Origin of the sequence: Sphingopyxis indica (assembly GCF_032879645.1) — a bacterium.
GTDB classification, from domain to species: domain Bacteria; phylum Pseudomonadota; class Alphaproteobacteria; order Sphingomonadales; family Sphingomonadaceae; genus Sphingopyxis; species Sphingopyxis indica.
Map to the genome: position 1 here is coordinate 168,924 of NZ_CP076394.1, position 57,532 is coordinate 226,455.

General features: G+C 67.6%; 47 protein-coding genes and 1 pseudogene (1 of these 48 running past the window's edge). 29 read left to right on the top strand and 19 right to left on the bottom strand.

What is annotated here, in order from left to right:
• Positions 1–211 precede the first annotated feature (211 nt).
• Both KNJ79_RS00835 and KNJ79_RS00840 read left to right on the top strand, forming a co-directional pair.
• Complete coding sequence (locus KNJ79_RS00835; RefSeq protein WP_317152415.1) at positions 212–1,252, top strand: tyrosine-type recombinase/integrase; 1,041 nt, start codon at positions 212–214, stop codon at positions 1,250–1,252.
• A 300-nt stretch (positions 1,253–1,552) separates the two neighbouring features.
• Positions 1,553–2,142, top strand: a pseudogene (locus KNJ79_RS00840) (transposase); the annotation flags it as partial.
• Here the strand turns inward: KNJ79_RS00840 and KNJ79_RS00845 are convergent.
• Both KNJ79_RS00845 and KNJ79_RS00850 read right to left on the bottom strand, forming a co-directional pair.
• On the bottom strand, positions 2,127–3,491 hold the full coding sequence (locus tag KNJ79_RS00845; protein ID WP_317152416.1) for a lipopolysaccharide biosynthesis protein: 1,365 nt from the start codon (positions 3,489–3,491) through the stop codon (positions 2,127–2,129). The pseudogene KNJ79_RS00840 and the gene KNJ79_RS00845 overlap by 16 nt on opposite strands.
• Positions 3,476–4,168, bottom strand: coding sequence for a PIG-L deacetylase family protein (locus KNJ79_RS00850; RefSeq protein ID WP_317152417.1), 693 nt, complete (start codon positions 4,166–4,168; stop codon positions 3,476–3,478). The genes KNJ79_RS00845 and KNJ79_RS00850 overlap by 16 nt, the downstream gene beginning before the upstream one ends.
• A 382-nt stretch (positions 4,169–4,550) precedes the next feature.
• Between KNJ79_RS00850 and KNJ79_RS00855 the strand changes: the two genes are divergently transcribed.
• From KNJ79_RS00855 to KNJ79_RS00885, 7 genes are read left to right on the top strand one after another with little or no spacing between them, the layout of a single operon-like run.
• Complete coding sequence (locus KNJ79_RS00855; RefSeq protein WP_317152418.1) at positions 4,551–5,939, top strand: O-antigen ligase family protein; 1,389 nt, start codon at positions 4,551–4,553, stop codon at positions 5,937–5,939.
• Between the two features lie 54 nt (positions 5,940–5,993).
• Complete coding sequence (locus tag KNJ79_RS00860) at positions 5,994–6,572, top strand: polysaccharide biosynthesis/export family protein (RefSeq protein WP_317152419.1); 579 nt, start codon at positions 5,994–5,996, stop codon at positions 6,570–6,572.
• Entirely contained in the window at positions 6,563–7,789 is a 1,227-nt protein-coding gene (locus KNJ79_RS00865) for an outer membrane beta-barrel protein (RefSeq protein WP_317152420.1), read from the top strand. Before KNJ79_RS00860 ends, KNJ79_RS00865 begins: the two co-directional genes overlap by 10 nt.
• A complete protein-coding gene (locus KNJ79_RS00870) occupies positions 7,789–9,234 on the top strand; it encodes a pectate lyase family protein (RefSeq protein ID WP_317152421.1) in 1,446 nt (481 codons plus the stop codon). Before KNJ79_RS00865 ends, KNJ79_RS00870 begins: the two co-directional genes overlap by 1 nt.
• Positions 9,231–10,241, top strand: coding sequence for an NAD-dependent epimerase/dehydratase family protein (locus tag KNJ79_RS00875; RefSeq protein WP_317152422.1), 1,011 nt, complete (start codon positions 9,231–9,233; stop codon positions 10,239–10,241). The genes KNJ79_RS00870 and KNJ79_RS00875 overlap by 4 nt, the downstream gene beginning before the upstream one ends.
• A complete protein-coding gene (locus KNJ79_RS00880; RefSeq protein ID WP_317152423.1) occupies positions 10,238–11,245 on the top strand; it encodes a class I SAM-dependent methyltransferase in 1,008 nt (335 codons plus the stop codon). The genes KNJ79_RS00875 and KNJ79_RS00880 overlap by 4 nt, the downstream gene beginning before the upstream one ends.
• Positions 11,242–12,471 (top strand): glycosyltransferase family 4 protein, encoded by a 1,230-nt coding sequence (locus KNJ79_RS00885; protein ID WP_317152424.1) that lies wholly within the window; start codon positions 11,242–11,244, stop codon positions 12,469–12,471. Before KNJ79_RS00880 ends, KNJ79_RS00885 begins: the two co-directional genes overlap by 4 nt.
• Positions 12,472–12,474: 3 nt before the next feature.
• Here KNJ79_RS00885 and KNJ79_RS00890 read toward each other — a convergent pair whose 3' ends face one another.
• Positions 12,475–13,602 (bottom strand): glycosyltransferase family 4 protein, encoded by a 1,128-nt coding sequence (locus KNJ79_RS00890; protein ID WP_317152425.1) that lies wholly within the window; start codon positions 13,600–13,602, stop codon positions 12,475–12,477.
• A gap of 131 nt (positions 13,603–13,733) precedes the next feature.
• On the opposite strand from KNJ79_RS00890, the gene KNJ79_RS00895 reads away from it, so the two are divergent.
• From KNJ79_RS00895 to KNJ79_RS00935, 9 genes are all read left to right on the top strand, one after another.
• Positions 13,734–14,909: a glycosyltransferase gene (locus tag KNJ79_RS00895; protein ID WP_317152426.1), complete on the top strand. Its 1,176-nt coding sequence runs from the start codon at positions 13,734–13,736 to the stop codon at positions 14,907–14,909.
• A gap of 112 nt (positions 14,910–15,021) precedes the next feature.
• On the top strand, positions 15,022–17,313 hold the full coding sequence (locus KNJ79_RS00900; RefSeq protein ID WP_317152427.1) for a GumC family protein: 2,292 nt from the start codon (positions 15,022–15,024) through the stop codon (positions 17,311–17,313).
• A gap of 26 nt (positions 17,314–17,339) precedes the next feature.
• Entirely contained in the window at positions 17,340–18,074 is a 735-nt protein-coding gene (locus tag KNJ79_RS00905; RefSeq protein ID WP_317152428.1) for a response regulator transcription factor, read from the top strand.
• A 4-nt stretch (positions 18,075–18,078) separates the two neighbouring features.
• Complete coding sequence (locus tag KNJ79_RS00910) at positions 18,079–18,993, top strand: thiamine pyrophosphate-dependent dehydrogenase E1 component subunit alpha (RefSeq protein ID WP_317152429.1); 915 nt, start codon at positions 18,079–18,081, stop codon at positions 18,991–18,993.
• Entirely contained in the window at positions 18,984–19,922 is a 939-nt protein-coding gene (locus KNJ79_RS00915) for an alpha-ketoacid dehydrogenase subunit beta (RefSeq protein ID WP_317152430.1), read from the top strand. The genes KNJ79_RS00910 and KNJ79_RS00915 overlap by 10 nt, the downstream gene beginning before the upstream one ends.
• A complete protein-coding gene (locus KNJ79_RS00920) occupies positions 19,919–21,115 on the top strand; it encodes a biotin/lipoyl-containing protein (protein WP_317152431.1) in 1,197 nt (398 codons plus the stop codon). The genes KNJ79_RS00915 and KNJ79_RS00920 overlap by 4 nt, the downstream gene beginning before the upstream one ends.
• A gap of 29 nt (positions 21,116–21,144) precedes the next feature.
• Positions 21,145–22,296, top strand: a complete 1,152-nt coding sequence (locus KNJ79_RS00925; protein WP_317152432.1) for an acyltransferase family protein — start codon at positions 21,145–21,147, stop codon at positions 22,294–22,296.
• 91 nt (positions 22,297–22,387) lie between these two features.
• Complete coding sequence (locus KNJ79_RS00930; RefSeq protein WP_317152433.1) at positions 22,388–23,308, top strand: sulfotransferase domain-containing protein; 921 nt, start codon at positions 22,388–22,390, stop codon at positions 23,306–23,308.
• Positions 23,309–23,437: 129 nt separating this feature from the next.
• Positions 23,438–25,465 (top strand): acyltransferase family protein, encoded by a 2,028-nt coding sequence (locus tag KNJ79_RS00935; protein WP_317152434.1) that lies wholly within the window; start codon positions 23,438–23,440, stop codon positions 25,463–25,465.
• A 15-nt stretch (positions 25,466–25,480) separates the two neighbouring features.
• Here KNJ79_RS00935 and KNJ79_RS00940 read toward each other — a convergent pair whose 3' ends face one another.
• From KNJ79_RS00940 to KNJ79_RS00950, 3 genes are read right to left on the bottom strand one after another with little or no spacing between them, the layout of a single operon-like run.
• A complete protein-coding gene (locus KNJ79_RS00940; RefSeq protein ID WP_317152435.1) occupies positions 25,481–26,575 on the bottom strand; it encodes a hypothetical protein in 1,095 nt (364 codons plus the stop codon).
• A complete protein-coding gene (locus KNJ79_RS00945; protein ID WP_317152436.1) occupies positions 26,572–27,801 on the bottom strand; it encodes a DegT/DnrJ/EryC1/StrS family aminotransferase in 1,230 nt (409 codons plus the stop codon). Before KNJ79_RS00945 ends, KNJ79_RS00940 begins: the two co-directional genes overlap by 4 nt.
• Entirely contained in the window at positions 27,798–29,918 is a 2,121-nt protein-coding gene (locus KNJ79_RS00950) for a polysaccharide biosynthesis protein (RefSeq protein ID WP_317152437.1), read from the bottom strand. Before KNJ79_RS00950 ends, KNJ79_RS00945 begins: the two co-directional genes overlap by 4 nt.
• 340 nt (positions 29,919–30,258) lie before the next feature.
• On the opposite strand from KNJ79_RS00950, the gene KNJ79_RS00955 reads away from it, so the two are divergent.
• The 5 genes from KNJ79_RS00955 to KNJ79_RS00975 all read left to right on the top strand — a co-directional run bounded on the left by KNJ79_RS00955 (position 30,259) and on the right by KNJ79_RS00975 (position 34,927).
• Positions 30,259–31,482, top strand: coding sequence for a glycosyltransferase family 4 protein (locus tag KNJ79_RS00955; RefSeq protein ID WP_317152438.1), 1,224 nt, complete (start codon positions 30,259–30,261; stop codon positions 31,480–31,482).
• Between the two features lie 37 nt (positions 31,483–31,519).
• Positions 31,520–32,464, top strand: a complete 945-nt coding sequence (locus tag KNJ79_RS00960; RefSeq protein WP_317152439.1) for a methionyl-tRNA formyltransferase — start codon at positions 31,520–31,522, stop codon at positions 32,462–32,464.
• Between the two features lie 343 nt (positions 32,465–32,807).
• Positions 32,808–33,569 (top strand): response regulator transcription factor, encoded by a 762-nt coding sequence (locus tag KNJ79_RS00965; RefSeq protein WP_317152440.1) that lies wholly within the window; start codon positions 32,808–32,810, stop codon positions 33,567–33,569.
• 70 nt (positions 33,570–33,639) lie between these two features.
• Positions 33,640–34,203 (top strand): sugar transferase, encoded by a 564-nt coding sequence (locus tag KNJ79_RS00970; protein WP_317152441.1) that lies wholly within the window; start codon positions 33,640–33,642, stop codon positions 34,201–34,203.
• 112 nt (positions 34,204–34,315) lie between these two features.
• A complete protein-coding gene (locus KNJ79_RS00975) occupies positions 34,316–34,927 on the top strand; it encodes a response regulator transcription factor (protein ID WP_317152442.1) in 612 nt (203 codons plus the stop codon).
• Here the strand turns inward: KNJ79_RS00975 and KNJ79_RS00980 are convergent.
• A complete protein-coding gene (locus KNJ79_RS00980) occupies positions 34,913–37,180 on the bottom strand; it encodes a sensor histidine kinase (RefSeq protein ID WP_317152443.1) in 2,268 nt (755 codons plus the stop codon). The genes KNJ79_RS00975 and KNJ79_RS00980 overlap by 15 nt on opposite strands.
• A 408-nt stretch (positions 37,181–37,588) precedes the next feature.
• On the opposite strand from KNJ79_RS00980, the gene KNJ79_RS00985 reads away from it, so the two are divergent.
• Positions 37,589–43,294, top strand: coding sequence for an autotransporter domain-containing protein (locus KNJ79_RS00985; RefSeq protein ID WP_317152444.1), 5,706 nt, complete (start codon positions 37,589–37,591; stop codon positions 43,292–43,294).
• A gap of 382 nt (positions 43,295–43,676) precedes the next feature.
• Here KNJ79_RS00985 and KNJ79_RS00990 read toward each other — a convergent pair whose 3' ends face one another.
• From KNJ79_RS00990 to KNJ79_RS01010, 5 genes are all read right to left on the bottom strand, one after another.
• Positions 43,677–44,060, bottom strand: coding sequence for an OsmC family protein (locus tag KNJ79_RS00990; RefSeq protein ID WP_317152445.1), 384 nt, complete (start codon positions 44,058–44,060; stop codon positions 43,677–43,679).
• Positions 44,061–44,093: 33 nt separating this feature from the next.
• Positions 44,094–44,744, bottom strand: a complete 651-nt coding sequence (locus KNJ79_RS00995) for a TetR family transcriptional regulator (RefSeq protein WP_317152446.1) — start codon at positions 44,742–44,744, stop codon at positions 44,094–44,096.
• A 198-nt stretch (positions 44,745–44,942) separates the two neighbouring features.
• A complete protein-coding gene (locus tag KNJ79_RS01000; protein ID WP_317152447.1) occupies positions 44,943–46,493 on the bottom strand; it encodes a DHA2 family efflux MFS transporter permease subunit in 1,551 nt (516 codons plus the stop codon).
• Positions 46,494–46,499: 6 nt separating this feature from the next.
• On the bottom strand, positions 46,500–47,684 hold the full coding sequence (locus KNJ79_RS01005; RefSeq protein ID WP_317152448.1) for an HlyD family secretion protein: 1,185 nt from the start codon (positions 47,682–47,684) through the stop codon (positions 46,500–46,502).
• On the bottom strand, positions 47,681–49,096 hold the full coding sequence (locus KNJ79_RS01010; RefSeq protein ID WP_317152449.1) for an efflux transporter outer membrane subunit: 1,416 nt from the start codon (positions 49,094–49,096) through the stop codon (positions 47,681–47,683). The genes KNJ79_RS01005 and KNJ79_RS01010 overlap by 4 nt, the downstream gene beginning before the upstream one ends.
• A gap of 65 nt (positions 49,097–49,161) precedes the next feature.
• Here KNJ79_RS01010 and KNJ79_RS01015 point away from each other — a divergent pair, with 65 nt between their 5' ends.
• Positions 49,162–49,800, top strand: a complete 639-nt coding sequence (locus tag KNJ79_RS01015; protein WP_317152450.1) for a TetR/AcrR family transcriptional regulator — start codon at positions 49,162–49,164, stop codon at positions 49,798–49,800.
• On the opposite strand, the gene mobA is transcribed toward KNJ79_RS01015, so the two are convergent.
• Positions 49,801–50,361, bottom strand: coding sequence for a molybdenum cofactor guanylyltransferase (gene mobA, locus KNJ79_RS01020; RefSeq protein ID WP_317152451.1), 561 nt, complete (start codon positions 50,359–50,361; stop codon positions 49,801–49,803).
• A 138-nt stretch (positions 50,362–50,499) separates the two neighbouring features.
• Between mobA and KNJ79_RS01025 the strand changes: the two genes are divergently transcribed.
• From KNJ79_RS01025 to KNJ79_RS01040, 4 genes are read left to right on the top strand one after another with little or no spacing between them, the layout of a single operon-like run.
• Positions 50,500–50,997, top strand: coding sequence for a response regulator transcription factor (locus KNJ79_RS01025; RefSeq protein WP_317152452.1), 498 nt, complete (start codon positions 50,500–50,502; stop codon positions 50,995–50,997).
• 59 nt (positions 50,998–51,056) lie between these two features.
• Positions 51,057–51,425 carry a hypothetical protein gene (locus KNJ79_RS01030; RefSeq protein WP_317152453.1) on the top strand — a complete coding sequence of 123 codons (369 nt, stop codon included), beginning with the start codon at positions 51,057–51,059 and terminating at the stop codon, positions 51,423–51,425.
• Between the two features lie 27 nt (positions 51,426–51,452).
• Entirely contained in the window at positions 51,453–51,857 is a 405-nt protein-coding gene (locus KNJ79_RS01035; RefSeq protein ID WP_317153968.1) for a hypothetical protein, read from the top strand.
• Between the two features lie 26 nt (positions 51,858–51,883).
• On the top strand, positions 51,884–52,357 hold the full coding sequence (locus tag KNJ79_RS01040; protein WP_089216661.1) for a MarR family winged helix-turn-helix transcriptional regulator: 474 nt from the start codon (positions 51,884–51,886) through the stop codon (positions 52,355–52,357).
• Between the two features lie 54 nt (positions 52,358–52,411).
• Here KNJ79_RS01040 and KNJ79_RS01045 read toward each other — a convergent pair whose 3' ends face one another.
• The 6 genes from KNJ79_RS01045 to KNJ79_RS01070 all read right to left on the bottom strand — a co-directional run.
• Positions 52,412–53,164: a sigma-70 family RNA polymerase sigma factor gene (locus KNJ79_RS01045; RefSeq protein WP_089216662.1), complete on the bottom strand. Its 753-nt coding sequence runs from the start codon at positions 53,162–53,164 to the stop codon at positions 52,412–52,414.
• Positions 53,154–55,280: a flagellar biosynthesis protein FlhA gene (gene flhA / locus KNJ79_RS01050; protein ID WP_394357141.1), complete on the bottom strand. Its 2,127-nt coding sequence runs from the start codon at positions 55,278–55,280 to the stop codon at positions 53,154–53,156. The genes KNJ79_RS01045 and flhA overlap by 11 nt, the downstream gene beginning before the upstream one ends.
• Entirely contained in the window at positions 55,277–56,095 is an 819-nt protein-coding gene (locus KNJ79_RS01055; protein ID WP_317152454.1) for a transglycosylase SLT domain-containing protein, read from the bottom strand. Before KNJ79_RS01055 ends, flhA begins: the two co-directional genes overlap by 4 nt.
• A gap of 79 nt (positions 56,096–56,174) precedes the next feature.
• A complete protein-coding gene (locus KNJ79_RS01060; RefSeq protein ID WP_317152455.1) occupies positions 56,175–56,480 on the bottom strand; it encodes a hypothetical protein in 306 nt (101 codons plus the stop codon).
• Entirely contained in the window at positions 56,477–56,782 is a 306-nt protein-coding gene (gene flgM, locus KNJ79_RS01065; RefSeq protein WP_317152456.1) for a flagellar biosynthesis anti-sigma factor FlgM, read from the bottom strand. Before flgM ends, KNJ79_RS01060 begins: the two co-directional genes overlap by 4 nt.
• Positions 56,783–57,099: 317 nt before the next feature.
• Positions 57,100–57,532: the 3' portion of a flagella basal body P-ring formation protein FlgA gene (locus tag KNJ79_RS01070; protein WP_317152457.1), read on the bottom strand. It continues 74 nt past the right edge of the window; the window shows 433 of its 507 coding nt (coding positions 75–507); its start codon lies off the right edge, out of view; the stop codon is at positions 57,100–57,102.

Consider the following 57,532-nt stretch of genomic DNA (forward strand, 5'->3'; position numbering starts at 1 on the left):
GGATGAAATCAACCAATTTGGAGTGTGATGTGACAACCACTCTCGAAACACCGAAGCAATTGGCCACTCGCGTCGGCCTTTCAGTGTCGGCCATCCGCCACCTGATCCAGCAGCGCAAGCTGGATCACATTTACCCTACGCCCGGTATGCGAAACCCGAAAATCCCTGTCGGCGCGTGGGAGCGGTATCTCAGGAACCACGTGGTGAAAGCATGTCCAGACCAAGAGCCGAGCCAAGACTCGAAATCGACCGCAAAGACCCAGGTGGAAACTTTTACATCTACTGGACAGAAGGCGGACGAAGCCGAGAGAAATCGACTGGCACACGAGATCGCCGAGAGGCTGAGCTGTTCCGCGCGACGTGGCTGATCGCCCGCCACAAACCAAAAGGGCCGCGCGATCCGGCGGAGGTGCTGATCGCCGAGACCCTCAACAACTACATGCTCAAGCGGATGCCGAAGGTCGCGGACAAGGAACGCATTCAGAACGCCGTTAGCGCGATGCTTCCTTTCTGGCGCAATCGCTATGTCAGCGAAGTGACCGAGGGGAGTTGCGACGACTATCTTGTCTGGCGCAATCGAGCCACGGAAACGATGCGCCGCGAACTCGGGGTGCTGGCAGCAGCAATCAATCGAGCGTTTCGCGACGGCCTGATTTCCAGAACGGTCACGGTGTTTCGGCCGGCGCCATCCGAAGGCCGTATCCGTTTTCTGGAATGCCATGAGGCCGTGAAGCTCGTGCGCGCGGCCTCCCGTGTGGATCGGGCGGCCGGGCATCTGCCCTTATTCCTGATAATCGGCATGCTTACCGGCCAACGCAAAGAAGCGATTCTGTCGCTCAAGTGGGCGGATATCGACTTCGAGCGTGGTTATATCGATTGGAACCCCGCAGGTCGCCGGCGCACCAAGAAAGAGCGGCCGCGAACGACCATCCCGAAACGATTGGTGAAGCAGCTTAAGCGGCGGCGACGAAAATATCCGCAGGATGAATATGTGGTGACCTATCAGGGCCACCCGATCAAGGACATCAAGAACAGCTTTCATGCCGCCGTGGCGCTGGCCGACATTCCGACGACCGGTCACCGGAAAGTAGTGCCCCACACCCTACGGCATACCTGCGCTACCTGGTTGATGCAGAAGGGCATCGACAAGCACGAAGCCTGCGGGTTCCTGGGCATGACGCGGGAGACGCTTGAGAAGAATTACGGCCACCATCATCCCAATTATCAAACCAGCGCCAGAGACGCTTTCTGATCCGGATTATCCCCGGAAACCAAGCAGAACAAAACACGACAAACCATGAGGTGTGGAACCATTAAGGAGCTGAGAAATATGGATATTCCCAAAGGCATGGTCCTCCGAAGGCAGAGGTCACAGGTTCGAATCCTGTCGGGTGCGCCAATCTTTCAATAGGTTAGCTATGCGCTATTCCACGAGTATGGAATGCGTATGGAAAACGGGGTCTCAGATCAGCCACACGTGGCCCGGTGACGTGACCCCCTGATTTTCCTCCAGTCTCGATTAGAGTCCGACCCTGACCGAAGGACGGACGAGATGAAGAGAACGAGGTTTACAGAGGAGCAGATCATCGGCGTGCTGAAGGAGGCCGAGGCCGGTGCGAAGACCGCCGACCTGGCCCGACGGCACGGCGTGTCGGAAGCGACGATCTACAACTGGAAGTCGAAGTATGGCGGGCTGGAGGTATCGGAAGCCCGTCGACTGAGGGAACTTGAGAGCGAGAACGCGAAGCTCAAGCGGCTGCTGGCCGACACGATGCTGGACAACGTTGCGCTGAAGGATCTGCTGGCAAAAAAGTTCTGACGCCCGCCGCCATGCGGGAAGCTGTAGCTCATCTCCAGGCCTGCCACGGGATGAGCGAACGGCGGGCGTGCCGTGTCATCGATGCCGATCGTAAGAGCGTGCGTTACCGTTCCACCCGGGACGATGACGCCGGTTTGCGTGAGAAGCTGCGCGAGCTGGCCAACCAGCGTCGCCGGTTCGGCTATCGCCGTCTGCATATCCTGCTGCGCCGGGAGGGCGTTATGATCAACCGCAAGAAGACCCAGCGGCTCTATCGTGAGGAAGGGCTGGCGGTCCGCCGCCTGAAACGCCGCGGGCGTGATCGGCGTCAGGGCGTTCGGTCGGCGAGCCCGCGCAGCGTTCGGCGCCACGCGACGTCCATCCACAGCGCAGTGACGGCGGCGAAGGCGATTTGCGCGATGCTCGCGCCCATCGCGCCCATGCCGGGGATCAGCAGCACCGCGGTGGCGAAGAAGACCGCCGTGCCGAATGCGGCGACGACGAGCACGAGGTGCGGGCGGCCCATCGACAGCAGCACCGATCGTGACGGCGCGGTATGCATGATGAAGATCACGCTGACCACCTGCGCGACGAGCAGCGGGCCGATGTCGCCATATTTGCTTCCCGCGGCGAAGGTGACCAGCGGCTCGCCGAACGCCGCGACCGCGGCCAGCACCGCGAGGCCGATCGCCCCGAGCACCCCCTGGATGCGCCGCGTCAACATGCGAAGATCGCGATAGCGCCGGCTCGCCCACAGTCGCGCCATGTCGGGATACATCACCGCCTGCGCCTGCGCCCCGACCTGCTGCGCGAGCTTTGCGAGGCGCTTGGCGATATGATAGAAGCCCGCGGGGCTCGGCCCGGCGAGCGCGCCGACGAGCAGCGTGTCGGCCTCCTGCGTCAGCGTGCGCATCGTCATCGACAGGTTGGTCGACGAGGCGAAGGTCAAAAAGCCGGGGAAATCGCGCATCAGATGGCGCGGCGAGGCGCGGAGCGGGTTGGGAATCCGCTGCACTTTCAGCGCGGCGAAGCCGAAAGCGAGAAAGATCATCGCGCCGAAGATCTGCGCCGCGGTCCATGCGATCAGGAAGCTTTCGACACCGAGCGATTTCCACCAGCAGAAGAAGGCGAGCGCGATCCGCAGCAGCTGCGCGACGAGCTGGCTGTAGGCGATGGTGCGGAACTGCCCCGCGAGGCGGAGCGCCGCGGTCGGCATGCCGGTGATGTTGAACAAGGTGCCGAGGCAGGCGATCGCGACGAGCGGCAGATAGACCGTGTCGACCCCGACCAGCGGCCCGACGAGCGCGACGAGCGCGAGCGCGGTGCCGGCGGCGACGATCGCGGCGCCGACGTCGAGCAGCAGCCCATAGAGATAGAGCCGCGCAAGCTGGTCGGGATTGCCGTCGGCTTCGCGGTCGGTGGCGAATTTGATCAGCGGCTGCCACGATTCGAAGCGCGCGATGCGCTCGATCAGGCGGACGAAGGTCAGGATCATCACGAAGACGCCGAATTTTTCGACCGTCAACGTGCGCGCGGCGATCGCGGTGCTGATCAGCATCAGCACGCTGCTCATCGCATTGCCCGAGAGGAGATGCCCGATCTGGGTCAGGTGGCGCGCGTTGAGCCCGCCGTCGCCGAAGCTGCGCGACATTTTTCGCACGACCGGGCCGAAAGCGGTCATCGGCCGCGCCATATTTCGCGAATCGCGACGAACGCCTCCGCCGCCGCGCAATAGACCGTCGCGCCGCGCAAGGTGGCGAGCGCGCGGATCGCCTCGGGCGAGCGTTCGTCGGGGAACGGCTTCGCCTGCGATTCGAACGCCGCGAAGGCGTCGATCTTTTGTTCGATATGGTCCGAAACATCGACGAAGAGATTGGGCTGGAACCCCGGCGTCACCCCGGGGGCATACCAGTTGGTTTCCGACAGCGTCTCATAGGCGAGCACCCGCGCCGGCGCGCCGGCGTGCCGCGGCCGCGCCCACACCATCGCCGAGGTGAAGGCGATCTGATGGTCGAGATGGATGTCGCCGACGAAGGGGACGAAGAGCGTATCGGGCGCAATGACATCGAGGCAGTCGCCGATGCGGGCGTTGATCTCGGCCGCGGGCAGCGTGTCGAGCGCCGCCGCCGGCAGGTCGAGGTAGTGCGTCCGATGGACGCCGAGCACGGCGTGGGCGGCGCGCGCTTCATCCATCACCCGGTCCATATAAGCGTCCGAATAGCGCGGCGGACGACCGCGCGTCGCAATGACGACATGCACCTCGGCCCCGGCGGCGGCGAGCCGGGCCATGGTGCCGCCGCAGCCGAGCACCTCGTCGTCGGGGTGCGGCGCGAGCACTGCCGCGCGGCGGATGGCGGCAAGGCCGGTCAAGCGTTCCCTCTCCGGGCGGGCGAGATCCCGGCCGGCGGGCGGCCCGATCCTTTCCTGCCGTGGTCGGGCATGACATCTGCCTCCATCATTCCGAAATCATGGGCGAAACGGACACGGCTTCGCTCGGGGGACGGGGCTATGGTAGGGCGCCGGGCGGGCTCGTGAAGTCGCCATTCCGGCCTCATTCCTTATTGCCGCGCGGCCTACGCCTTTTGCGCCGCGCATCCCCCGCAATTCGCGTGGCGCGTGCGCACGGGCGGGTCGATGATGGGGAGCAGGAGGGCGACCATCCCGATGGACTCGAAAGGGACCGGCGAATGACACGCCGCGGCAGACAGTGCGCGAAACGGGGCGATGCCGTTCCGGTCCGCCTCCGCGCATCATGAGCGCGAACCCGCCGCCGCTCGAACTCACCCGGCAGATCGGCAAGGCCGAGCGCCTGAACGAACGGCGCCTCGAGATGGGGATGTTCGAGACCGCCATGCTGACCCGGCGCGGACCGCCCGCGATGGCGATCCCCTTTCTGGTCTTCGGGGCGTTTTTCGCAGGCTATCAGCTGCTTCGGATCGGCGACATCAACTTCACCATCGCCGACCTGATGTTCGCGCTCGCCTTTGCGATCTGCCTCGCGCGCGGGCAGCTCACCGCCATTCCTTTCGGGCAGATCACCCCGCTGTGGTATTTCGGGCTCGCGATGATGCTCGGCGGGCTGTTCATCGGCACCGTCTTTCACGGCGACATGCTGCGCTGGATCATCATCGCCTGCCAGTATCTGACGGGATTCCTGCTGCTGCCGATGCTGCTGATGGCGCAGCCGCTGTCGGTCGCGCGCCGGATGACCGCGGCCTTCATCGCCGGCATCGTGGCGATGGAAATTTTCGGCATCGCGATCAGCCTGACCATGACGCACCACGAAGCCGCGGCGATCTTTTCCGACGAATTCGTCGCCGGCAACGGGCGATTGTCCAGCTTTGCGGCCGAGCCGAACTGGAACGGCGCGATCATCGCCTTTACCGCGCCGCTGCTTATCTATGCCTATGTCACGCGGCTGATTCCGGCGTGGCTGGTCGCGATCATGGTGCCGATCCTGGGGTGGGCGCTGATGCTCAGCGCGTCCTTCACCGGCTTTGCGGCGACGATGGTGGCGCTGTCGATCACCCTCTTGTTCCTCGGGCTTCGCTATCTGGGCGGTATGCTGGTGATCGCGGCGCTCGCGGCGGCACTGTTCTTCGCCAGCGGCGCCCCCGTGCCCGCGGTGTTCGAAAAGCGCGTCGGCAATGCGATTTCGGACGGCGATCTCGCCGAAGCGGGGACGTACAAGGGGCGCGTCAAGCTGATCAGGCAGGCATGGCACACCGCCGACGATACGCTGATCGTCGGGCTCGGCGCCGACCAGTTCCGGACGACGAACGAGATTCGCCAGCCGGTCCATAACCTCTATCTGCTGATGCTGACCGAAGGCGGGCTGCTGTCGCTGACCGGCCTGCTCACGCTCGTATTCCTGCTCCTGTGGGCGCCGCTGTCGCGCCTCGGGCAGACCCGGATGGAAGCGGGGGTCACGCTGGCGGTCGTGGCGGTGTTCATCATCTACAGCCAGTCGAGCCCGCACATGTTTTCGCGGCTGATCATCGTGCCGGTCCTGCTTTCCCTAATGATATTATACGGAAGTATGCCGCGCCTCCCCCAAAGGAGTTACGCCGGTCAGCCAGTACACCCTCTTCGCCGCCCGCGCGCCGAAATTGCCAACGGCCATCCGGCGGCGATGCGATAGCGTCCGCAGCCGTCCCGCCGTTTCGACCGGCCGTTTCAGGTTGGAGAACTCGTCATGAAGATCATTCGCTCCGTTTCCTACATTCTTTGCAGCCTGGGCCTGGCGCTCGCGCTGAGCGGCTGCACGAATGAAACCGCATCGCTGTCGCCGCTGCCGCCGGTGGCCAACGGCCACTATGCGCTCGGCACCGGCGACGAGGTTCGCGTCTATGTCTATGGGCTCGACCAGTTCAACAACGCGACCTTCACCGTCGCCGACGACGGCATGATCTCGATGCCGATGATCGACAAGGTTCCGGCGCGCGGCAAGAGCTTTTCCGAACTCGAGGGGGCGATCAAGCAGGCGCTGCTCGACCGCGACATATTGAAGGCGCCGATCGTCAACGTCCAGCCCGCCTCCTTGCGGCCCTTCTATATATTGGGCGAGGTCAACAAGCCCGGTGAATATAGTTTCCGTCCGGGCATGTCGGTGCTCGCGGCGGTGTCGATGGCGGGCGGCTTCACCTTTCGCGCCGACCAGAAGAGCGTCTCGATCACCCGCGCGGTCGACGGCAAGCCGGTGGTCGGCCGCGCGAGCACCGACGATCCGATCCAGCCCGGCGACCAGATTCAGGTGTTCGAGCGGTGGTTCTGACCCGCGGCCGCTCGCTCGCGCTGCTGACCTGCCTCGCGGCGCCCTGCGCCGCACAGGCGCAGCAGATCGACACCACGGCCCCGGTGCTCGACCTGCCGCAGCCGGGGATGGACGCGCAGGGGCTGCCGGCGGGTCCGTTCCAGCTCTATCCCTCGGCCGAGGTCCGCGTCGGATATGACAGCAATATCTATGCCGAGCCCGACGATCCGGTCGACGACGGGACCGTCACCTTCACCCCGCGGCTCGAGGCGCGGCTGAAGCAGGATGCGGCGAGCCTGTCGCTAACCGGCGAGGCGAGCCTGCGCCGCTATTTCAACCGCAGCAGCGAAAACAGCAACGCCGGCTATGTCGATCTGCGCGGCAGCTACGCCCCTTCCGAATCCGACCGGATCACCAGCCGCACCGGCTGGCGGCGTGCGATCGAGGACCGCGGCGACCCCGAAGCGCGCGACACCCGCAGCACCGGGCCGCGCCAGATCAACATTCTCGACACCGAGCTCGGCTGGAACCACGACGGCCGCCAGACGCATTTCTCGGTCCGCGGCAGCGCCGCGCGCTTCGACTATCGCGCGCCGGTCGATTCGGACCGCGACCTCAACAATTACGCCGTGCGCGCCAGCTTCGGCTATGACGTCGCGGCGAACCTCAGCGCGGTGATCACCGGATTTTACACGCGCCGCGACTATTGGCGGCCGGTCGATTTTTCGGGCGTGAACCGCGATGCCGATACCTATGGCGCGCGCGCGGGCGTGCGCCTCGCCGATACCGGCCTGCTGCGCGGCGAGGCGACGGTCGGCGTTTTCCGCTTTTCGCCCGACGACCCGTCGCTGCGCAGCCGCACCGGGGTTTCGGCCGAGGCGTCGCTGACCTATCTGCCCAGCCGCCGCATCGCCTTCACGCTCGACGCTTTCAACGGCGATGTCGCGACGGTGCGCAACGGCGCCCAGTCGCGCACCGACACGCGGATACGCTTCGGCATCCAGGCCGAGGCGCGCAAGGACCTCCGCTTTCAGGCGTCGGCCTATTACCGGCACAGCGATTTTGTCGGCACCGACATTTCCGAACGCACCATCGGTGTCACCGGCGAGGCCGAATATCGGATCAACCGCTATCTCTCGCTCGCCGTCACCGCCAACTACGCCGATCGCCAAAGCGACGATCCGACCCAGCCGTTCGAACGGACGCGCGTCGGCATCGAATTGCGAAGCCGCTTCTGATGAGTGCGCCGGCGCAGACGTTGACCGGCCCGGCCGAGATGCGGGGCAGGGTGCGCTGCGCGATCACCGTTCCGGCGTCGCTGGCGCTCGGGTATCTGATGATCCTCGGTTGCACCGATTCGACCGCGACGAACCCGCCGCCGCCGCCGCAGCCGGTCGCGGCGCCGCTTGCCTTTCCCGGCGCGACGGGGTTCGGCGCGGGAGCGCGCGGCGGGCGCGGCGGGCGCATCATCGCGGTCGATACGCTCGCCGACGCGGGCCCCGGCTCGCTTCGCGCCTGCGTCGAGGCGTCGGGGCCGCGCGTCTGCATATTCCGGGTCGCGGGGGTGATCCGCTTCACCGGCAAGCCGCCCGTGATCGGCAACCCCTATCTGACCATCGCCGGGCAGACGGCGCCCGGCGGCGGCATCACCGTCGCGCATTCGGGGGGCGCGAACGGGCTCACCCCGTTGCTGATCAAGGGCAGCCACGACATCGTCGTGCGCCACATCCGCGTGCGCAACGACCGGATCGGCGGCGCGCGCGCGGCCGAGGATTCGATCACCATCGAAAACAGCCGCAATGTGATTATCGACCATGTCAGCGCGAGCTGGGCGCGCGACGAGCTGATCAATCCTTATGGCGACAACGACAATATCACGATCAGCTGGTCGATCTTTGCCGAGGGGATTCCGAAGCACGACAAATGCGCGCTCCTCGGTAGCGATCCCGAAGGCCCGCAGCAGGTGAGTTTTCTGAGCAATATCTGCGCGCACAACGGCGACCGCAATCCCGACATCAATTTCGTTCCCGGATCGTGCGTCGAAGTGGTGAACAACATCCTCTACGACGCGGGCTCGCAGTTCGTCGAGGTGTGGGAAAGCTATGGCGGCGCGCCGGTGTCGATCGTCGGCAATGTGATGCGCAAGGGGCCCGATACCGCCGATCACGCGGTCGGCATCGACCGCGAGGAAATCGGGTCGAAGGGCGATGCGAAAATCTATATGTTCGGCAACCGCTTCGACGGCAAGTTCGAGCATGTCGCCGCCGATACCACCGCGGCCTCGGTGCCCGATCCGCCCTGTCCGCTGACCGTCCGGCCGATGAGCGCCGACGAGGCGTATGAAGCCGCACTCGCGCGCGCCGGAGCCTTTCCGCGCGATGCGTTCGACCAGAAGATCGTCGATGACGTGCGGCGCCGGACGGGCCATATCGTGCGCCAGCCCGGCACGATCCCGCCGATTGCCTCGGCCGCCCCCTATCCCGACCGCGACGGCGACGGCATGGACGACGACTGGGAGCGCGCGCACGGCACCGACCCGCACCGCGCCGATGCGTGGGAGGATGCAGACAAGGACGGGCTGCTCAACCTCGACGCCTTCCTCGCCTGGCGGAGCGATCAGCTGATCGCCGCCCGGCCGCCCGCGCGCCCGTCTCCCACGCCGTCCCCCAAAGGTGCCCTATGACTTCCGACCCGCCCATCATCGTCACCGGCGCCGCCGGCTTCATCGGCCATGCCACCGCGCAGCGCCTGCTGGGTCGCGGCGAGCGGGTGATCGGGGTCGATAATTTCAACGCCTATTACGACCCCGCGCTCAAGGAAGCGCGCGCCGCGACGCTCGGCGGGCAGGCCGGGTTCGCGATGGAGCGGCTCGACATCGCCGACGCCGATGCCTTCGCCGCGCTCGTCCGGCGCGCGGGGGCGACGCGCATCGTCCACCTCGCGGCGCAGGCGGGAGTGCGCTACAGCATCGACAATCCCTTCGCCTATGAGCAGGCGAATCTGAAGGGGCATTTGTCGGTGCTCGAAGCGGTGCGGCACCAGCCTGGCTTCGTCCATCTCGTCTATGCCTCGTCGAGTTCGGTCTATGGCGATCGACCGGCCGACGGCGGCGCGTTCAGCGAAAGCGATCCGTGCGACGCGCCCGTATCGCTCTATGCCGCGACCAAGCGGTCGTGCGAGCTGATGAGCGCGGCCTATGCGCGGCTCTACCGCATTCCGCAGTCGGGGCTGCGCTTCTTCACCGTCTATGGCCCGTGGGGCCGGCCCGACATGGCCTATTTCAGCTTCGCCGAGAAAATCTTCGCCGGCACGCCGATCGAGGTGTTCGGCGAGGGACGGATGGCGCGCGACTTCACCTATATCGACGACATCGTCGACGGCATCGTCGGCACGCTCGACCGCCCGGCGCCCGGCGAGGCGCCGCGTATCCTGAACATCGGCGACAATCATCCGGTCGGGCTGATGGACATGATCGCGACGCTCGAAGCGGCGCTCGGCGCGCGCGCGGTCAAGGTGATGCGCCCGATGCAGCCGGGCGACGTGACCGCAACCTATGCCAATATCGACGCATTGGCGGCGCTGACCGGCTATCGGCCCAAGGTGATGCTCGCCGAAGGTCTGGCGCGCTTCGCCGCCTGGTACCGCGATTATCGCGGCATCGCGGCGGAGCCCAGGGCACGGTCGGCGTGAAACCGGCGGTGTTCGAGGCCACCGAGCCCGCCGGCGCGCCGTCGCATCGCTGCGCGCCGTCGTCGATCACCCATCAGCATATCTTCACGACGCTCTGCACGCTGATCGCCGAACAGGGGGCGGCGGACCGCGGCAGGGCGCTGCGCGTGCTCGACATCGGCTGCGGCGACGGGCGGATGATCGATTCGCTGCAGCGGCTCGCCGACGCGCAGTTCGGCGCGGGGCGGATCGAACTCTACGGCTTCGACATCGGCGAGCATGGCTTTCGCGACGACGGCCAGATGCAGCGCACGCTCTGCCATCTGAAGGCGCGGCATCCGGCGATCGACTGGTCGCAGCGCATCCGCCTCGTTTCCGAAGGCGACGACTGGGGCTATCCGCCGGGTTTTTTCGATTTCACCCTGTCGAACCAGGTGCTCGAACATGTCGAGGATCTGTGCCATTTTTTCGACAATATGCGCGTCACGCTGGCACCCGGCGGGCAGTCGATCCACGTCTTCCCGCTCGGCGAGTGCATGCAGGAGGCGCATTGCCACGTCCCCTTTTCGCACTGGATCAAGGATTTTCACTATCGCGTCGCGTGGATCGCGTTGCTCAGCCGGATGGGTATCGGCCGCTACCGGCTCGACCGGACGCTGCTCGGGCACGAAAACGTCCGTCGCCACGCGCTCGAGACCGCGAAATTCATCGAGCGCTGGACCTGTTATCGCTCGTTCGGCGAGATCGCGCGGCTGGCGAGCGAGCGCCACATGGCGACCTCCTATCATTTCACCAAGGACCTGTTCTTCGCCAAATTGCGCCAGTTGATGCGGCGCCGCGCCGCGACGCGCTATCGCCGCCGGACGCTGTTCGGGCTCGAATGGCTGGGCTTCATGGTCGGTCGCGCGCTGTCTTCCTCGACGCTGGTGATCACCCCGCTCGACTATGACATCGGCGCGCGGATCGCCGCCGAAAAGGCGCACCGCGACCGCCTCGAAGGCGGCAAGCGGGAAGCCGTCCGATGACCCTCGCGGCGCGATCGGCGGCGGCGGATACCGGCCTCGCGCCGATCCCGCCCGCGTCCTCCGATGCCACCGCGCGGGCGCGCATCTGCCTGCCCTTTTCGGGCGACGTCATCGGGGGCAGCCATTTGTCGGTGCTCGACCTGCTGCGCCGCATCGACCGCGCCCGCTTCGACCCGCTCGTCGTCGTCCAGCATCCCGGGGGCAAGCTGGCGCGGCTGTTCGGCGACCACGGCATCCCCGTCGTCTGTCCGTTCGACTGGCCCGAACTTCCCTATAACCGGCGCGTCGGCGCGAATGCGATAAGGGCGGCGCTCGCGCAGCTGGGGCCGCAGATCCGCTTCCTTCGGGAAAACCGCATCGACATCGTCCATGTCAACGACGGGCGCACGCAGGTCGCCTGGGCGCTCGCGGCGAAGCTCGCGGGGACGCGGCTGCTCTGGCATCACCGCGGCGACCCGGGGTCGCGCGGGCTGCGCTATGCCGCGCCCTTCCTTGCCGATGCGGTGCTCGCGGTGTCGCAATTCTCGCTGCCGCGTCCGGGCCTGATCTCGGCGGCGGGCAAGGCAGAGGTCGTCCACAGCCCCTTCGACACCGGCATAAGCGTCGACCGCGCCGCGGCGCGGGCGCGGCTGATCGCCGAGCTGGATGTGCCGGACGACACGCTGCTGCTCGGCTATTTCGGGGCGTTCGTCGCGCGCAAGCGCCCGCTGCTGTTTCTCGACACGATCGACCATATGCGGCGGATGCGCGCCGACCGTCCGATCGTCGGCCTGCTGTTCGGCGCCGCCGAGGAGCCGGCGATGGACGCGGCGATCCGGGCGCATATCGCGTCGCGCGGCCTGGCCGATCATGTGCGGATCATGGGCTGGCGCTCGCCGGGGACGGCGTGGATCGCGGCGTGCGACCGGCTGCTCGTCCCCGCGGTCGGCGAACCCTTTGGCCGGACGTTGATCGAGGCGATGCTCGTCGGAACGCCGATCGTCGCGACGCGGTCGGGCGGCAATGTCGAGGCGCTGAAGGACGGTGCGCTCGGGCGGCTGGTGACCCCGGAGGACCCAGTGGCGCTGGCGATGGGCGCGCTCGATATGGCGGCGGGCGAAGCGGCGGCGTTGGCGGCGCGGGCCGAGGCCGATGCGCGCGTCCGGTTTGGCTTCGACCGGCACTGCGAGCAGGTGAGCGCGGTCTATGAACGGCTGCTCGGCACCGGCGCGGGCGCGGCGGTCTAGCGCCTAGCGCAGCAGGCCGGCGAACAGCCGCTCCCATTCGCCGGCGACGCGCGACGGTGCGAAGGTCGCGGCCACCCTCGGTGCCTGGGCCGCAAGCGTGCGGCGCAGCGCGTCGTCGCCGAGCAGCCGGTCGAGCGCTTTGGCGAGCGCGGCGCTGTCCTCACTGGCGACGAGCAGGCCGTCGGCTCCGTCGTCGACCAGCTCGCGCGGCCCGAAGTCGCAGTCGGTCGCGATCACCGGCAAGCCGGCCGCCATCGCCTCGCCAAGCACGTTGGGGAAGCCCTCGTAGCGCGACGCGAGAACGAAGAGGCCGGTCTCGGCGATCCAGCCGCCCGGCCGGTCGCTGAGGCCGCGAAAGGCGACGCGAGCGGCCACGCCCAGCGCCTTCGCGCGCGCGCGCAGCGCGGCCTCGTCGGGGCCGCTGCCCCAGATGTCGAGGCGCCAGCCGGGATGCCGCTCTGCCACCGCCGCGAAGGCGTCGATCAGCAGGTCGAATCCCTTTTGCGCTTCGAGCCGGCCGACGCCGGCGATCGTGCGCGGTCTTTCGCGGTCGGCGGCGGTTTCTGCGGGCAGCACCGGATTGGGGATGACGACCACCCGCTCGCGGCTGTCCGGCGGGATGCAGGCGACGCTCGCGCGGGTCTGGCACACGATCGCCGCGGCGCGGCGATAGGCGCGGCGCAGCACCGCTTTCCACAGCCAGTGCGCGGGCTGGCGGCGCGGATTGTTGCGCTCGCAGGCGACGACCGGCACGCCCATGCCGAGCGTCGCGCACAGCGTCACCGCATTGATCTTGGTGAGCAGGCTGACGATCAGCTCGGGGCGACCTTCTGCGACCGCGCGGCGCAACGCCGCGATCCGGCGCAGCACGGGCGGCACGATCCCGCTCCCGCGCTTCGCCGCGATCCCCAGCCGCACGAATCGCAAGCGGTCCGAAAAGGCGTGATAGACGGGCTCGTCGGGGCGATCGAAGGCGACGATCGTGACGCGCGCGCCAGCGTGCAGCAGATGCTCCGCGAGCCATGCGGCGACGCGCTCGGCGCCCCCCGCGCCCAAGGCGGCGATCACGATGAATATCTCGCGATTCCGCAGCTTTGCGGCGGACAGGTTCATCGGTGCGAGGTCGGTCATTTGCGGACGACGCTGCCAGCGCGGGCGCGCGCGATGAAGAGGGGCATCGGGTCTAGTCCCGAATTGCCGTTGAGGCGTGCGGCCTGGTCGGGTCATTTCGAGGGGCGAGCCACTCCAGCGGAACCCGACCGATGCACATTCTCTCGATCCTCACCAGCTTCACCGCCGGCGGCGCGGAGGTGCTGGTGTCGAATCTGTCGGGCGCCTTCGTTGGCGCGGGCCATCCCTCGACCGTCGTTGCGCTCAGCCCCGCGGCGGCGATCGGCAACGATGCCGGCATCGAACGGGCGCAGCGCGCGAAGATCGCGGCCGAGGGCGGCGCCACGCGGCTGCTCGGCATAAGCGATCGCCGCAATGTCATCGCGGGCGTGTGGGCGATGCGGCGGTTGCTGCGCGCCGAGCGGCCCGACATCGTCCACGCGCATACCGCGCGCGCGCTGCCAATGCTGTGGCTTGCCGGGGTGCGCTGCCCGGTCGTGCTGACGCATCACAACAGCAAGCTCAGCTTTCCGCCGCAGATGTTCGCGCTATTCGACCGGATCGTCGGCAGCTATGTCGCGATCGGCCGCGACTGCGAAAAGCTGCTCGCAGCGCACGTCCGGCGCCCCGTGACACCGATCGTCAACGCCGCGGGCGCGGGCTTTCTTGCCGCCGAGGGGCGCAAGGCCATCGGTGAGCCGGCGACGATCCTCGCGGTCGGTGCGCTCACCGACCAGAAAAATTATCCGATGCTGATCGAAGCCGCGGCGCGGCTGCGCCACCGGTGCGCCGCGCGCCAGCATTTCCGCCTGCGCATCGCGGGCGGCGGCGCGCTGATGGCCGATCTCGAAGCGCGGGCGGCGGCGCTGAACGCGGGCAAATATGTCGAGCTGCTCGGCAACCGGAGCGACGTCGCCGAGCTGATGCGCGGCGCCGATCTGTTCGTGAACGCCTCGCACTATGAAGGGATGCCGATCGCGATGCTCGAGGCTTTGCAGTCGGCGCTGCCCGTGGTCGCGACCGACGTCGCGGGAACGCGTGACCTGATCGTTAGCGGACACAACGGGCTGCTCGTGCGGCCGGGCGACCCCGACGCGCTGGCCGCGGCGCTGATGACGCTACTGTCGCAGCCCGACATCTATGCGCGGCTGTCGGCGGCGGCGCTCGCGACGGGCCGCCGCTACGAACTCGGCACCTGCGCGCGCGCGCATCTCGACCTCTACGCAAGGCTTCGCCGGGGCGCTCCCGGCGGTGCAGCGGCGGGTCAGGCGGGCGCGGGGCGCGGCGCGATGATGCCGCGCGGCGCGACGCCGGTGCAAAAGGATTAGCCACGATGCTCCGCGGCTCGCTCCCAATAGCTTTTGTCTCTGTGGGCCGCTGCGCACAATATCGGACGACCGCGGAGGGCTTGGCCTTCGCCCGAGACGATCGGTGGGCATCGTGAACAGCATCGTACCAGCCTATCAGGACGAGGCCCTGTACGGGACCGTGCAGGACCGCGAGCAGCGCGGCCCCGACCCCGCGATGTACAATCTGCAGCTGCGCTATATCCAGCGCATCATCATGCGGCACCGCTGGCTGATCGTCTCGATCGTCGGGGTCGCGGTCGCGCTTGCCGTGCTGTCGCAGATCCTCGCGACGCCGATGTATCAGACGAGTTCGACCGTGCAGGTCGAACTGACCGACGAGGAAGGCGCGAACCAGGCCGAAGCGGCGTCGCGCAACGCGCAGCGCGTCGAAAATGAGGCGAAAATCTATCGCTCGCGCGCGGTCGCCGAAACCGTCGTCCGCGACCTCGAACTGACCAGCAATTCGCGCTTCATGGGATCGGCGGCGCGGCCCGAGGGAAGGGTTCGCGAACAGGACCGGGCGCTCGCGACGACGCGGCTCGTCAATGCGGTGTCGATCCTGAACAATGAAAAGTCCGACCTGATCGACATTCAGGTGACGCTCGCCCATCCCAAGCTGGCGGCACGGATCGCCAACCAATATCCCGACGCCGCGCAGAAGATGCGGCTGACCCGCCGCGAACAGCGCCGGGTGCAGCTGCTCGCCGGCCTCGACAAGCAGGTCGCGCGGCTCGCCGGCGATGTGTCGACCGCCGAACGCCGCGTCGCCGATTTCCGGCGCCAGGCGGGGATGCTCGAAGGCGCCGGCGGCGCCGAGGATCTGGCGCAGATCAATCGCATCGCCGCCGAGGCGGCGTCGGCCGACGGCATGCGTTCGGCGATGGCCGCGAAATCGGCGGGCGTGTCGCGTGCGGCGGGAATCCATACGATCGCGGGCGCCGATTCGCCGCTGCTGCAGCAGCAGGAGCGCGAATATGAATCGCTGCTCAACGAAAAGGCGCGCCTCTCGTCGCTCTATGGGTCGGGGCACCCCGAAATGGTACGCGTGCAGAACCAGATCACCGCGCTCGAAGGCAATATCCGCCGGGAACGCGCGGCGGCCGCGGCCGTCGCCAGTGCGCAGGCCAATGCGAGCGCCGCTCAGCAATCGGCGATGGCGGCCAGCGATTCGGCGGCGGCGACGGCGCGCGCCAACCGGCTGAAGGGCGAGCTCAGCCAGCTGCTGTCCAAGGCCTATTCCAACACGAGCAACAATGTCGAGCTATCGCGGCTCGAGCGCGAGGCCGAGGTCGCGCGCGACGTCTATATGGCGACGCACAAGCAGGCCGAGCAGGTGCGCGCGCTGCTGGGCGTGATCGGCGTCAATTCAACCCTCGTCTCGCCCGCGACGGTGCCGACCGATCCGATCTCGCCGACTCCGAAGAAGACGATCGCCGCGGCCTTTCTGGGATCGCTGGTGCTCAGCCTGCTGCTCGTCTTCGCCAAGGAGTTGATGGACGACAAGGTGCGCAGCGTCGAACAGGTGCGCCGCTGGTTCGGTCTGCCGACCTATGGCATGTTCCCGCTCATTCCGGGGCTGCACACGACCTCGCTCGAAGACAGCCCGGTGGTGCGCGAGCCGCAATCGCTGTTTGCCGAAGTCGCGCGCGCGACGCATTCGGAGGTCGTCGATCTGGGGCGCGGCTATCAGCCGCATACGGTGCTGATCACCTCGCCGCTGCCCGGCGACGGCAAATCGACCGTCGCGCTCAGCCTCTGCGCAGCGGCGTGCGCGGTCGGGCGCCGCGCGATCGTCGTCGACTTCGACCTTCGGCGGCCGGGGGTGATGCAGGACATCCAGCGCCAGTCCGAAGGACCCGACCTCGTCGAGCTGTTGCTCAACCCGCCGGCGAAATATCTTCCCGCGCGGCCCGAGGAGGATCCCGCGAGCCGCGAAATCATCACCTACAAGCCCGAACTGCTCAGTGTCCGCGAACCGGTCAAGGATCCGGCGTCGCTGATCTCGCATCGCCGCGTCGCGGTGCTGATGGAGCGGCTGCGCGAACAATATGACCTGATCATCGTCAACGGCCCCGCGGCGCTCGCGGTGCGCGACGCGCGCACGCTGTCGCAGATCGCCGACCACACGCTGATGGTGCTGTGCTGGGGGCGGACGACGATCGACGAGGTCAAGGCGACGATGCAGCAGATGAGCGGGAAGATCGACGCCGCGATTTTCGACAAGGTCGATTATGCCGAACATGCCCGCCGCGGCTACGGCGATTCGGTCCAATTCTATATGGACAGCGCCGCCTATTACACCGGCGAAGTCCCCCAGAAATCCGGGATCTGGGCCTGGAAGGACCGCATCTTCAAGCGCTGGTCGCCGCCATGGACAGCATGAGCTCCGTGGAAAGGACGCAACCCGAGGTGCCGTTCGCCGTTGCCGAAGCCGATCGCGATGTGCAGCTGCCGCCAGTCGCGATCGTCGATCCATCGGCGTTCAACCGCGAGTGCATCGCCGCGAGCCTGCGATCGGATGCCTTTCCCTATATCCAGGAATTCGCCTCGGTGCGCGAGGTGCCGGCCGCCCTCGACTATCGGATGGTGGTCCTCTTCAGCAATGCGCCCGAGCGCGACGCCGACCGCCTCGACCGCGAAATCGTCGAGGCCGAGCGCCGCTGGCCGGGGATCACGGTCATCGTCCTGCTCGGCGGCGACACGCCGGCGATGCTCGACATGACGCAAAAGCTGACGCACATGCCCGTCGCGGTGGTCACCGGCGACATCAGCGCCGACCTGTTGGTCGCCGCGCTGCGGCTCGCCTACAGCGGCTATGCCGTCATCCCGCTCACCGTGCTGCAGGCGCAGGCGTCGAAGGTGCGCCAGTCGGCGCAGCCACCGACCGTCGGCCGCTACGAGATCGACGAGGATCACCCGCTGCTCGCCGCGAGCACGACGCGGCAGCGCGAGGTGATGCGGCTGCTCGTTACCGGGCTTTCGAACAAGGCGATCGCGCAGCAACTCGCGATCAGCGAGAGCACCGTGAAAGCGCATATCCGCGCGATCATGGAAACGCTTGGCGTCAACAACCGCACGCAGATCGTGGCGCGGGTCATGGATCTGCATCAGGGGAGCCCGGCCGGCCGACGGCCGCGCTGGTGATCCGATGAAGCATTTCGCCGAACTCTTGATGCACGGGGCCACCGACGAACGGGCCGGCGACTATATGCTGATGTCGCTGATCCGGCAGTTCGAAACGCGCCTGCTCGATCTGTTCGGCCAGGGCAAGCTCGCGGGCACCACGCACACCTGCATCGGGCAGGAGGCCAATGCGATCGCGGTGATGAGCGCGCTCGACAAGGCGATCGACACCATCTGGTCGAACCACCGCTGTCACGGCCATTTCCTTGCCTATTGCGGCGATGCGCACGGGCTGTTCGCCGAAATTCTCGGCCGCACCAGCGGCGTGTGCGGCGGCCGCGGCGGTAGCCAGCATCTCGCGCACCGTAATTTCTTTTCGAGCGGCATTCAGGGCGGGCTCGTCCCGCTCGCGGTCGGCACCGCGCTCGCCGACCGCGACAAGGGTGCGATCAGCGTCGTGTTCCTCGGCGACGGGACGATGGGCGAGGGCAGCGTCTACGAGGGGCTCAACCTCGCGTCGCTGCGGGATTGCCCCGTGCTGTTCGTTGTCGAGGACAATGGCATCGCGCAGACGACCCCGCGCGCGCTGGGGGTGGCAGGAAGCATCGCCGACCGCGCGCAGCCCTTCGGCATCCGCTCGGCGTCGATCGGTTCGGTCGATCTCGACGCGCTGAAGCCCGCGGCGTGCGAGGCGGCCGATTATGTGCGGTCGCAGCGGCGCCCCTTCTGGCTGCATATCGAGACGGTGCGGCTGCGCGCGCACAGCAAGAGCGATGACACGCGCTCGGAGGCCGAACTCGCGGCGCTGCAGGAGCGGGATTGCCTGCAGCTGTTGCGGAACCGCGTCGGCGACGAGGCGGATCGGTTCGACGGCGAGGTCGCGGCCTATCTCGATGCCTGTTTCGACGCCGCGATGCAGGATGCCGAGCCATGCGCGTGATCGAACAGATCAACGCCAGCCTGCACGGCTTCATGGCCGGCGACGCGGGCGCGCATGTGATCGGCGAGGATATTCTCGACCCCTATGGCGGCGCGTTCAAGGCGACCAGGGGACTTTCGACCGCCTTTCCCGATCGCGTGCTCAGCAGTCCGATCTCGGAAGCCGGGATTGTCGGCGTCGCGACGGGGATGGCGCTGAAGGGCAAGCCCGTCTGCGTCGAGATCATGTTCGGCGACTTCATCACCCTGTGCACCGACCAGCTGATCAACCATATGTCCAAGCTGCCCTGGGTCTATAACGACCAGATCGCGGTGCCCGTGGTCGTGCGCGCGCCGATGGGCGGGAAGCGCGGCTATGGCGCGACGCACAGCCAGAGCCTCGAAAAACATTTCTGCGGCGTGCCCGGCCTCACCGTCGTCGCGGTCAGCCAGTTTTCGGACATCGAACGCATCTATGCCGAAGCCTTTGCCGCAAAGACGCCGCATCTGATCATCGAGAACAAGCTGAGCTATGCCCGCCTCGTCGACGCGCGCGACATCGCGCCGCACGCCGATCCCGACCTCGTGCTTGTGACCTATGGCGGCAGCACCGAAGTGTGCGTCGAAGCCGCCGCACGGCTTGCCGACGAAGAGGAGCTGCGCGCCAATGTGATCGAGGTGACGACGCTGTCGCCGTTCGACCGCGCCGGCCTCAGGCAGCGGATCGGCGATTGCCCCGCCGTGCTGAGCGTCGAAGAGGGCGCCGACGGCTGGGGCTTCGGCGCCGAGGTCGCGCGCGCGCTCGTTGAAATGCCGGGGCGTTCGTTTGCGACGGTCACCGGCCCGCCGCATCCGATCCCGAGCAGCAAATCGTGGGAGACCGCGCTGCTGCCGAACGGCGAGATGGTAGTCGGCGCCGCGATCGACCTGCTGCTGGGGAGCCGGCAATGACCGCGGTGCGCGAGACGTCCAACGATGCGGCCGGTGTGCCGCTGCGGCGTGCGATCGCGACGATGCCGCGGCTCAACGCCAATGAGGACGAGGCGCGGATCGTCGAAATCGGCATCGCCGAGGGCGAGGATTTCGAGCGTGACCAGCTGTTGTTCACGATCGAGACGACCAAGGCCGCCAACGAAGTGCTCGCACCCTGCGCTGGCCGGGTCGAACGGATTCGCGTTGCCAAGGACGAGATGCACGCGGTCGGCGCGCCGCTTTGCGATGTCTGGCTCCCTGCCGACGCACCGGCGGACATGCTCGATTTCACATGGACCGATGCGCCATCGGCGGCGGCGGAAGCGAAGTCCGACCAGGCGGTGCAGATTTCGGCCAAGGCGCGGATGCGCGCCGCCCAGCTGGGAGTGGCGATCGAGGCGGTGCCGCCGGAGGGCGGACAGGTGCGCGTCGCCGACGTCGAGCGCTACGCGGCCGAGGCCGGGGCGGCGCCAGCGCGCGCGGGAGCCGAAGCGCCGGCGCTGCGCACGCGCTACGCTGCGACCGACGCGCTGATCGTCGGCGGCTCGGGCCATGCGCGCACGGTGATCGACGCGATGCGCGGCAGCGGCTTCGCCGTCATCGGCGCGCTCGATGCCGCGATTGTACCGGGAACGCCGGTCGCGGGCGACATAAGGGTTCTCGGCGACGAAAGCCTGCTCGACACGCTCTACGAGCGCGGGCTTCGCACCGCCTTCGTCGGGGTCGGCGGCGCGACATCGAACGCGGCGCGGCGGCGGCTGTTCGAGCGGCTGGTGGCAAGGGGCTTTCACCTGCCGCCGCTCGTCGCCGAAACCGCCTATCTGGGCGCGCGCAGCACGCTCGGCCCGGCGACCTATCTCTTCCCCGGCGCCAATGTCGGTCCCGATGTGCAGATCGGCGCCAATTGCATCGTCAACCAGAATGCCGTCGTCGCGCACGACAGCATCGTCGCCGACCATGTCCATCTCGCGCCCAATGCCGTGGTCGCGGGCGCGTGCCGCATCGGTGAAGGCGCGACGCTCGGCATGTGCGCCACCCTGCTCTACGGCGCGGCGATCGGCGCGAACTGCCTCGTCCACAACAATGTCGCGGTGACGCATGACCTGCCCGACGGAACGGTCCTGACGCTGGCGGATGTCAAGCGACCGCGCGCGCGCAGCGCGTCCGATTGACCGGGGGCAGGGACGCCATGGCGAGCAGAATGGCACCCAGCCTGCGATCCCGGCCCCGCCCGGCGAAGGGCGGCGATTTCAACCCCGCCGCGCACGGGCTCCGCGGCCTCGCCTCGATGATGGTTTTCTGGGCGCATCTGCTCGGCGGCACCGCCGAGCATGTCTATGCGCACGATCAGGACTATGTCGATCTGATCTTCGGCCCGTGGAGCTTCGGCGCGTGGGGGGTCGAGCTGTTCTTCGTGATCAGCGGCTTCGTGATCCTGCCGAGCGTGATGCGCTATTCGATGCGCGAATTCGCGCTGCGGCGCTTCTTCCGCCTCTATCCGCTGTTCTTTGCCTTCACTCTGCTGTTCGTGGTGCTCAACGGGCTCACCAATGCCTATCCCGACCTCAACACGCGCGTTGCGGTGATCGCGGGCTTTCTGTTTCTCAACCTCTTCACCCACACCGAACAGCTGACCCCGAACGCGTGGAGCCTGACCTTTGAGGTGATCTTCTATGCGCTCGCGTCGCTCAGCTATTTCGTGGCGATCCGCAAGCGCAGCGCGATCGGCACGGTCCTCGTCGCGGCGTTGTGCTGGGCCTTTCTGATCCGCTACCCGATCGCGCTCTTCTTCGTTACCGGCGCGCTCGCGCGGATCGCCTTCGACGCGGGGCTGAAGCCGCACGCGCAGATCGCCCGGCCGGCCGAGGTGGCGCTCGCGCTGCTTTGCATATGGCTCGCGGGAAGCCACCGCTTCGGTTTTTCGCAGGCCGACATGGCGAGCCCCTATGCCTGGGCGCTGATGCTCGCGACGCCGGGCTATTTCTATCTCGCGATCCAGCCCGACAGTCTCAGCACCCGCCTGTTCGGCGGCCGCGCGATCGCCTATCTGGGAACGGTCAGCTATTCGCTCTATCTGCTCCACCCCTATAGCTATTTCGCGATGCGGGCGCTGTTCGACCGCTTCGGCCTGTTCACCGACGACTGGGGGCTGTCGATGGCGCTCTTCTTTCTCGTCACGACGCCGCTGACCTTGCTCGCGACGCATGTCGTGCATCGCTCGCTTGAAGTCTGGCCCTATCGGCGCTTTTTCCACCAGCGCGTCTATCGTTCGGACAAGGCAGAGGCCGTGGCCGGCCCGGCGGAGAAGGATGGTCATCCCTTTGAGCATCACCCGGAAAAGCCGACCGGATAGGCGGGCGGACGGCGTATAAGCATGTGTCGGGCGAGCGATCCGCCCTCCCCAGAGCCGGCCCGGCGCCGGCCGATTGCAGGAAGCACAGACGATGCCGCTCCGGACGGGCCTACGCGATTTCTCTTTTTCCGCCGGCGAACTTCTGCTGCCGCAGGGCATCAAGACGAAGGGGCCGCTGCTCGCGCTGCGGCGTGCGGCGAGTTTCTGGGCGCGCGACGCCTTCGTGCTCTCCTATCCCAAGGCGGGGCGGACCTGGTTCCGCACGATGATCGGCTATATCATCAACCGCCAATATGACCTTGCGACCGACAATCCGATGGAGATCCAGCATTTCTGGAAGCTGTCGTCGCGCGTCCCGAACATCGCCTTCACCCACGACGACAATCCGAATCTGAAATTCGGGTCCGAAGTCGAGACCGACAAGTCGCGCTATGCGTCGAAGCGCATCCTGTTCCTGACCCGCGACCCGCGCGACGTGCTGGTGTCCTATTATTTCGATGCCAAGAACCGGATGAAGGTCATCGACTGCTCGTTGAGCGACTATCTGCGCACCGGCCGCGGCAGCATCGACGCCATCGTCGCCTTCTACAACGCCTGGGCGCGCGCGCGGACGAGCGTGCGCGACTTTCAGTGGATATGCTATGAGGATATGCACGTCAGCCCGCGCTCGGTGCTGAAGAAATCGGCGGCCTTCCTCCAGTTGCCGCCCCCCGACGACGAGCTGCTCGACCGCGCGGTCGAATTCGCCAGTTTCGAAAATCTGCGCAAGATCGAGCTTGCCGACGGCTTCGGGCATAAAAGGCTGCGCCCCGCCGACCCGGACAACCCCGACAGTTTCAAGGTCCGCCGAGGCAAGGCGGGAGGCTATGTCGATTATTTCAGCGCCGACGAGATCGCCTTCATCGACGATTATATCGCGCGCCATCTCGACCCCTTTTTCGACATCTATCAACGGCCCTCGTGTCGCGACCGCGCCAATCGAGGGGCCAGGGAACCCGGGCTGGCCGGATAGGCACCGGCCCCCGGGACCGGGCGCGGGCGGGCGCCGGGTCCCGCGACCGGCCCGCCCGACGCGCAGGGAGGATGGTGTGCAGCGACAAGTTCAACCGCTCCCCTGCCCGCCGCGTCCGCGCGCACGGCGATGCCGATAGTCCTGCGCGGCCTTGCGCCGCCCTCTGCCGCGACGACCGCCGCCGATAGCGCGCTGACCGGCTATCGCGCCGACATCGACGGGCTGCGGGCGCTCGCCGTGGTGCCCGTGGTGCTGTTCCATTCCGAACTGGGCATCGTGTCGGGAGGCTTCGTCGGCGTCGACATCTTCTTCGTCATCTCGGGCTATCTGATCACCCAGCTGCTGCTCGCGGCGATGACCGGGGACCGTTTCTCGCTAGCCGATTTCTATGAACGCCGAATCCGGCGCATCTTTCCGGCGCTCTTCTTCGTCCTCGTCGCGTGCGGTGTGGCCGGCCTGATCGTGATGCTGCCCCGCGACCTCGAAACGCTGGGGAAGAATCTGATCGCCGCGGCGACCTCGCTCTCCAACGTTGCGCTCTGGTTTCAGGACGATTATTTCGCTGGCTCGTCGAAGCTCAAGCCGATGCTCCACACCTGGTCGCTCGGCCTCGAGGAGCAATTCTACCTCTTCTGGCCGCTGATTCTGTTCGCGCTCGTCCGCTTCGCGCGCCGCCACATGGTGCCGATCACGGCGGCGGCGGCGCTGCTGTCATTCGCCGTGAGCGTCTGGATGACCGATCACGAGCAGTCGGCGGCCTTCTACCTGCTTCCCTATCGCGCGTGGGAATTGCTGCTCGGCGCGCTGCTCGCGATGGGGGCGGTGCCGCGCTTCGGCTCGCGCGCGCTCGCGCAGGTCGCGGGCGGCGCAGGGCTGGTGCTGATTCTCTATGCGGTCATCGCCTTTTCCGAAGCGATGCCGTTCCCGGGGTTCGCCGCTGCGATCCCCTGTCTGGGCGCCGCGCTGATCATCCACGCCGGCGAAGAGCGCCGGGCAACGGTCGCCTCGGGCCTGCTGTCGCATCCGGTCGCGGTCTTCGGCGGCAAGATTTCCTACTCCTTCTATCTGTGGCACTGGCCGCTGTTCGTCTTTGCCCGCTATTCGATGATCGAGGAGCCGCCGCCGGCGCTGATGTTCGAAATCGCACTGGTCTCGATGCTGTGCGCCGCCCTGTCGTGGCGCTTCGTCGAAGAACCCTTCCGCCGCAAGATGCTGCTCACCAGCCGGCGGGCCGTATTCGCGGCGGGGGCGGGGGTCATGATCGCGGCGGTGGCGTTTGGCGGGGTGCTGGTCGCGGCGCACGGTTTCCCGCAGCGGGTCGACGCCGAAACCGCCCGGCTTGCGGCGGCGACCGAACATCCCAACCCCTATGCCATCCCGTGCCACGCGGGCCTTTTGCTCAAACCCGCCTGCGTGATCGGCGACCCGGCAAGGCTGCGCTATGCGCTCGTCGGCGATTCGCACGCCATGGTCTTGCGCGGGGCGATGGAGCGCATCGCCGAAACGGGGCCGGCGACGCTGTACGGCGGCGCGTCGCGCTGCCCGCCGCTGGCGGGTTTTGGCAGCGAGGCCGACTGCCTCGCAGCCAACGCCCAGAAGCTGCAATTCCTGCAAGCGCATCCCGAGATCGACACCGTTATCGTGGCATCGCGCTGGACCTATTATTATCGCGGCCGGGCGCTCGGCATCGGTCCGGCCGAGACGAACGGCGACCTTCCAGACCTGATCGACGCCCGGGGTATCGTGTATCGCCAGTTCACGCCGGCGGCGCAGCGGGCGCTGACGCGGGGGATCACCGATCTCGTTGGCGCGTTGCTGGCCGCGAACAAGACCGTCGTCCTCGTCTATCCGATCCCCGAAGTGGGGCACGACGTTCCCTTCACCCTCGCGCGGCTGCACGAAAAGGGCAAGGATGTGGAGGGTTTCACGATTCCCGAAGAGCAATATATCGAGCGCCAGGCCGACACGATCGCCATGCTCGATGGCCTTGGCCGCCACCCCCGGCTTCGCCGCGTCTATCCCGCCGCGATCCTGTGCCACGACGGCGCATGCGCGACCGTGATCGGCGGGATCCCGCTCTATACCGACAACAACCATCTGAGCGCCGCCGGCGCGCGGCTGCTCGCGCCCGCGATCGTGCAGGCCACACAGCAATAGGGCGCAAGGCCAGGTTCAGATGGCGCCGAGCAGCAGGGTGACGTTGCCGGTCCGCGGATCGACCGGCGCTGCGGGTTGCCGTCCGCTATAGATGACGCGGTGCAGCGCGGGGGACAGGCCGAAGTTGCGCGCCGAATGCTTGCCGGGAAAGATCACCAGCGCGTCGAGGCTCATCGGCAGGTCGTGCCAGCGGCCGTCGCAATGGATTTGCGTGCATATCGTATCGCGCGTGCCGCACACGGCCGAGAAATAGCGCTCGTCGAGGTGCGCACTTTCGACGAGACGCGCGCCGGGCGTCGGTGGCGGCGCCTTCGTGGGGTCGCCAAAGCGCGCGTCGATCCAGCGCACGAGGCCGCGTAGCGCGGGAACGAGCGTCAGCAAGGCGAGCGCGTCCGACAGGCCCTTGCGCGACAGCTTCGGGTTGAGCTTGCCGCGCGCGACGTCGATACGGAAGCCGAGGCGGCACCAGCGCGCGAGCGAATTGCCGGTCATCGCCTCGAGCCGTTCCATGTCGGCGAGGTCCGCCTGATATTTAAGCCGCTGAACCGCGGTGCGATAGCGCGGAACCGGCCGGCCGGCCGGCGTCAGCGCGGCCATGATCATGTCGGTGATCGCGCGGCAATCCTCGACGAGCTGCCGCGGGACATCGTAGCGGCCCGTGCCCTGCACGAAATGATCGGGGATGGCCTCGAGCCCCCCCGCCTCATCTTCGGCGATCTCGATCTTGCGCGCGATATAGCCGTGAAGGCCCGGCTGGAAATAGGCGAGATCGCCCAGGCTTTGCGACAGATTGGCCGAGCCGTGATGGTTGCGCGCGATGTCGATCAGCGGCGCTTCCCATGGCAGCCGCTCCTCCTTCTGTTCGACGAGCCGCGACCAGAGCCGGTTCAGCGGAATGCCGACGGGAAGGATCACGGCTGCAACGCCGGTCGAGAACAGCTCGAAGAGCTCGCCGGGAAGCAGCACGGCCGACGTCAGCCGCACGAGCGGTTCGAGCGCGCGGGGCGAGGGCGCGGCGCGATCGGTCGCGGGCGTCACCGGCATGGCGGGAGGCGCGACGCGGCCCGCCGGCCCCCGGGCGCCGCTGCGAAAGGGGCGAAAGGCATTCAAGCGATCGACGCCCTGATGGCGTCGGCGATGCGCCGCATCGTGCGGGGGTCGAGCAGATGATCGACCGCGAGCATCAGGTTGCGCGCGCCGACCCGGCGCGCGACAGGCAGGCCGCGGTCGGTCTTCACGGCGAGCCCTGCGAACGCGCCTTCGCGGCTCATGTCGGGGCACGAGCCGGTGCCGCAGCTGATGCCGCGGCGGCGCAGCGCCGCGACGATGCTTTCGCTCGACGCTCCCGCGGGCAGGTGATCGAGGTGCAGCTGCAGATTAAATTTATACCAGGCCGATGTCGTTCCCGCGGCCGGCCGCGGCACCGCGATCGCCGGATGGTCGGCCAGCGCCTCGGCCAGCGCCGCCGCGTTCGCCCGGCGCCGCGCAAGCCAATCGGGGAGCTTGGCGAGCTGGCGCCGGCCGATCGCCGCCTGCATTTCGGTAAGGCGGAAATTGCTGCCGAAGCTGTCGTGGACATAGCGGAAGGCGGTTCCGCCGGGCGCTGCGGCGAGAATGTCGGGATTCTTGCCATGGTCCTTATACGCCCAGGCGCGGACCCACAGGTCGCGGTTGCCGGTGGTCAGCATCCCGCCTTCGCCGCCGGTCGACATGATCTTGTCGGTGCAAAAGGAAAAGGCCGCGACGTCGCCGAACGATCCCACGCGCCGCCCGCCGATCGCCGCGCCATGCGCCTGCGCGCAATCCTCGACGAGATAGAGGCGATGCCGGTCGCACAGCGCGCGCAGCGCCGCCATGTCGCACGGCCAGCCGGCGAGGTGGACGCACAGGATCGCGCGCGTGGCGGGGCCGATCATGCGCGCGGCCGACGCGGGGGCGATCGTCTGCGAAACGGGGTCGATATCGGCGAAAACCGGCACGGCGCCGACCGCGACGACCGCGCTCGCGCTGGCGAAGAAGCTGCGCGCGGGGACGATCACCTCGTCGCCCGGACCGATGCCGAGCGCGCGCAGTCCGAGTTCGAGCGCGAGGGTGCCGTTGGCGACGGCGATCGCATGGTCGGTGCCGACGAAATCGGCGAATTCGCGTTCGAAGGCGCGGGTCTGGTCGCCATGCACCAGGGCGTTGACCCGCCCGCTTTCCAGCACCTCGCGCACCGCCTCGATTTCGTCCGCCTCATATTGCGGCCAGCGCGACGACAGGCTGGCGACGGGTGCTTCGATTGCGCTGTACCGGGGCGCCTGGTCGAGCGAAAGGGCGGTCGGCATCGCGGTCATGCCGGCATCATTCCGTCGCGCTCGATCCGCGCCATCCATGCGGCGATTTCGCCGAAGGGCTTTGCGGAGTCGGCGCTGCCGTTGGGAACTTTCACCAGATTGTGGACGATGCGGCAAAGCTCGTCGTCGTCGCCTTCGGCCACCAGCTCTTCGAGCCGCGCGATCGCGCGCGTCATCAGCGGCAAGGGGATGGCGCGCGAATGCGCCTCGAAAATCCCGCCGATCTGTGATTCGACCTGCCGCTCGCAGCTGTCGAACAGCTCCTCGTACAGCTTCTCGCCCGGGCGAAGCCCGACGAAGCGGATGCCGATGTCGACCTCGGGCTCAAGGCCGGAGAGCATGATCATCTGCCGCGCCATGTCGAGGATACGCACGGGCTTGCCCATGTCGAGGACATAGATGTTGCCGCGCTGCGCGTCGTTCGCGAGCGCGTCGGCGCTGCTCTGCAGGATCAGCTGCACCGCTTCCTTCACCGTCATGAAGAAGCGGGTGATGTCGGGATGGGTGACCGTCAGCGGCGACCCTTGCGCGATCTGGCGCTTGAACAGCGGCACGATCGACCCGCTCGAGCCCAGCACATTGCCGAAGCGCACGGTGATGAAACGCGGCGCTTCGGGGTCGTCGACCCCGCACAGGTCGAGCGCCTGGCAATAGAGCTCGCCGAGCCGCTTGGTCGCGCCCATCATGCCGACGGGGTTCACCGCCTTGTCGGTCGAGACCTGGACCATCGCCCGCACGTTGAATTCGCACACCGCGTCGGCGACGTTGCGCGTGCCGAGCACATTGGTATGCACCCCGGCGCACGGGTTCGCCTCGACCATCGGCACATGTTTGAGCGCGGCGGCGTGGAACACATATTGCGGCCGAAAGCGTTCGAAGACCGCGCGCACCGCCTTTGCCTGCCGGATCGAACAGAGCGCCTGGTAGAAGGCGACGCCGGGGAATTGCTCGCGCGCGTCGAGCTCGACCGAATAGAGGCTGTGCTCGGCGTGATCGAGGAGCACGATTTCCGAAGGCGCGAAGCTCGCGATCTGCTTGACCAGCTCGGACCCGATCGTGCCGCCGGCCCCGGTTATGAGAACCCGGCTGCCGCGCAGCATCGCGGCGACGAGGCGGCGCTCCATCGAATATTCGGGACGGCCGAGCAGCTCCGAAACCGGAAGCGCCTCGATGTCGATCTGCGGCGCGGCGCGCAGCAGCTGGCGCGCGGGGTCGGTGACGCGCCCGAGTTCGAGGCCGAGGTCGTGCGCCCGGCCGATCAGCCGCGAGCGGTCGGCAAAGCGCAGCGAGCGGCCGTCGTCGCACATGATGAGCGTCGTCGGCCGCTTGCCGCGCTCGCCGAGCAATTCGACGGCGCCGGGGAGCATTTCGGGGCCACCGAGCACGGGGATGCCGGCGAGGCGCGAGATGGGATCGTCATGGTCGGCGAGCAGCAGGCCGACCACCTGCATGTGCGAGCTTTTGTCGGCGCGGATCAGGTCGATCACCGACGCGGCCCAGTCGGGCGGTCCGAGCAGCAGGACGTGGCGGATCGCCGCGCCCTCGCTCTTGTCGGCGGCGCGGGTCTGCACCAGCCGGCGCTCGCGCGCATAGCGGCGCGCGACGCGCATCGCCCCCATCGCTGCTGCCAGCAACGACATATGGAGGACCGCGAGCAGAAAGGCGTTCCAGCCGAAGGGGCGATAGCCGAGGAAGGCGATCGCGACGGCCCAGGCCGCGGTCATCCCCAAAAGGATCGTCCGCGCGAGAAACAGGCAGTCGGCAAAGCACAGGAAGCGCCAGCTTCGCCGGTAGAGCCCGGTCGCCACGAAGACCGCGGTGGTGACCGCGGCCATGACGAAGAGCAGGACCGAGGCGGCCGCCTCGCCGCGCGGCTCCGGGCTGTCGGCGAGGTCGAACACCAGGGCGAGCGTCGCGGCGACCGCGAAGAAATCGAGCCCGGCGATGGCGACGAAGCGGACCAGCTTGCGCCGCGAAAGCGCCAAACCGCGCGGCCCGGGCATCCGGCGCCCGGCGCTGCGACCACCGCGCGCCGGGGTATCGCCGGCTCCGAAGCGGAGGGGCGAGGCCGGGAGGCTTCCGTTGACGCTCGCCATCGCAACCGGGGTTTCCGACATCGCCGCTCCCTCGCCTCTCGCCCGCTATCCGCAATGGACCCGCGAGACGTCGCCGGCGCCTTGCGGATGCAGGTCAAACCGCAGGAAAGCTAGCCGAAGGCGGCTGCCGAAACACTCGGTCAACCAGACATTATCCGCAATGGCGAGCGTGGCGATTTCGGGGAGTGTCGGGTGCGCAAGAGGCGCCGCCAACGGGCGCTGCACCCCAAAAGGGGAGTCGCGGACATAAAGTATATCAACCCGAAATTGGTCTCACGCCCGCGCCCGCGCGGGACTAGCTTTCCCGGTGAGGGTTGAAGTCCGGTGTCGATTGCCGGACGCAAGGGAGGTTGCTGGCAACGTGAAGATCTTCCTGCACTCGAGCCTGGCCTTTTCGCTGATCAATTTTCGCGGCGCCTTGCTGCACGCGCTCGTCGCGGCGGGGCACGAGGTCGTCGCGACCGCGCCCGATCGCGACCCCGAGGTGCTGGCAAAGCTCGCGGCGATGGGGGTTGGTTTCGAGCAGGTGCCGATGGCGCGCGCGTCGATCGACCCGCTCGCCGATCTGCGCACCATCGCCGGCTATGTCCGCCTGATGCGCAAGCACCGGCCCGACGTGGTGATCGCCTATACCCAGAAACCGATCATCTATGGCGGGATCGCCGCGCGGCTGACCGGCCGCGCGCAATTTCATGTGCTGATGAGCGGGCTCGGCTATGTCTTCAGCGCCGAGGCCGACAAAAGGCGCCTGCTGCGCCGCTTCGTCAGCCGCCTCTATCGCGAGGGGGTGCGTTCGGCGCGCACCATCTTCGTCTTCAACTCGGACGACCGCCACGAAATGCTCGCCAACGGGATTATTTCCGACCGGCACTATGTCGTGCAGGTGTCGGGATCGGGGGTCGACACCGCCGCCTTCGCCGCCCGGCCGTTGCCCGGCGGGCCGCCGGTCGTGCTGATGATCGCGCGGCTGATGCGCGACAAGGGCGTCTATGATTTCGTCCAGGCGGCGCGGCTCGTCAAAGCCCGGATGCCCGCGGTGCGCTTTCAGATTCTCGGCCGCATCGAGCCGAATAATCCGACCGCCGTCTCGCCCGCCGAATGCCGGCGCTGGACCGAGGAGGGAATCGTCGACATCCTTCCCGAAACCCGCGACGTCCGGCCCTTTCTCGCGCGGTCGACCTTGTTCGCGCTGCCCTCCTTCTACCGCGAAGGGCTGCCGCGCACGATCCTCGAAGCGCTCGCCAGCGGCCGTCCGGTCATCACCACCGACCTGCCGGGGTGCCGCGATGCGATCGTCGACCGGCGCAACGGCCGGCTTATCCCGCCGCAGAACCCGGTCGCGCTGGCCGAGGCGGTCGTCGAGACGCTCTCGGACCCGGTCACGCTGCACGCCATGGCCGACGCGGCGCGCAAGTCAGCGGTCGACCGCTATGACGTCCATGGGGTCAATGAGGTGCTGCTGGCCTGCATGAAGCTCGACCGCGACCAGGCGGGCGGCTCGTCCGATCCGCTTCCGCGACGCACGCTCCGGCCGGGTCAGGCGGCGACCAAAGTTGCAGCGGGCGGCGGCTTTGGTCCGGCATGAGCGAGGCGGCGTCACGTCCGGCGGCTCAGGCGATGCGATGCGCAAGCTGATCGTCGTCGGCGCCGTCGAAAGCACCGAAGTCGCGATCCGCGCGGCGAGCGCCGCGCCGGGCTGGCGCGTCGCGATGGTCGTGACGCTGCCCGCGACGCTTGCCGCGCGGCATAGCGATTTTCGCGATCTGTCGGGGGCCGCGCGGGCGTGCGGGGCGGAGCTGTTGCCGGCCGAGCGGATCAATGCTCCCGAAACGCTGGCGCGCATCGCGGGCGTTGCGCCCGACCTGCTGCTCGTCTGCGGCTGGTCGCAGATCTGCGGGCCCGATTTCCTCGCGCTGCTCCCCGGCCGCGTGCTCGGCTATCATCCCGCCGCCTTGCCCCGACTGCGCGGGCGTGCGGCGATTCCCTGGACCATATTGAACGACGAGCCGATCACCGCGGGCACGCTCTTCTGGATCGACGAGGGGGTCGACAGCGGCCCGGTCTTCGAACAGCGCTTCTTTCACGTTGCCCCCGACGAGACCGCGGCCTCGCTTTACGCCAGGCATATGGATGCGCTGGCGGCAATGGTCGCGCGCGGGCTCGAACGCCTGGCGGCGGGCGACGCGGACGGCGCCGAGCAGGACGAGCGTTGCGCCACCCATGCGGCGCGCCGGCGCCCGGCCGACGGCCGGATCGACTGGTCGCGCCCGGCGACCGAGATCGAGCGGCTGATCCGCGCGACCGGCCGGCCCTATCCCGGCGCCTTCACCCTGTTCGGCGGCGAGCGCCTGACCATCTGGGCCGCATCGGCGCGCCCTGACGACCGGCGCCATCTGGCGGTGCCCGGACAGGTGGTGGCGGTCGATCCGCAAGGCTTGCTGGTGAAGACGCTCGACGGGCTGCTGCATGTGCGCGACTGGCAGGCGGACAGCGAAAAACGGCCCGGGCTCCACAGCGTCCTCGGCCGCGAAACCCACCGGAATCCGGCGCGATCGGGCGAATCATAACCGTTGCGGAAAATCCCCTATTTCCTTCCCGGCGCGAAGGCGCGACGGAAATGCCCGGCCGGCTGAAGGCATGAGTCGCTTCGCCGGCGATTCGCTCCGGAATCGGAGCGATATCATTAGGATGAAAATTAGTACTTTGGTTCAGTGCGCCGGGCGCAACATTCATTTTTTGACCGAGAATTTACCGGAATAACGGCTGCGCGAGGCTAGCTCATAGGTGGTAGGCGGTTTGACTCGACTCCATACGTTCGGTTGGATTAAGGTAACGTCAACTTCTATGTGCATCGGAAAGGGTGTCAGGGTCGCGAACATCGTCCGCTTTGGACCGATTGGGGGTACGACTATGTCCGACTCTAAGCAAATCGCGCTACTCGGCCGGAACGCTCTGATACGCGAGGGGCTCCGGCACATTCTGGCCAAAGAAGATTTCGACATTGCCTATTCGCTCGAAGATCCGCGACATCTGATCGACGCCGGCCAAGGCGGCGACGGGATCGAGATGATCGTTCTCGATCAGGGGTCGAGCGCTTATGTTCGCGAAGACATTCGCACGCTTCAGGCGCGCTATCCCGACGCGCGGCTCGTTCTCCTCGCCGAATCGTTCGACTTCGATAATATGGTCTTCGCCTTTCGCGCGGGGATGCACGGCTATATTGTCAAGGACATGCCGTGCGAACGCCTGGTCGGCTCGCTCCGCCTCGTCGCGCTCGGCGAGCGTGTCGTGCCCGGCGAGTTGATCGACCAGCTTCCCGGCGCGCCCGGCGCTTTCGCGGCGGCATCGGCGGCGAGCGAGGAAATCTGCGAAATGCTTTCGGACCGCGAGGTCGAGATCCTGCGCTGCCTGGTCGTCGGTTACCCGAACAAGCTGATTTCGCGCCGGCTCGACATCAGCGAGGCGACGGTCAAGGTCCATGTGAAGGCGATCCTGCGGAAACTGAAAGTCCAGAACCGCACGCAGGCCGCCATTTATGCGCTTCATCATGGCATCGACGGCAATCAGGCCGAGAGCGGACCGGCGGAAATCGAAACCGATATCGCGCTCGCGCCCAACCCGATGCACGCGCATTTTGCGATGCCGCCCGCGCCGGCGCAGGTGGCCGCCTGACGGCAGCCGCGGGCGCCGGTCGATCCGGCGTCCGGGCGGCCCCAGCGCGTTTTGCCGAATGGACCGACGCATGCCCGGCCTTGCTTCGCGCCTCTTTGCCGCGCTGCTGCTGTTCGCAGCCGCACCGCTGCTGGCGGCCATCGCGCTGATTGTGCTGATCGGCCTCGGCCGCCCGATCCTGTTCGTGCAGACCCGTTCGGGGCTGAACCAGCGACCGTTTCGGCTGTATAAATACCGGACGATGATGACCGGGCGCACGCGCGAGGGGCGCATCCTTTCGGATGCCGAGCGGACGCCGCCGGTCGGCCGCATCCTGCGCCGCACCCGCGCCGACGAATTGCTCGGGCTGGTCAATGTGGTGCGCGGCGAACTCGCGCTCGTCGGTCCGCGCCCGTTGCTCCCCGAAACGCTGGACGCAATGGGCGAACTCGGCCGCCGCCGCGCGCGCGTCGCCCCGGGGATCACCGGCTGGGCGCAGATCAACGGCAACGCACTGCTCAGCAACGACCAGAAGTTCGCGCTCGATATCTGGTATATCGAGAACCGCAGCCCGCTGCTCGACGCGCGAATTTTGATGACGACGATCCTCGTCGCGCTGTTCGGCGAACGGATCTTCTACCGCCGCAGCGTTTGACGCCGCGCGGGTCGGCGTCCGCGGACCCTTGGGGACCCTAATTTATTCGGGTTGCAAGACCGCCGCGATCCAAGGCATCGCTGCCCGGTGGGAATCAGGGGATGCGGGGGCCATGCGTCACAGGATATTGATCGTCGACGACCATCCGATCACGCAGAGCGGCCTGCGGCTGCTGTTCGCGGGGCACGAGCGCTTCGCGATCGTCGGCGCGCTCGACCGCGGCGCCACCGTCGGCGCCTTCGTCCAGTCGCAGCCGGTCGACCTCGTCATCCTCGACCTCAACATGCCCGACGTGCGCGGGGTGAACGTCCTCGCCGAGATCGTCGGTTCGCGCGACATGACGGTGATCATCCTGACCGGCGAAAGCCATTATGGCGAGATCGACTATGCGCTGAAGCTCGGCGCGCGCGCGGTCGTCGGCAAGGCCGAGCCGCCCGAGGAGATCATCGCGGCATGCGAAGCGGCGCTCGCCGGTGAGGTCTATATTTCGCCCGCAATGGCCGAGGCGCTCGGCAGATATCGCCAGCCGCCGGTCAGCCTGTCGTCGCGCCAGATGGCGATCCTCCACTATCTGGTGCAGGGCGAAAGCAACAAGGAGATCGCCTATCGGCTGTCGATCGCCCAGCCGACGGTGTCGTTCCACATCGCCGAGCTGCGCCGCAAGCTGGAGGTGAACAACAACCGCAAGATCGTCGACCGCGCGCAGGAACTAGGCCTGCTCTGATACCTTGCTATTCACCAGCGCGAAGAGCGGATGCTGCGCCGCTTCGCGGCACACAGGCTTGATCATCATCATCCCGGCGGTCTCGCTCAACCGCCCGCGGGTGACGGTGGTGTCGTCATAGGTGAGCGCGACGATCCGTTCGCGCGGCGTGTCGGCGGCGGCAATCGCCGCCTCGAAGTCTTCGCGCGCATCGAAATCGAGCAGCCGCCAGCCGGTGAGCGCGCTTTGCAGCTCGTCGATCGAAACCGGAGTGGTCGCCGCGAAGGCGCAGGGAAGGACGATTTCGATCGTCGTTCCTTCGCTTCCCGACGCGGCGATGCGCAGTGACCCCGCGAGGCTCTGGACCAGCCGCCGCGCCGATTGAAAGCCCGATCCGGTGCCGGCGACGCGCTCGTCGCCGCGCAGCCGCGTCACCGCATCGTCCGCGAGCCGCGTCCGCACCGCGTCCGACATGCCGCGCCCCGTGTCGGCGACGGTAATGATCGCGCGGCCGTCCTCGCGCGCGACGCGGATCGTCGCGCCGCCGCGTTCGGTATATTTATAGGCGTTGCTGAGCAGGTTCGCGAGCGCGCGCATCAGGAGCGGCTTGTCCGACACGATCACGGCATCGCCCGCGATCTCGGTGGCGAGCGTCAGCCCCTTGGCGGCGAAGCTCGTCTTGAACATCATCGCGAGCGGCTCGGTCAGCGCCGCGGCGCGGAAACAGCCGAGCGCGACGAAATCCGATTCGGCGCCGACGATATTCGCCCCCGAGATGGTGGTCGAAACAATCTCGCTCAAATAGGTCGCCGAGCTTTGCAGCGTTCGGGTGAGCTCGTCGTGCGCGCCGGCGCCACCCGTTCGCTTCAGCGCCTCGACCGCGCTGTTGAGCGCGAGGATCACCTGCTTGCTGTCGTGGCCCGAGGCGTGGAGCAGCGCATTCTGGCTGTTGACCGTGGCGAGCGCGAAGGCCTTTTCCTCGGCGAGCCGCGCCGCGCGCTCGCTGATCGCGACGCGCTCGGCCATCGACTGCGCATATTTGGCGTCGGCGGCGAGCTTGTCGGCCTGGATCTTCCTGAGGTTGAGGCCGAGCGCGAGCGTGACCATCAGCGATTCGAACAATCCGACCGGCCCCGCGAGGTGCCAGTCGATCGGCAGCCAGGTGAAGACGCCCATCGACGCGACCGCGGCATAGACGATGAACAGCGCGAGCGCCGCCCAGCCGACGAACAAAGGCCAGAGCTGGCGCCCGATCTGCTGCATCGCCGCGAAGCCGACGAAGGGCAGGAACAGCGCGACCGCGACCGCGACGAACCACACGCCGATATGAAGCGCCGCGCGCATCGCCGGCGGATAGATGGCGAGGCCGGGCTGCAGCGCCGCGAGCGCGAGTGCCGCACCGATCAAGATCCTGAGCGTCAGGTCGCGGTGCGGGAAGTGCGTCGCGGTGCGGACGAAGCTGCGACAGAATTGCGCCATCGCCGCGGCGAAGCCGCATTTGATCGCATCCTCGATTCCGACGCCGAGCAGCGGTTTGTCGGCGAGGAAGAAGATGGTGATATAGCCTTCCGAATGGACCGTGTTCAGCGCGAAGAAGCCTTGCGCGATCGCCAGCCAGACGAACTCGCGATAGCCGGTGACCTGAAAGAAGAGGAAGTTGAGCAGGATCAGGATGACGACCCCCAGCACGACCCCCGACACCATCGCGATATTGGCGCGGCGGTCCTTGAAGAAGCTGCCATAGGTTTCGATGCGGATCGGCATGTAGGTCGAATTTTCGGAGAGGAAGTCGATCAGGATCAGCTTTTCCTCGCGCGGCTGAAGCACCAATTCGCTGCTGAACGCCTGATAGGTGCGCAGATTGTCGCGCGCTTCGCGGCCGTCGGTCCCGTCGACGCGCAGCATCGGCCGGCCGCCCGCGACTTCGTAGAGCCGGAAATATTTGAGCGACCCGCGCCCCGTCGTGAAGATCCAGCTGCCCGGATCGCTGCCGCCATTGCGGACGCGCAAGAACAGCACCGTGCGCGTGCCCGGCGGGCCGAAATGGATCGTCGGACCGGTGATGCGCGCGAGCGGGCCCGCCAGCAGCGCATCCAGCGTATCGGCGCCGACCCCCGCTGGCCGCTTGGCATAGCGGATATAGGGCGCCGCCTCGGCGGCGTCCTGGCCGGGCGTGAGCAGCAGCGTGGGGAGCGCGGGTGCCGCGGCGTGCGCGGGAAGGGCGCTGGCCGCAAGCGCCAACGCCACAAGGATGATCCACCGCCCGATTGTCATGCTCTGCCCCCCAGCCGTTCGTCCATAGGCCGGGCGCATCACGTCGCGTCAATAGTAATCAATTGATATAAAGCGCTTTCACAATTTTCAGAATCTCGCCCCACGATGTTTCATCATTTTTCAGGAGCCGGGCAAAGACTTGGCGCCGCGCCGTCGCGCATCGCGCCGCCGTGGATGGCGCGTTTGGCGGTCGGCGACAGGCGGCGCACCCTAAATTGATTTGGGTAGCGCCGCGCACGGCCGCCAATTAGCTCCACGACAACAAAGCCGAAGAGGTCCGCCGACGCGCGGCGCCTCGTTCGGCCGGGGGCGCAAGTTTGATCGGTGGATGACGCAAGGAGCGGCGCACGGCGCCGCTTCGCCGCGCGATTCCGCCTGTCGGTGCAATATCCAGGGGAGTATGTTTTGATGTCGGCTGTTTCGAAATCCCGTCTGCTCGCGACCAGCGCGATCGCCGGTCTTGCCATCATGCAGATGGCGTCGCCCGCGCAGGCCCAGGACTATGGGCGCTTCATACCCGAAGGCCAGCAGGCGACGATCGACAATCCCGAAGGCGAAACGATCGAAGGCGAAAAGAACGGCATCCGGTCGAGCGGCACTTCGCTGACTCTCACCAACGAAGGCACGATCCGCGGTAACGGCAGCTACGACGGGCTCGACGCGCCGCCCGAGGGCGGCGTCCTCGTCGACGGCGGCCCCGCGACGATCACCAACGGCGGCACGATCTCGGGCGGCGGCCACGGCATTTCGACCGCCTATTTCTACAACGCCAATACCCAGCTGCTCGAAGGGCGCGCGATCGGCGTCACGGTCGACAACAGCGGCACGATCAGCGGCGAGGAGCATGACGGCATTCGCCTGATCGGCGGCGGCGCGGTGACCAACAGCGGCACGATCAGCGGCGGGTTCCGTCCCGACGGCGTTCCGACGAGCGGGGACGGCGTTTCGATGTTCGCCTATGACGATCAGGACCTGTCGGCCGTGACGGCGATCGGCACGCTGACCAACGAAGCAGGCGGAACGGTCGCCGGCACGCGTTTCGGCGCGATCATTTCGGGCGGCGCGGTCGTCGAGAATGAAGGGTCGATCAGCGGCTTGACCGGCGGCCTCTATATCCAGACGAACACCACCGAAGAGACGGGCAAGACCGCGTCGGTGACCAACGGCGGCACCATCTCGGGCGGCAACGGCGTCACTTTCGGCAGCAACCTCGAATCGTCCGAACTGGTCAACAGCGGCACGATCACCGGCACGAGCGGCTTCGCCATTGCCAATGGCTCCTATGGCCGGGCGACGATCACCAACGAAGCGGACGGGGTGATCGAGGGCGCGACGATCGGCGTCTATGACGACGAGGGCGGCATCGACCTGGTCAACGCCGGGACGATCCGCGGCAACGGCAGCTACGACGGCTTCGACGAGCCGCCGCACGCGGGCGTCACCATCCTCGGCGCGCCCTCGACGGTCGAGAACAGCGGCACCATTTCGGGCGCCGGCGCGGGTATCACCACCGCCTATTATTACAATGTCGCGACCGGCCAGATCGAAGGCCGCGCGACCGATACCGAAGTCAGCAACAGCGGCGCGATTTCGGGCGAAAGCAATGACGGTATCCGCTTGATCGGCGGCGGCAGCGTCACCAACAGCGGCGCGATCAGCGGCAGCGGGCGCGGCGATGCCGACGGCATCTCGATGTACGCCTATACCGACCAGGCGGCGGAGGATTACAGCGCGCTCGTCACCAATCAGGCCGGCGGCACGATCAGCGGCGAGCGCTTCGGCATCATCCTGTCGGGCGGCGGCGACATCGACAATGCCGGCGCCATCGAAGGGATCGTCGGGGGCGTCTTCGTTCAGGGCACCGCGCTCGACAGCGACGACCGCAGCGGCGTGACCGCGAGCGTCGTCAATTCGGGGACGATCCGCGGCACCGGCGATTTCGGCGGCAGCGACGGCGACGGCCACGGGCTCGTGTTCGGCAGCGACATGGCGAGCGCGACGCTCGACAACAGCGGCGAGATCACGAGCGACTTCGGCGTCGGCGTGCTGCAGGGCTCGCTCGCCGATGTGACGGTGACCAATGCCGCAGACGGCACGATCACCGGGGCGACGTCGGGCGTCTATGCGAATTCGGAAGGCACGCTCGCGCTCGTCAATGCGGGAACGATCCGCGGCGAGGGCAGCTACGATGGCTTCGACCGCACCCCCGACGCGGGCGTCACCATCGGCACCGCGTCGTCGAGCGTCACCAACAGCGGCACCATTTCGGGCGCCGGTGCGGGCATCACGACGGTCTATGTGTTCGACGAGGAGACGGGTGCGCTCGTCGGGCTCGCCAAGGGGACCGAGATCGACAACAGCGGCACGATCGCGGGCGAAAGCAACGACGGCGTGCGCCTGATCGGCGGCGGCAGCGTGACCAACAGCGGCACGATCAGCGGCACGGGCGCGGTCGCGGCCGACGGCATCTCGATGTATGGCTTCGCCGACCAGGCGAGCGACGACTATAGCGCGTCGGTCACGAATGCCGCGGGCGGGTCGATCGAGGGCGAACGCTTCGGCATCATCCTGTCGGGCGGCGGCGACGTCGACAATGCCGGCGCCATCACCGGCACCGACGGCGGCGTCTTCATCCAGGGCACCGCGCTCGACAGCGGCGACCGCAGCGGACTCACCGCGAGCCTCGCCAATTCGGGGACGATCACCGGAACCCGCGCCGACGGGCTCAATGGCTATGGCGTCGGCTTCGGCAGCGACCTTGCGACCGCCAGCCTCGACAACAGCGGCACGATCCTCAGCGAAGCGGGCGCCGCGGTGTTCCACGGCACGCTCGGCGACGTCACGATCGCCAATGCCGCCGACGGGGTGATGGAAGGCGCGACGCATGGCATCTATGCCGGCGGCGACGGCACGCTGACGCTCGACAATGCCGGTACGATCCGCGGCAACGGCGCCGCCGAGGCCAATGATGCGCCAGCCGATGCGGGCGTGATGATCCAGTCGGCGGGCGCGTCGGTCACCAACAGCGGCACGATTTCGGGTGCCGGCTACGGGATCGTCACCCAATATTATTTCAATGAGGACACGGGCCAGCTCGAAGCGCGCGCGACGGGAACCGAGATCGTCAACAGCGGCACGATCCGCGGCGAGACCAATGACGGCGTGCGCCTGTTCGGCGGCGGCAGCGTGGCCAACAGCGGCACGATCGAGGGGCTTTCGGGCGAACTGACCGACGGCGTCACCATCCAGGCCTTCGCCGCGCAGGATACGAGCGGCAGCGCGATGCTCGGCAGCGTCGTCAACGAGGCCGGCGGCACCATCGCGGGCGTGCGCTATGGCGTGCTCGCGGTGAGCGGGGCGTCGGTGACCAACGCCGGCACGATCTCGGGCGGCCTGAACGGCGTCGTGATCGGCAGGCAGAGCAGCCCCGGCAAGGCGGGCGAACTCGTCAATTCGGGCACGATCGAGGGCGGCGTGCTGATCGACGTCGATACGGCGACTGCCGACAACAGCGGCACGATCGTCAGCGACACGGGCGTCGCCTTCAGCTCGCTCGGCCAGATCGCCTTCGTCAACAGCGGCACCTTGACCGGCGGGGACGGCGTCGCGGCGACGCTGAGTGCTTTCGACGACAGCGTCACCTTGCAGACGGGCAGCGCGATCACCGGCCTCGTCGACGCGGGCGAGGGTATCGACAGTCTAACGCTCGACGGCGATGTGCTCGAACTGACCGAGGCGCAGCAGGTCGGCGCGGTCGCGGGCTTCGAAACGCTCGAGGTCGCGAACGGCTATTGGACTTCGGCGGGCTATGTCGGCGAATTCGAGAGCGTCCAGATCGCATCGGGCGCGACGCTGAAGGTCGGCGAAGTGGCGACCGAGTTCGGTCCCGACAGCGCGATCCTGACGACCAGCGTCGTCACCGGCGGCACGCTGGTGCTCGATTTCGACAGCGACGAAGTGCTGGCGGAGGCCGACGATCTGGTCATCACCGGCACCGGCACCGTCCGGCTGGAGGGCGCGGCAACGATCGTCGTCGACCGGGCCGACGCCGCGCAGCATACGGGGCGCACCGAGGTTGCGAACGGCACGCTGGTTCTGACCGGCGAAGGCCGTCTGGCCTCGACCGTGGCGACCGAAGGCGACGGCGTGTTTCAGCTCGGCGACGGCGGCACGACCGGCATCTTCGAAGGCGATCTCGTCAACGATGGCCGTTTCGTCTTCAACCGGTCGGACGATTATGATTTCATCGGCGCCTTTTCGGGCACCGGCACGCTCGACAAGATGGGCGCGGGGACGCTGTCCTTCACCGGCGATTATGATTTCGACGGCATCACCAACATCCTTGGCGGTTCGGTCCGCATCGGGGGGATGATCGACCCCGAAACCGACTTCAACGTCGGCGGCGGATCGCTCGACCTCAGCGGCAACGACCAGACGATCGGCGGCCTCGCCGGTCAGCAGGGGGCGAGCGTCAACATCGGCGCGAACCAGCTGACGGTCGATCAGGAAGAGAATAGCGAGTTCGCGGGCGAAATCACCGGCACCGGCGGCTTCGCCAAGACGGGCAGCGGCACGCTAAACCTGACGGGAACGAACAGCTACACCGGCCCGACGACGATCGGCGGCGGCAAGCTGGCGGTCAACGGCTCGATCAGCTCGCCGGTGTTCGTCAACGCGGGCGGCGCGCTCGGCGGCAACGGCACCGTCGGATCGACGAACGTCGGCAATGGCGGCACGATCGCGCCGGGCAACTCGATCGGACGGCTGACGGTCGCCGGCGACCTCGCCTTCGCGGCGGGCGCGGTCTATGAGGTCGAGGTCAATGCCGCGGGGCAGGCCGACCGCATCGACGCGACCGGCACGGTCACGATCGACAGCGATGCGAGCGTCGCGGTGCTCGCCGCCGACGGCAATTATGCCGGGCGCACCGACTATGTGATCCTGACCGGCGCCGAGGGCGTCGAGGGGACCTTCGGATCGGTGACCAGCGACCTTGCCTTTCTCGATCCGCTGCTGCGCTACAGCGCCGACACGGTGACGCTGTCGCTCTATCGCAACGACGTCGATTTCGCCGACGTCGCGGTTGGCGCCAACCAGGCGGCGGTCGCGGGTGCGATCCAGTCGCGCGGCATCGACGATCCGTTGTTCGAGGCGGTGGTGAACCAGAATGCGGCGGGCGCGCGGGCGGCCTATGCCGACTTGTCGGGCGAAATCATCGCGAGCACGATCAGCGGGCTGAATGACGACAGCCGCTATCTGCGCGGCGCGCTGCTCGGCATGGCGGCGCCCGAGGCGAGCGGCGCCTTCGTCTGGGGCTCGGCGTTCGGCGGCTGGGGCGACTTCGCGCCCGACGCCGGCCGCACGGGCATGGACACCGACCACAAGGGGCTCGTCGCGGGCTTCGGCTATGGCGGCAATGGCTTTGCGGCGGCGCTCTCGGCGGGCATCGGCAGCTCGGACTTCGACCTTGCCGGCAAGAGCGACCGCGCGAAGGCCGACAGCAAATATCTGGCGGTCCATGCGGTCTATGGCACCGGCGAAGGGCCGCGCGCGGCCTTCGGCCTTGCCTATGCCTGGCACGACGTCGATACGAACCGCTCGATCGGCTTCGCGCCGCTTGCCCAGTCGCTGACCTCGCAGCGCGACGCCGACACGCTGCAGCTCTTCACCGAGCTTGGCTATGACGTCGCGACCGGCGATGTGGCGGTGACGCCCTTTGCGCGGCTCGCGCTGGTGCGCACCGAAAGCGACCCCTTCGTCGAAACAGGCGGCAGCGCCGCGCTCGCGGTCGCCAAGGCGACCGAGGAGACGACACTGCTGAGCCTCGGCGTGCGGGCGCAGGGCGATGGCGGCGACACGGGCTTCAAGCCCTATGTCTCGGCGGCGTGGAACCGCGCCTTCGACGATCGCGGCGCGCGCGTCCGGGCGGGCTTTGCGAGCGGCGGCGCGCCGTTCACGATCACCGGCACGCTGATCCCCAAGAGCTCGGCCGAGCTCGAGGCGGGCTTCGATTATACCACCGGCGCCTTTACCATCGGCGCGGGCTATATGGCGACGCTCGGTTCGGACCGCGACACTCAGGGGGCCAGGATAACCGCCCGATTCGCCTTCTGATCCGCGACCCTATCGGAAGGCATCGGACGGCAGAGGCCGGAGCGACAGACCATCGCTCCGGCCTCCAACTTATTGGGCTAGAGCATCGTGCCGGAAATCTGCACCGTTTCCCCGAGCGAAGACGAGGGGCTGTGCCGAGCGAAGTCGAGGCTGCGACGCTGCGGTTCTCGCTCCGCTCGAACGAGCCCCTCGTCTTCGGCCAAAGGCCGAAGTTCATCCTGAGCGCCCGCCAGGGCAGTCGAAGGGCTCGGGGATGCGGATGATTCAGATTTCGCGCAATTTGCTCTAAGGCCCGGCGGCTCCGGCCCGCTCCCCCACCCAACCTCCCGATATCCTATCCTGTGGGGAGGTTGGGTGGGGGAGCGGGCCGGAGCCGCGTCCCTCAAACCAGCTGCGTGTCGATCGGCAGCCCGTTCTTCAATGTCAGCGTCACCGGCGTGCGTTCGGCGATGTCGGCGAGGCGTGCCTGCTGGTCGGCGTCGAGCCCGGCGATCGTCAGCGTCCGCTCGATCCGCATCGCCTCGCGCCTGCCCGTCAGGCGCAGGCCGACCTCGACCGATTCGAGCGGCCAGTCCTTGCGATCGGCATACATGCGCAGCGTGATCGCGGTGCAGGCGCCGAGGCTCGCGAGCAGCAGGTCATAGGGGGCGGGCCCCGCGTTCTGCCCGCCGAGCCCCGGACCTTCGTCGGCGACGAGGCTATGACCGCCGACGGCGATCTCGGTGCGATAATGATCCTTGCCGATCCGCGCGGTGCCGTGGGCCATCTCGGGTCTCCTGCAAATTTCCTCGACCGGCGGCTATCCGGCCGGGGGTTTCTTCACCAGCCCCGCGAGCAGCGTTTCGACCGTGTGCCGGCGATAGCGGTCGTGGAGATCGTCGTCGGCGTGCGGCTTGCCCTCGAACACCACCTGCAAGGTCAGCCGGTTCGAATAGAGGCCGTCGGCGGCGCCCATCGCGTTGAAATAGAAGAGCTTGGGATCGACGTCGCGAAATTCGCCCGCGGCGATGCCTTCCTCGATGATTCGCGCCTGTGCGCCGGCGATCTTCTTCAAAAGCTCGTCGCCGATGTGGCGCACGCGCTCGGGCTCGGCGTCGCGGACCATATGCTGGATCAGCCGGTTGAGATAGGGGGTGCGATAATAGGTATCGACGATGCCCTCGAGGTGGATGCGCATCCGCGTCGTCGCGCTGACCTTCAGGCGAAGGAGCGCGTCGAGCTGGCGAATCGCGCGCAGCACGTCGCGATCGAGCAGCGCCGCGAGCATCCCCTCCTTGTCGCCGAAATAATAGCGGATCATGCCATGGTTCACGCCGGCGCGCGCGGCGATGTCGACGATGCCCACGTCGATCCTGTCCTGCTCGCGCATCAGGGCGCTCGCGGCGTCGAGCAGCGCCTCGCGGATCGAGCCGCGCGTCCGGCCTTCCACTTTTTCGCTTCGCGTCGCCATCGTCGCTCCTCGGCCCCCGACAGACCATCCCCGGGCGCAAATTGCAACGCTGTTGCCGATCGCCGCCCTGGCGATCGCGTCCGACTGCGGCACCGGCCCGTGGGATGGAGGGGGGAGCGGGCCGGTGCCGCCTCCGCTTCGGCGGAGAAACCCTCGAACTATTCGCTAGAGCCTGATGACATCTCATGTCATCAGGCTCTAATGTGCCGCCCCCATCGACACGCGCGCCGGGCGCGGCGCGAACCAGACGGCGGCCGCGGCGATGACGAAGATGATCCCCGTCGCGATATAGATGTGCAGCACGCCGAGCGTCATCGCCTGCACCTCGACCATGCGGTCGAGCGCAGCGCGCGCCTGTTCCATCGACAATCCCGCGCCCTGCAGCCGGTCGACCGCGCGGCCGGGATCGTTGAGCGTCGAGACGAGTTCGGAGCGCGAGGTGCGCCCGGCATCGTCCCACGCGGTCGTCGCGATTGCCGTACCGATCGCGCCGCTCAGGGTGCGCAGGAAGTTCATCAGCCCCGCGGCCGATGTCTGCTTGTCCTCGGGAACGCTCGAGATCGCGAGCGCGGTCAGCCCGACGAAGAAGAAGGGCATCCCCATGCCTTGCAGGATGTGCGGGATCGCGAGCGTCCAATAATCGACGTCGGCGTTCCAGCTCGCGCGCACCACCGCCATGACCGCCATCCAGATGATCCCGGCGCTGATCGAGATGCGGATGTCGATCTTGCCGACGAGCGCCGCGGCGACGGGGGAGAGGATCACCGCGAAGCAGCCGAGCCACGCGACGACGAAGCCCGTCTCGGTCGCGGTATAGCCTGCGACCTGTTGCAGCCACAGCGGCGTGAGCACGACCTGCGCAAAAAATGCGCCGAAGCCGAGCGATAGCGCCGCGGTGCCGAAGCTGAAGCCGCGGAAACGGAATACGCGCAGGTCAACGACCGGATTGGCGTCGGTGAGTTCCCAGATCAGGAAGGCGACGAAGCCGATCGCGGCGATGATTGCGAGCGCCACGATCCACGCCGAACCGAACCAGTCGTGCTCGCGCCCGGTGTCGAGCATGATCTGGAAAGCGCCGACCGAGACGACGAGCAGGACGAGCCCGACGACGTCGATTCCCGCTTTCCGGCGCGGCGTTTCGAAGCCGCCGAGCAGGCTGCCGACGCCGAAGGCGCAGATCGCAACGACGGGCAGGTTGATGAAGAAGATCCACGGCCAGCTCCAATTGTCGCTGATCGTGCCGCCGAGGATCGGCCCGAGGATCGGCGCCGTCGTCGTCGTCATCGCCCAGATCGCGAGTCCCATCCCCGCCTTTTCCCTGGGAAAGATGCGCAGGAGCAGAATCTGCGTCAGCGGCATCAGCGGTCCGCCCGACAGCCCCTGCAGCACGCGGAACAGGATCAGCGCGTCGAGCGTGCGCGAAATGCCGCAGAGGAAGGAGAAGATGCCGAAGCCGGTGATCGAGATCAGAAACCAGCGCACCGTGCCGAAGCGCGAGGCGAGCCAGCCGGTGAGCGGCACGCTGATCGCGTCGGCGACCGCATAGCTGGTGATCACCCATGTTCCCTGCGTCGGCGACACCGCGAGCCCGCCCGCAATATGCGGCACCGACACATTGGCGATCGTCATGTCGAGCACGACGACGAAATTGGCGAGCGCGAGCGCGAAGGCGGCGACGATCAGCCGCATCCCGCTCAGCGGCTGCGGCTCGGATCTTGTGCCGTTCGCGGCGGGGGCGGCGGAGGCCATCGCTGCCTACTTCCCGCGCGTGTCGATCGTCGCTTCCATCGACAGCCCGACGCGCAGCGGATGCTCCTTGAGCTCCTTGGGGTCGAGCGCGATGCGCACGGGCAGGCGCTGGACGACCTTCACCCAATTGCCCGTCGCATTCTGCGCCGGGATCAGCGAGAAGGCAGCGCCGGTGCCGCCGGCGATGCCGACGACCTTGCCGTGATAAACGACGTCGCCGCCATAATAATCCGACGTGAGTTCGACCGGCTGGCCGGTGCGGATCTTGCCGAACTGGCTTTCCTTGTAATTGGCGTCGACATAGGCGCTTTCGATCGGGACGATGATCATGATCGGCGCCCCCGCGGCGATGCGCTGGCCGACCTGCACCTGCCGGTTGGTGACGATGCCGTCGACCGGCGCGCGGATCACGGTGCGCGCAAGGTCGAGCTTCGCCTTGTCGAGCCGCGCCTGCGCCGCCGCGACGTCGGGGGCGGTGTCGATCGTTGTGCCGCGCACCACCGCCTCGGCGGCGCCGAGGTCGCCGCTCGCCGAACCGCGCGTCGCCTGGGCCGAGGTCACGCCCGCCGCGGCGAGATCGCGCGCCGCCTGCGCCTGCTTGAGCGCGGCGCGCGCTGCGGTCAGCTCTTCGCCCGACACCGCGCCGGTGCCCGCGATGCTTTCGCGCCGCTGAAGCTCGGCGCGCGCACGCTCGACGGTAGCCTCGGCGTCGCGCAGCCGCGCCCGCGCCTGCGCGATCTCGGCGGCGCGCGCCTGGACGCGTGCTCTTGCTGCATCGGCGGTGGCGTCGGCCTGGCCATAGCGCTGGCGCGCCTGACGGAGCGCCGCTTCGGCGTCGGCAACCGCGATGCGCTGGTCGGCGTCGTCGAGGACGACGAGGATGTCGCCCTTCTTCACCGCCTGCGTGCCGCTTACGCGCACTTCCTCGACCGGTCCCGACACGAGCGCGGTGACGGTCGCGCTGTCGGCGCCGACATAGGCGTTGTCGGTCGACACGCGCCCCGCCTGGGTGATGAAATACCAGAGCCCCCACAGCACCGCGATCGTCACCACGACAAGCGCGAGGATGCGCAGCAGCCGCCTGCGCTTCGCGAGGCGCCCGGCCTTTGCCGCCGTGCTCTCGGCGCTGTCGGCTTCGGGTGCGGCGGGCGTTGCGGTTTCGGATTTGACCGTGCCTGCGTCGGCCATCATTCTTCTCCTTCCGCCCGATAACCGCCGCCAAGCGCGCGGATCAGGGCAATGTCGAGCGATCGCTCGCGCGCCTCGAGGTCGGCGACGGCGCGGCTCAGCACGACCATCGTGTCCTCGGCGGTCAGCTGCACGAGCTGGTTCGAAAGGCCGGCGCGATAGCGCAGCCCGGCGAGGTGCGCGGCTTCGGTCGCCGCCGCGAGCGCGGCGCGGCGCTGTTCGAGCTGGCGTGCCGTCGCGGTGCGGCTGCGCGCGATGTCGGCGACATCGCGCAGCGCGTCGATCAGCGTACGGTCGTACTGGGCGACCGCCGCGTCATAGTCGGCGCGCGCGCCGCGATAGCGGCCCTCGATGCGCCCGCCTTCGAAGATCGGCAGGCTGATCGCGGCGCCGCCATTGCCATAGAGCGAGTCGCCCTCGAACAGGTTCGACAGGCCGAGCGACTGGAAGCCGACGAGCGCCGACAGGCTGATGTTCGGATAATAGTCGGCGCGCGCGACGTCGATCCGCTTCGCCGCGGCCTCGGCGCGCAGCCGCGCCGCGACGATATCGGGGCGGCGGCCGATCAGCGCGATGCCGGCGTCGGCGGGGAGGCCGAGCGGCGGCGCACCGAGCGCCGGGCGCGCGATCGCGTCGCCGCGGTCGGGGCCGGCGCCGATCAGCGCGGCGAGCCGGTGGCGGGTCAGCGCGATCGCTTCCTCGGCCGCGGTGATGTCGGCGCGTGCGCCCTCGGCGCGGCTTTCGTTGCCCTTTGCGCTCACCTGATTGTCGAGGCCGGCGCTCGCGCGGTCGGCGGACAGTTTCGCGCTCGCGCCGCGCACGCGCAGTGCTTCGTTGGCGACGTCGAGCGCTTCATATTGGCCGGCGAGGTCGGCATAGGCGGCGGCGATGCCGGTCGTCAGCATCAGCCGCGCCTGCGCTTCGTCGACGCGCGCCGCCTCGGCCTCCGACGTCGCCGCGGCGAGCGCGGCGCGGTTCTTGCCCCACAGGTCGAGGTCGAAGGCGAAGGTTCCGGCGACATGGCCGGTGTCCTGAATGCCGTCGGGAACGAAGTCGGGCGGGATACCCATAGTCTTGCTCTGCTGGACGCCGCCCGCGCTCGCTTCGGCGCCGACGCGCGGCAGCAGCGCGGCGCCCGCCTGCTGCGCGAGCGCATCGGCGGCGCGGACGCGCGCGGCGGCGGCGGCGAGGTCGGGCGACCCGGCGAGGCCTTCGGCGATCAGTGCATCGAGCTGCGGGTCGCCCCACGCCCGCCACCAGCCCTCGACGGGCCAGGCGCCGGGGTCGCCGGCGAGGCTCGCGCTCGACGCAAGGCTCTGCGGTGCGGCCGGTGCCGGTTTCGGTCCGAGGTCGGGCGCGGCGCAGCCCGCGAGCAGGCCCAGAAGGGCGGTTGTCGTAAAAATGAAACGGGGCATGGCATCCAACGATACTACCTGGTATCATGCGCCCAATAGCGATGGGAATCGGATTGTCAATCGAAATGATACCAGCCGGTACAGAATCAATCGATGCCGCGAGCGAAAAGCGGCGCAAGGCGTTCGTCGATGCGGCGCGCGAGGCTTTTTTCGCCAACGGCTATGCGGGGACGACGATGTCGTCGATCGCCAGCAAGGTCGGCGGGTCGAAGACGACGCTCTGGTCCTATTTCCCATCGAAGGAAGCGCTGTTCGAGGCGGTGGTCGACGATATCGTCGAACATTATGGCACCGCGCTGCAGACCGAGCTGCCGCTCGACGAAGATGTCCTCGCGGTGCTGCGCCGCTTCGCAATCACCTTGATCGGAACGCTGACGTCCGACCCGCTGCTGTCGCTCTATCGGCTCGTCGTCGGCGAGGCGCGGCGCTTTCCGCATCTCGCCGAAACCTTTTACGAACGCGGGCCGCGGCGCGGCAAGGCGCGGCTCGCGGTGTGGATGGGCGAAAAAATGGCGCGCGGCGAGCTGCGCCGCGGCGATCCGCTGCAGGCGGTCTATCATCTGTCGGGCCTCTGCCAGTCGGGCCTCTATCAGTTCACCGTGCTCAATCTTCCCGAAGCGCGCCGGGCGAGCCGGGCGCGGCTGGAGGCAGAGATCGACGCCGCGCTCGATACTTTCTATCGCGCATGGGGACCGGGGCGCTGATCAGCCGCCGCCGAGCGCCGCGAGATCGTCGGGGGTATTGAGGTTGGCGAGCGGCGCGCCGGCGTCGAGGCTTTCGACGCCCGCTGCGGCGGCCCAGCGCCGCACCGCGCGGTCGCCGTCCGTTTCGAGATGGCGCAGCAGCGGTTCGGCAAGCGTCGCCGGCCAGCAGCCGACCACCGGCGCCTGGGCCAGAAAGCGTCCGGTGCCCGGGGCGATCAGTGCCGCGATCAGCGCTTCGTCGATCATCGGCATATCGCAGCCGATCGTCAGCACCTGCTGATGGCCGTTTGCCGCCGCATGTTCGAGCGCGGCGCACAGCCCGCCGAGCGGTCCCAGTCCCGCGCGCGGCCGATCGGCCAGGCAGGGGAGAGCGAGCGGTGCGCTGTCGCGGCCGCACACGACGACGGCTTGGCTATGGCGCGAAAGGATGTCGGCGGCGTGCGCGATCAGCGGGCGCCCCCGCCACAAGGCGAGCGCCTTGTCGCTGCCAAAGCGCTCCGCGCGCCCGCCCGCCAGCACTGCCCCGAGCCGCGTCACGAATAGCGTCCCGGATATGGACAAAATAAATCGAGGATGACGCAGCGGCGACTCGACAAGCTCCCAACGCGCGCCATCCCGCGCTTTATCGCGCACAGGCCTCGGCCCGTCGTGTTCGTCACCCTGCGGATGGTCCCCTCCGTAACTTGATTTCGAATCGCTATGCTCTATGCCGTCCCGGTGCAAGGCGACCCTGACAATTATCTCAGTCTCCTCTCGGCCGCGCAAATCGAAACGCTGCGGCATGTTTTCGAGCACAAAAATTCCAAGGAAATCGCCCGCCTGATGAACGTCTCGCCGCACACCGTCGACGAGCGCGTGCGGCGCGCGCTGAAAAAACTGAACGTTTCGAACCGAATCGACGCCGCAAAGATCCTCGCGAGTAACGGTGTCTTCGAACATGTTACTCCCTATCAATCTTTGACATATCAACTAGCCGAGCTAGGCGACGCGCCGCGCGCCGACGAAGCGGAAGCGGGGCGTGGTTCGTTGCGGCAGATCCTCAATATTGGACTGCCCTTTCCAACCGCATCCCAGCCGACGAACCGGCACGGGTTGATGGAAAGGATTGTCTGGCCGATCCTGATCGCATTCGCGACGATTTTGGCCTTTTCCGCCCTCTATTCGATCCTTGTCGGACTGGGTCGTGTTTTGACCTGATGTTCGAGTCGAATGCTGCGGGGGGGTCCGTCAGCATTCCTTATTCAAGGACCAGAAAAATGCTGAACGAACGAGTTTCCGCGGCAAGGAAGATCGCGAGCGATTTGCACCAGGCCGAAGATGCCATCGACGAAGCGATGATCCGCATCGCCAACCTTGCCGCGACGCTGCCGATGGCGCGCCGCGACACCAACATGTCGGCGATCGTCGGCCAGGAAGCGATGGCGAAGATCGCCAACGCGCTCGCGGCGACCGGCGAAGTGCGCCAGCTGCTCACCGACGCGCATCTCGCGCTCACCGTGACCCAGAAGCAGGTCGGACTCGGTGCCCGCATGTTCGGCGCCGGCGTCAAGCCGCCGTCGGCGGGTCTCGCGGACGACGGCAGCAACGATCGCGGCGAAGTCATCGCGCTCGCCCGGGCGTCGTAAGCGAAGGCGAGACATATTTTGTGGACCGTGGCGACCTATTATGCCGTGCTGCTCCTGACGGTGGGGGTCGCGCTCGCGCGCGGCGGCCCGCTCGAAAAATGGGCGGCGCTCACGGCATTGGTCGCCTCGGTCTCTACCACCATCGTCTCTCCGGCGCCGCAATGGACGCATGTTGAGGTCAATATCTTCGCGATCGACCTGATCGCGCTCGCCAGCTTCTGGCTGATCGCGCTGAAGACGCGCCGCTTCTGGCCCTATTGGATCACGGGCTGGCAGTTGATCGCGATTTTCGGCCATCTGCAGAAGTTGATGTTCGTCGAGATATTGGCGCGGCCCTATGCGCTGCTCTCCATGTATATTTCCTATCCGATCCTGTTTGTCATTTTATACGCATCGGGATCGAGCGGTCGAAGGAGTGACGCCAGGGCGTGATGCGGGTCGCGCGCGAGGGTCACCAAATGCAGCAGTTCACGAATCAAGATATTGCCGACATCAAGTCGCGGATCGACCAGATACAGAATATGCTGGGCGGACGCGGCGAAGAGGCGGTGCCGGGCGCCGACGAGCGGCCGGTGACGCTGGTCGACCAGATCACCTTCGGCATCCAGATGCGACGCATGCGCCGAAGCCATTTCGGCACGGCGCAGCTGTCGGGGCCGAGCTGGGACATGATGCTCGACCTGATGCTTGCGCGAATCCACGGCCGCCAGTTGAGCGCCAGCGACCTTGCGACCGGCGCCGGGGTTCCGCTGTCGTCGGGGCTGCGCATGATCGCGGCGCTCGAGCAACAGGGGTTGCTCGTGCGGATGATCGACGAAAAGGATCGCCGGCGTTCGCTCGTCCACCTGACCGACGCGGGGACGGAGCAGATGGAAAGCTATTTCGAAAAGGTCGGTCGCGCGTGGGACGACCGGCGCCGCCGCGCTGCGTGACCTTTGCTGCCGGGGCGCCCGGGGCGCGGGTGTCCCGGTTCCGGCCGCCGCCTGCTATTCGGTCATGCCGCGCATCATCGCCTCGATCCGCGCCATCGCATCGCGCTTGATCTGGCACACCCGCGCCGCGCTGACGTCGAGCGTCAGCCCGATCTCCTGCAGGTTGAGTTCCTCGAAGAAATAGAGCTGGAGGACGAGCTGCTCGCGTTCGGGGAGCCGCGACACACAGGCTTCGAGCGCTTTCAGCATGTCGGCCTGCTCGCACGCCGCGTCGGCGCTGCCCGCATCGTCGGCGACGAGGAAGGTGCCGGCGTCGAGCATCTCGTCGAGCGAGGTCGAGCGGCCGTGCGTCGCGCTCTTTTCGAGCGCATGATATTCCTCGGCGCTCATCTCGAACGCCGCCGCCATCTCGGCGCTCGTCGGCGCGCGCATCAGATGCTGTTCGAGCGCGGCGCGCACCGACTGGATGCGCTTGCCCGCGATCATCGCCGAGCGCCCGACGTCGGCTTCGCGCCGCAACTGGTCGATCATCGCGCCGCGGATGCGCGTCGAGGCATAGGTGGCGAAGGCATAGCCGCGCTCCTCATAGTGGCGGCTCGCCTCGATCAGCGCGATCAGCCCGGTCTGGATCAGATCGTCGAGCTCGCTCGTGCGCGACACGCGCGAAAACACCTGCCACGCGATCTTGCGCACCAGCGGCGCATATTCGTCGACCAGCGCCTCGACGCTCTCGCCATAGAAATGGCGCGGCGCGGGGTGCGGCGCGGAAAGGCCCGCGCCGAATTGTTCGGCCCGCTCAGCTCTCATGCGGTTCATCCTTCATCTGGTCGGCGGCAGCGGCGGTCAGGCGCGCGGGTTCGGCGCCGATCGTCGCGACGATTTCGGTCGCCTTGGTCGGCGGGATCTCGAGGTAGGAAATCACCGCGACGTCGGGGAAGGTCGCGCGCACCAGCCGCGACAGCGGCGAGCGGCACAGCGGCGAGGCGACGAGCGCGAAGCTGCGCGTCTGGAGCAGCAGCGGCTCGACCGCCTCGCCGATCTGTTCGACGATCTTCATCGCCATGCCATGCTCGAACGGCCATTCGGCACCGGGATTGGCGCGCACCGCCTGGTTGAGCAGCATCTCGATCTCGGGGCTGAAGGTGACGACGGGCAGCGGCATCCGGCTCGGCACGATCGTCTGAACGATCAGCGCCCCGATGCGCTGGCGCACCGCCTCGACGAGCTCGATGTCGCCGAGCTGCTGGCCGGTGAGCGCGACCATCGCCTCGGCGATCTTGCGGAAATCGCGCAGCGGCACGCGTTCTTCGAGCAGCGCCTTGCACAGCGCGGCGACGCGCGGCAGCGCATAGCCCTGCGGGCTGAGGTTCGCCGCAAGCTGCGGATAATGCTGCTTCAGATGGTCGATCAGCGCCTGCGCGTCGTCGAGCCCGAACAGCTCGGAGGCAGAGGCGATGATGCTGTTGTTGAGGTGCGTCGCAACCACCGTGGCGGGATCGACGACGGTATAGCCCGCCGCGATCGCATCGTTCTGCGAAGCCTTCGGAATCCACAGCGCGTCGAGCCCGAAGGTCGGATCCTTGCACGGGCGGCCGGTCACCTTGGTCACCAGATCGCCCGAATCGAGCGCGAGCATCTCGTTCGGATAGACCTCGTCCTCGCCGACGATCACGCCGGCGACCGAGATGCGATAGGCGTTGCCGGGCAGCGAGAGGTCGTCGGCGACCTTCACCGCCGGGATGACGAAGCCCAGTTCCTTCGACAATTGCTTGCGAATGCCGGTGATGCGGCCCATCAGCGGCGCGCCCTTGCGCTCGTCGACCATCGCGACGAGCGCATAGCCGACCTCGAGCTGGCAGGCGCTCGCCTCGCTGACGTCGGCCCACGCGATATGGTGCGGGTCGGCGGCGGGCTCGGCGGCTTCGGGCGCGGCGGCGGCATTGTCGGCGGCGCGCTTCATCTGCCAGCCCATCGCAAAGGCGAGCGCCGAGGCGGGCAGGATCAGCATCTGCGGCATCGCGGGGACGAGCCCGAGCACGAACAATATGCCGCCCACCGCCATCCACACGTGCGGCGAGGAGAATTGGCTGCCGATCTGGCCCGACAGGTCGAACGGCGAAGAGACGCGGGTGACGATCGCCGCGGCGGCGATCGACAGCAGCAGCGCGGGGATCTGCGCGACGAGCGCGTCGCCGATCGCCAGCGTGACATAGGTGGCGCCGGCTTCGGAAAAGCTGAGCCCGTGGCTCGCCATGCCGAGGATCAGTCCGCCGACGATGTTGACGAACAGGATGAGCAGGCCCGCGACCGCGTCGCCTTTCACGAATTTCGAAGCACCGTCCATCGAGCCGTAGAAATCGGCCTCGGTCGCGACCTCCTGGCGGCGCGCCTTCGCTTCCTCGGGCGAGAGCAGCCCGGCATTGAGGTCGGCGTCGATCGCCATCTGCTTGCCCGGCAGCGCGTCGAGGGTGAAGCGCGCCGACACTTCGGAGACGCGCCCCGCGCCCTTGGTGATCACGACGAGGTTGATGATCAGCAGCACGCCGAACACGAACAGGCCGACGATATAGTCGCCGCCGATCAGCACCTGGCCAAAGGCTTCGATGACATGGCCCGCCGCGTGCGTGCCTTCGTGCCCATGAACGAGAACGACGCGCGTCGAGGCGACGTTGAGCGCGAGGCGGAGCAGGGTCGCGAGCAGCAGCACGGTCGGAAAGGCCGAGAAGTCGAGCGGTTTCGACGCCGACAGCGCGACCATCAGGATCGCGAGGCTGATCATGATGTTCGCGATGAAGCTGATGTCGAGGATCGTCGGCGAAACCGGGATCACCATCAGCGCGACGAGGACGAGCATCCCTGCGGGGAGCGCGGCGGTCGCGGCGACGCGGCCGGCCTTTGCGGGGTCGAAGGCGGCGGCGCTCATGCGCCGCCTCCCATCGCGGCGAGGCGGCGATAGGCGCTCGCGGCGAAGTCCGTCGACAGCGTCTTGGGCATGGGCTGAATGTCCATCATCTGAAGCGGCGGGCGGCTGCCGCCGGCGGCGCTCGCGATGCTGCCCGACTGGACGTGCCAGCGGGTTGCGCGAGCCGGGGTGAAATCCTGGGGACCGCCGCCCTCCGCGAGCTTGGCGGCGAAGAGCGCGCGAATCTCCGACAGGCTGCGCATACTGCCGTCGCCGGTATAGAAGATCGGGCGATTGGCCGCCGCCGCTTCGGGCAGCATCGTTGCGCCCGGCTGGTCGGGATTTGCCTCGAGCCCGGAGAGAAAGTGCGTCGCGCCGGCGGCGCCGAGGAAATGGGCGAGATAGAGGTCGACCGATTCCATCGGCCGGCCGAAGCGGCTTTCGAGCTCGGCGCGATTGTCGGCGGTGAGCGCGGCGGCCATCGCCGACGATGCGGCGGGATCGTCGCGCAGCGCGAGGATGCGCTCGCGCAGCGCCGGGTCGGCGACCGACAGCCGTCCGCTGGCGTCGCGGCCGATCGCGTCGGCGGCCCAGCCGAGCCCGTGGCTCGCGCCGTGGCGGTCGAGTGTCGCGAGCCAGGTCTGCCGGGTGAATTGATAGAGGCCGCGCGCCGAAGAGGTCGGCGCCTGCGCGGTCGGGTTGAAGCGGCTCTCGACGCGCGCGACGTCGACCAGATAGTCGAAATCAATCCCCGTGCGCGCCGACGCCGACTGCACCGCATCCCTTACGGGAACGGCGAGGCCGGCCTGGGTCAGTCGAGGGTCGATCGGTGTCATCTGGGGTTCCGCGTCCTTTCGCGAAACCACCAGCAATCATCGTGCCATTTTCAGAAAAATGGCATTCTCTATATAATTATCAGTAGCTTAGGGCCGCACCACGCGGTGCGGTGCCGCGCAAGGCGTGGTTTCTGTCAATCCTCTGACGTGTCCAGTCTTTCAGGATGTTGACCCGGATCGCGGCGGCTTCGAGCTGCTTGAGCGTCTGCGTGACGAGCAGGCGCGCGCGCATTTCGCTGCCCGCCGGGATGTCGGCGCTCTGGAACAGTATCACCGCGGTCGCGAGCGCTTCGGATGCCGCGACGATCGCGCCCGGGTCCTGTCCGTCGAGCGCGGCGACGAGCGCGTCGAGCCGCGTCTGCATTGCGTCCATCTCGGCGATCATGCGCCGGGGGTCCCGCGATAGAAAGCCAGCATCGCGCCGGCGGTCGCGCCGACGTCGACGCTATAGCTGCCGCCGACGATGGCGCTGCGCAGGCTGGCGACGCGCGCCATGTCGACCGGCGCGGGCTGGTCGGCGAGCGCCTGGGTCAATCCGACCAGGCGCGCGGCGGCCACGGGCTCGGCAGCGGCCGGCACGGGTGCCGCACCGTTCGTGGCGGCGGCCGATCCGGCGCCGATCTTGCGCAGTGCGACCGGGCGCAGCACGCCCCCCACCTGCGGTCCGATCTTGCTGTCTCCAGACATCGCGCGCCTCCAAAAAGCGGGCCGTCGGAAAATCGACGGCGCCTTCGAATGAGGTTTAACGGCGCGGGTGCCGGTCGATTAAGCGATGTTGGGAAAAAATTAAAAAGCCGAAAAGGCGTCGGAAAATCGACGATGGCAGCCGAAGGAGAATCCTTCGCCGAAAATGGCGGAAGTGGGGTTCACAACGCGCTTTGTCGCGTCAGCCGCCGGGCGCTTATCCCCCTTTTCGTATCCGCTGTTCCGTCATTGCTTCGCTTCGCTCGCAATGACGAAATCGGGAACGCGCGTGCAACGGGGATAACCGCCTGCCCCGACCCTCACTCCGCGACGCTGGCGCGGCCGGGGCCGGTGACGACGGCGCTCAGCGTGTTGCGGTTGCCCTCGCCGCGCAGCGCGATCGTGTCGCCGACGCGGCCGTCTTCGGATGCGACGGCGCTGTAGGAGACCGCGAAGGTCGCGGTTTCGAACGAGACGCGAACCGCATCGCCGCGGCGGATCACCGGTGCGGCGGGCGGGGCATTGGTCGCCGCGACGAAACCGGGGGCCGCGCCCGCGCCGCCGGTCATCGGCACGCGCACGCGCCAGCCGAGCGAGGCGCAGCGCACCGCGAGCGTCTGGCTGTCGATCGCGGTGATCGCCGCCTGTTCGGGGCAGCGCTGCAGCTTGATGCGCCGGTCGATCGGCGCCGCAGTGCGGCCCATCGCCCCCGCGACGGTCTGGGTCAGCGCGTCGATCGCATCCCAGTCCTGA

What these genes read in the sequence shown, in the direction of transcription:
- KNJ79_RS00870 (WP_317152421.1), top strand. Translation starts at nt 7,789, where the DNA reads ATGAGTGCGCCGGCGCAGACGTTGACCGGCCCGGCCGAGATGCGGGGC.
- KNJ79_RS00895 (WP_317152426.1), top strand. Translation starts at nt 13,734, where the DNA reads ATGCACATTCTCTCGATCCTCACCAGCTTCACCGCCGGCGGCGCGGAG.
- KNJ79_RS00935 (WP_317152434.1), top strand. Translation starts at nt 23,438, where the DNA reads ATGCCGATAGTCCTGCGCGGCCTTGCGCCGCCCTCTGCCGCGACGACC.
- KNJ79_RS00970 (WP_317152441.1), top strand. Translation starts at nt 33,640, where the DNA reads ATGCCCGGCCTTGCTTCGCGCCTCTTTGCCGCGCTGCTGCTGTTCGCA.
- flgM (WP_317152456.1), bottom strand. Translation starts at nt 56,782, where the DNA reads ATGTCTGGAGACAGCAAGATCGGACCGCAGGTGGGGGGCGTGCTGCGC.
- KNJ79_RS00985 (WP_317152444.1), top strand. Translation starts at nt 37,589, where the DNA reads ATGTCGGCTGTTTCGAAATCCCGTCTGCTCGCGACCAGCGCGATCGCC.
- KNJ79_RS01005 (WP_317152448.1), bottom strand. Translation starts at nt 47,684, where the DNA reads ATGATGGCCGACGCAGGCACGGTCAAATCCGAAACCGCAACGCCCGCC.
- KNJ79_RS00835 (WP_317152415.1), top strand. Translation starts at nt 212, where the DNA reads ATGTCCAGACCAAGAGCCGAGCCAAGACTCGAAATCGACCGCAAAGAC.
- KNJ79_RS01055 (WP_317152454.1), bottom strand. Translation starts at nt 56,095, where the DNA reads ATGACACCGATCGACCCTCGACTGACCCAGGCCGGCCTCGCCGTTCCC.
- KNJ79_RS00890 (WP_317152425.1), bottom strand. Translation starts at nt 13,602, where the DNA reads ATGACCGACCTCGCACCGATGAACCTGTCCGCCGCAAAGCTGCGGAAT.
- KNJ79_RS00995 (WP_317152446.1), bottom strand. Translation starts at nt 44,744, where the DNA reads ATGGCGACGCGAAGCGAAAAAGTGGAAGGCCGGACGCGCGGCTCGATC.
- KNJ79_RS01040 (WP_089216661.1), top strand. Translation starts at nt 51,884, where the DNA reads ATGCAGCAGTTCACGAATCAAGATATTGCCGACATCAAGTCGCGGATC.
- KNJ79_RS01000 (WP_317152447.1), bottom strand. Translation starts at nt 46,493, where the DNA reads ATGGCCTCCGCCGCCCCCGCCGCGAACGGCACAAGATCCGAGCCGCAG.
- KNJ79_RS00950 (WP_317152437.1), bottom strand. Translation starts at nt 29,918, where the DNA reads ATGTCGGAAACCCCGGTTGCGATGGCGAGCGTCAACGGAAGCCTCCCG.
- KNJ79_RS00860 (WP_317152419.1), top strand. Translation starts at nt 5,994, where the DNA reads ATGAAGATCATTCGCTCCGTTTCCTACATTCTTTGCAGCCTGGGCCTG.
- KNJ79_RS00975 (WP_317152442.1), top strand. Translation starts at nt 34,316, where the DNA reads ATGCGTCACAGGATATTGATCGTCGACGACCATCCGATCACGCAGAGC.
- KNJ79_RS00845 (WP_317152416.1), bottom strand. Translation starts at nt 3,491, where the DNA reads ATGGCGCGGCCGATGACCGCTTTCGGCCCGGTCGTGCGAAAAATGTCG.
- KNJ79_RS01025 (WP_317152452.1), top strand. Translation starts at nt 50,500, where the DNA reads ATGCTCTATGCCGTCCCGGTGCAAGGCGACCCTGACAATTATCTCAGT.
- KNJ79_RS00980 (WP_317152443.1), bottom strand. Translation starts at nt 37,180, where the DNA reads ATGACAATCGGGCGGTGGATCATCCTTGTGGCGTTGGCGCTTGCGGCC.
- KNJ79_RS00910 (WP_317152429.1), top strand. Translation starts at nt 18,079, where the DNA reads ATGAAGCATTTCGCCGAACTCTTGATGCACGGGGCCACCGACGAACGG.
- KNJ79_RS00930 (WP_317152433.1), top strand. Translation starts at nt 22,388, where the DNA reads ATGCCGCTCCGGACGGGCCTACGCGATTTCTCTTTTTCCGCCGGCGAA.
- KNJ79_RS00915 (WP_317152430.1), top strand. Translation starts at nt 18,984, where the DNA reads ATGCGCGTGATCGAACAGATCAACGCCAGCCTGCACGGCTTCATGGCC.
- KNJ79_RS00960 (WP_317152439.1), top strand. Translation starts at nt 31,520, where the DNA reads ATGCGCAAGCTGATCGTCGTCGGCGCCGTCGAAAGCACCGAAGTCGCG.
- KNJ79_RS01015 (WP_317152450.1), top strand. Translation starts at nt 49,162, where the DNA reads ATGATACCAGCCGGTACAGAATCAATCGATGCCGCGAGCGAAAAGCGG.
- KNJ79_RS00925 (WP_317152432.1), top strand. Translation starts at nt 21,145, where the DNA reads ATGGCACCCAGCCTGCGATCCCGGCCCCGCCCGGCGAAGGGCGGCGAT.
- KNJ79_RS01030 (WP_317152453.1), top strand. Translation starts at nt 51,057, where the DNA reads ATGCTGAACGAACGAGTTTCCGCGGCAAGGAAGATCGCGAGCGATTTG.
- KNJ79_RS00920 (WP_317152431.1), top strand. Translation starts at nt 19,919, where the DNA reads ATGACCGCGGTGCGCGAGACGTCCAACGATGCGGCCGGTGTGCCGCTG.
- KNJ79_RS00990 (WP_317152445.1), bottom strand. Translation starts at nt 44,060, where the DNA reads ATGGCCCACGGCACCGCGCGGATCGGCAAGGATCATTATCGCACCGAG.
- KNJ79_RS00855 (WP_317152418.1), top strand. Translation starts at nt 4,551, where the DNA reads ATGAGCGCGAACCCGCCGCCGCTCGAACTCACCCGGCAGATCGGCAAG.
- KNJ79_RS00945 (WP_317152436.1), bottom strand. Translation starts at nt 27,801, where the DNA reads ATGACCGCGATGCCGACCGCCCTTTCGCTCGACCAGGCGCCCCGGTAC.
- flhA (WP_394357141.1), bottom strand. Translation starts at nt 55,280, where the DNA reads ATGAGCGCCGCCGCCTTCGACCCCGCAAAGGCCGGCCGCGTCGCCGCG.
- KNJ79_RS01010 (WP_317152449.1), bottom strand. Translation starts at nt 49,096, where the DNA reads ATGCCCCGTTTCATTTTTACGACAACCGCCCTTCTGGGCCTGCTCGCG.
- KNJ79_RS00885 (WP_317152424.1), top strand. Translation starts at nt 11,242, where the DNA reads ATGACCCTCGCGGCGCGATCGGCGGCGGCGGATACCGGCCTCGCGCCG.
- KNJ79_RS01060 (WP_317152455.1), bottom strand. Translation starts at nt 56,480, where the DNA reads ATGATCGCCGAGATGGACGCAATGCAGACGCGGCTCGACGCGCTCGTC.
- KNJ79_RS00965 (WP_317152440.1), top strand. Translation starts at nt 32,808, where the DNA reads ATGTCCGACTCTAAGCAAATCGCGCTACTCGGCCGGAACGCTCTGATA.
- KNJ79_RS00875 (WP_317152422.1), top strand. Translation starts at nt 9,231, where the DNA reads ATGACTTCCGACCCGCCCATCATCGTCACCGGCGCCGCCGGCTTCATC.
- KNJ79_RS01045 (WP_089216662.1), bottom strand. Translation starts at nt 53,164, where the DNA reads ATGAGAGCTGAGCGGGCCGAACAATTCGGCGCGGGCCTTTCCGCGCCG.